The sequence below is a fragment of the Ruminococcus turbiniformis genome (assembly GCF_020687545.1).
GTDB classification, from domain to species: domain Bacteria; phylum Bacillota; class Clostridia; order Lachnospirales; family Lachnospiraceae; genus Mediterraneibacter; species Mediterraneibacter turbiniformis.
The window spans coordinates 1-57,671 of sequence record NZ_JAJEQX010000017.1; the positions used below are offsets into that span (position 1 = coordinate 1).

Here is a 57,671-nt window from a genome sequence, read left to right on the forward strand (position 1 = left end):
CATATATATACATAATATTGTATATAATATCAATTTTCACATAGTCTGTCTTTGTTCCCGTCAACAATTCAGCACGCTGTTTTTTGTAAAATTTACAATTCATATTGCATTATCCGCAATATATATTATAATTTACACAAACAGCCAGATGCAAAGGAGACTTTCATGAATCAGATCACGGTTTCCGATATTTTGAATCTCGACATTATGAAAGGGGCACGCATCGCCGCCGGGAAAAGCGGTCTCTCCCGGGAAGTCAGATATGTAAATGTCTACGACAACCCGTTCAGCGAATCCGATCAGAACGTGGCCCTTTTTCCGAATGATGTGTATCTTTCCTTTCTGTATTACGGTCAGGATAATCCGGAGTATCTCGATTACTTTTTCCGCCTGCTCGTAAAAAGCAGTGCCTCCGCACTGATCGTATTTGATGAATATTTTAAAGAACTGCCTGAAGAGATGACCAGACAGTTTGACCGTGCCGGCCTGCCGCTGATCTTTATCGATTACAGAACGCCGTACTCCCTGATTATCTCCGCCATCATTGAATATCATGTTCACGTGGAACAGCGGAAAAGCATCGAGGACAAACTGACCGCCATCGCGGGACATACAATCTCGGACAGTGAAAAAAGACAGCTGATCTCCAGCCTGAATCCTAATTTTCAGAAAAATATCACGGTACTGTTCGCTTTCGACAGAGCGTCCGGCTCAGACTCAGGCATGAGGCTGCACAATCTGTGTACTGCGGTCGTTCACGATCTGCGTTTCTATGCAGCCGAGTACCGAAAAGGAGTTCTCGTTATCCTCTCCTGCAGCGACAGCCGGCTTCCGGAAATGGAAAGTTCTGTGCGCTCCATGACAAACCTGATCCGGCAGTATCTTCCGGGAGCATCCGTGGGCATCAGCGACACCTGTCCTCTGTCCGCTCTTGGCACGGCGATCTCGCAGAGCTATTCCGCTCTGGTATCCGGCATGGCGTCCGCGGGAAGCGCCGCGTACTACCGGCAGCTCGGCGTCGCCCGCATTCTGGTTGATCTGGAGGGAAGCCCGGCTCTGGAAGCATTTTACAGAGACATCACGGACCCGCTTCTCCAATTCGACCAGGAAACCGGCGGCTGTCTTTTCGACACCCTTCTCCGGTTTGCAGAACATGATATGGACTATAAGAAGACGGCGGCCGCCATGTCCGTCCATGAAAATACAATCCGCTACCGGATGAACAAAATAAAGGAGCTCACTCCCTTCGGAATCAGCGATACCGATTTTTATGAGACAGTCTCTGTTACATTCAAAATACACAGAATGAAAACATTCGGATAATAATTTTTCAATATCCACTGATTTTAACAATCCGTTTACAAGGAGAAAACTATGGAACTTCGCGTACTTAAATATTTTCTCATGGTCGCGCGCGAGGAAAATATCACCCGCGCCGCCGAACTTCTCCATATCACACAGCCAACTCTGTCGAGGCAGCTCATCCAGCTTGAGGAAGATCTCGGCGTGAAGCTGTTTCACCGCAGCAGACACCGCATCGTCCTTACCGAAGAAGGAATGCTCCTTCGCCGCCGGGCCGAAGAGATCGTCTCTCTCTCAGAGAAAACCGTAGAGGACATCCGCCACAAAACCGGGGAACTTACGGGTAAAATCACCATCGGAAGCGGCGAGTTCAAGACATCCCGTTTTCTCGCAGAGCTGATCGCCTCCTTTCACGAGAAGCATCCCCAGGTGACTTTTGAGCTTTACAGCGGAAACGCGGACAATATCAAGGAGAGGATCGATCAGGGGCTTCTTGACATCGGCCTTCTCATAGAACCGGTAGATATCTCGAAATACAACTTTGTGCGCACGCCATTCAAAGAGACATGGGGAGTCCTTGTCAGCGAAACCTCTTCCCTTGCGTCCCTGGAAGAAGTGACACCGGAAGAACTCGCCCGTTTTCCGGTCATCATGACGCAGCGAAAAGTCCTTCAGAATGAGGTGCTGAACTGGTTCGGTGACTACGCGGATCAGATCCGCAGCACTGCGACAGGCAATCTTCTCTACAACATGGCGGCTCTCGCCAGATGCGGCCTGGGCGGTGTCATCACCCTGCAGATGAACTCCTCCTACGAGGGGCTGAAATTCATTCCATTCCAGCCTGCTCTGGAGTCCGGCACGGTTCTGGTCTGGAAGAAGGCCCAGGTTTTCTCCAAAGCAGGCAGTGCCTTTATCAGCTACGCGAAAGAATATCTTTCAGGCATATCCGGCGATTGAATATAAGCATTAGACTTCTCCCGGTTCGTGGGCTAAAATAGACTTGTCAGAAAACATACCCGTCAGAAAATGCCGGAGACCGGAAGGAGGGAGACAATGACAATCGATGAGGCAAGCAGACGATACAATATTCCGCTTGATATTCTCCATGAGTACGAGAGCTGGGGGCTGTGCGGAGCCGTAAAAAAAATGATGGGCGCCTGGCAGTACGACGACACAGATCTGGAACGCCTGAGCCTGATTATGACGCTGCACGATATCGGATTTGCGAATTCAGAGACCGAGACATATATGAAACTGCTCGTGGAAGACGAAGACGGCGGAGACCAGCGACTGAACATGCTGGAACAGAAGAGGAAAGGGATTCTCGACGAGATCCATTTCCGTGAAAAACAGCTCAACCACCTTGATTATCTGCGGTACAGCATCCGCAAAGGACAGAGACAGACCACAGAACAAGAATAAACTCCAGAACCAAAGCAGACTTTGAAAGAGCATTGACGGTAAGCAGGCCGGCCGCGGAAGTGCATATAAAACATGCAGTTACGCGGCCGGTTTTTCTTGTATTTCTTTTCACTATTTGTCGGGAATTTATCGGAAATGTTCCTTCCCGAAGTTTCAGGGCTTCAGCTTCTCCAGTATCTCCGCGATCATATCCGCGCGGTTGAACGGCACCATAAAGTAGTATCCGTCTGCCACATCTCTCAGTTGTTCCGCGATGCGGGCTGCGATACGCACTCCCGCCGCCTGGGCCTCCTCCCTGCTCATATCGCTCCGGTACTGTGCAATCACTTCATCAGGCACGTGAATGCCTGCGATCTCGTTTTTCATAAAAAGCGCATTGCGGTAGCTGACAAGCGGCATGATCCCGCACAGAATCTTTGTGTCAATCCTGCTCTTTATGTATCGTATTTTTTCGATATCCTCATCCGAATATATGGGCTGGGTCAGGAAAAAGGATGCCCCTGCCTGACACTTTTTCTCCATCCGCCGGATCTCCGCGTCAATATTTTTTCTTCCGTAATTAAGCGCGCCGCCGTAGGCAACCGGATCTTCGGAAAAATACTCCCGGTTCATCTGCCGCACATAGTTCATCAGTGTAACCGAATTGTAGTCAAAAACCGGCTTCATGCTCCCCCTGTCTCCCGAAGGCACCGGATCTCCCGTCACAAAGAGGAAGTTTCGTATCCCGTTCATGTATGCCCCCAGTATCTCAGCGCCCATACCGATGGCGTTTCTGTCACGGCACGCCATATGAGGCATTGTTTCGATCTGCAGCTCTCCGGCGGTCTTGATCGCTGACGTCACAGAGGACGCCCTCATCTTTCCCATGGGCGAGTCAGAAAACGTGATCATCTCGACTCCAGCCTCTTTTAGCCGGGCTGCAGCGGCAGACATCTTCCTGTCATTTCCGTCGAACGGTGGATCCAGCTCCGCTATAATCACCTTTTCCCCGGAATAAAGTTTCCGGATAAACGGGTTGTTGTCGTAACGTATCTCAGATTCCGCTCTCTGTTCCGGGCGGTCCGAGAGTCTCCGCGCAACCGGCCTGTTTCCTGCAGCCGCTTTCAGCTTTCTGATATAGGACGGGTTTGTGCCGCAGCATCCGCCGATGATGTTCACCCCGAGATCCGCTATCTCCTTTGCGGAGGCGCAGAAATATCCGGAATTATCCCGGTAGACCATCCGGTTTTCAATCCGGTCCGCATACCCCGCATTCGGAGCCGCCGATACGATCATATCTCCAAAGTTCTGGCGTTTCATAAGCCTGCACAGATGGGAGGGTCCGGTTCCGCAGTTGAAGCCGATTCCGTCGATCACGCTGCTCTCCTGTGCGGTTCTGATCAGATCTCTCATGCTGCTTCCAGAGCCCGTATAGCCGTACATATTGACGGAGAAACTCGCCATGACAAACGCATCGCTGTTCTCTTTTATCCACTCTGCTGCAGGAAGAATCCGGTCAAAATCAGAAAATGTCTCAAACCAGATCAGGCGGATTCCCGAATCAAGAAATGCCTTTGCGATTGTCCGGTACTCCCCGGCAATATCCGCATCCTTTTCCCCGTTTCGGTTCTTCTCCGGCACCGGACCGATATCCCCTGCAATGAGAATTTCCCGATCCGCCGGTTCTTCTCCTGCATGATCTGCCGTTCCCTGCGCGTGCCGTGTCTCCGCGTTTTTCGCCGCAGACCGTGCAGCCTGTATCTCTGTGCTTTTCACCGCTGACTGCGCGATCAGGCAGGCCGCCCGGACGTTTTCATATACTTTTGTGAGCTGATCCTCTCGTGCGATCTCCGGCAGTCGGTCGCCGAAGAGCGTTTCCGCATTGGAAGCGAAGCTGTTCGTTCTTATAATATCTGCTCCGGCCTCAATATACTCTCTGTGAATCGCTTTGATTCTCTCAGGTGCCGTCAGATTGTCAAGCTCAGGCGCCTTCTGCACGCCGTACTTTTCCCTGTAATATGTTCCGAGCGCCCCGTCCGTAACAAGACAGCGGGACTGAAATAAAGTATGTAAATCCATGTCGCAATTATCCTTCTTTTTGTTTTCCATCTGCCTGCTTTCTATCCGTACCGTAAAAAGGCGCAGATATCATACATCTGATAATAATTGCTTCCGGCTCATCTGTCAAACACTTCCTTGCAGAACCTGTCCTCCGAACATATTTTCCCTTTCACTTGCGCTTCGTCTGCCTGCTTCCCTGCCCCGTTCTCCTGAGGAGAATCACCCCGTAATGCGCCCCAAATATGAACAGCCCCATCATCGCCAGATAGTCTGTATAAAACAGCAGAACCGGTTCCCCGTAATCCAGAAACACGAACTCTGACTGCAGAAACATATATGTCAGCATATCCCGCCTGATAAACGCGGTAAGTCCGTACACCGCGATTACCGCTCCCAGAAGCATGGGAATGATTCGGCCTGCCGGGGAACTGTTCTTCATCTTCATCTTTGTCTTTCGTGTTTTTTCCTCCGTCTTCTCTGCCATGGAGGTAAATATGCCCCAATGCATCCCCAGGTGAATCGCCATCAGCACAAATCCCCAGTGAGACGCCGCCATATGCATCAGTCAGGCCGCGGACATGCCTCCGTGAATCGGAAGGAAGCGGAACACATGGCTGGAAAGGGTCACCCCGCTTACCATCAGGCAGAGCATTGCCGCAAGTAGAAAAATATCTGTTACTGCCTGAAAGAGGCGGACCGCCGTATACTTCCCTCTGAACAGACTTTTGTACCATCCTCTGTTCAGGACATGGTGCACAATAAAAAGGAGAAACATCCCTGCGCCCGCCCACTCGTGCGCCGCCCCGTCCCAGAACTGATATCCCATCATAAATAAAAGGCATAAGGTCATAAGAATATCGACACCGGTTTTTACTGCTCTTTTCTTCTTCATTGGCCCTTTTCTTCCCGCTATTTCAAAGATTTTCCGAGTTCATACGCTTCTTTCATGTACCTCGAACGCTGCGTCATCCCCGGCGTGCCGCAGCCCCTTCCCCAGACCGCCCCCATATCCTGCAGGTTCAGATACTTCACAAGTGTCCGGTAATGCGCTTCCAGCGCGTCAAACGTCCAGTCATCACTGTTCCACGCCGCCGAGATCATCGCGGATTTCATCCCCCTGCGCTGTATGCTGCTGTTGAACGCACAGAACCGGTCAACCAGTATTTTGAGCTGGGCTGACATGCCGTAGTAATAAAGCGGCGTCACAAAAACCACCATATCTGCATCCAGTATCCTGCCTCTTATCTTTTCCATATCATCCTTCTGCACACACGGCCCTTCATATCCGCAGTGAATGCACCCGGTACACGGATGGATGTCAAGATGTGCCGCATCCACAACATCAGCCGTATGTCCGGCCTCCTCAGCGCCCCGGCAGAACTGCTCTGCCAGCATGTTCGATGACCCGTTTCTGTTGGGACTTCCTTCCAGTATAATTATTTTCATTTTACATCTTCTCCTCCCGTTTTTGCTTCAGGCTGATTTCCTGTATTCTTTCCTGTATTTTTACTATACTTCTGAATTTCACCGCGCACAAATACTTATCCTGCATGAAAAAGTATTCAAAAAAGCTATGAAAAAAACCCTTTCCCGATCAGGCATGTATGTCTGCCCCTCAGGAAAGAGTTTTCTTATTTCATCGTCCTCACGTTGATTCCGTTTACTTCGATATGATCATCCACCGGAATTACAAGGCACTGACGCCCGTCAATCATTCTTGTCTCCACGAGATCCGCCCTGTCGGGATTCACTTTGATCACAATATCAGGCGTCTCGATGTTGAATTTTTTCGTCTCTGCAATATTTGTGGCAAGAAGTGATCCCTTCTCTCCCACGTTTGTCTCAAAGTTCCGGTCGAAATTCTCCATCTTCTGCGCGTCCACTCCGCTCTGCTCAAACACCTTTCTCATCTCTGTCACGTCAAGTGAAAGCGGTTCCGGCTCCTCTTTGTGCTCCTCGATCAGATCGTTTAACGTCTCGTGGATATTGCGTACTGTCTCGTAGTCTCCGTCCTCTCCAAGTGTGTCCTCGATCATCATCTGGAATGACTCCTTCTGTGTGTCCGCGGACATCGGCATTCTGGCACCGAGAAGCTGGTCGATCATCTCCGGCTGAAGGTCCTCTGATTTTTTTGTATAATAAAGGACACTGTGCAGATCCGTCCCCCTGTCATTGAATGCAGGAAACAGAAAGCCCTTGTCCGGCATATCCACAATCCAGTCCCTCACTCTGTCCTCGATCCGGTTGTCCTGCGCATTATAACACAGTCCTGCCTTTGACAGAGAGACAGGGCAGATGCTCATAAGCAGATATTCATACACTTCATCCGACGCGTCGAACATCTCAAGCCCGTCGGTTGATTTTCCCGGGATATCGTACATGGCATGAATCAGGACAATATAGTAGTTCTCCGCGTACTCATATGTAGCGATCACCTTGTCATAAAACTCTTCCAGAAGCATATCGTCCTGCAGTTTGCTGTCTCTGAGTTTTAAAAGAAACTCCTGAGTTCCTCCCGGCATCTCAGCGTCCAGCGGGAACTCCAGATTCAGCATATTTTTCCCGACCGTCCCGGAAAGTGTTTTCTTGAATATATCAAAATATTTGAACGCTTCCTCCTCCGGCAGGGAAAGGAATGCATCCTTTGACTCCACAACTTTCGTCTTCTCATGATCCACATAGCATCCGCAGATCCGTGTAATCGCGCAGTTTGCAGGTGTGAACTGCTTGCGTATCTCAAGTATTTCCTTCTTATTCATATCTATAATCCGCCTCGCTTTCATTTTTAACTGTCAGCATCGGTGTAAAAGGGGCAATACACCAATGTCACTATCATACCGTATAACCGGTTCAAAGTCAAAGACCTCTCTTTAAACCTCTTTAAGCCTTTCCTGTTGACATCGCAGCTCTCTTGCATTACAATATAGTTAGCTACTATGTTTTGCAAGATAGCAAATGGTTAAGAAAGCAAAACAGCGGGAAAACAAAATAGCAAAAATGCAAAATAGCGAGAAGTAAACAGCAGGAGGAAGAAAACGTGATTCCGTCACAGATGCTTAAAGGTACGCTTGAGGGCTGTGTTCTGGCCATCATCAGTAAGGAAGAAACTTACGGATACGAGATATCCGAACAGCTCATGGAATATGGTTTCGGCAAAATCACAGAGGGAACGATCTATCCGCTGCTCCTTCGTCTCGAGAAAAACGAACTGATCAGCGCAACTTACAAAGCATCAGAACTTGGCCCCAGAAGAAAGTATTATAAACTGACAGAGAAAGGAAACGATGCCCTGGAAGATTTCTTTCAAAGCTATCGTGAACTGTCAGACGCCGTAAATCATCTGATGCGGGATATGCAGGGAGGGATACAGAAATGAGCAGAAGAACAAAACTTTTACTGAAGGAAAATAACGAGGCAGAAAACCGGATTCAGAATGAAGAGAATGAATCCATACTGACAGATATCACTGTATATATCCGCTCTTCAAACATCAATTCCTATTATCAGGAAACCGTGCGCCGGGATATCCTGGAAATGATTGCCGACGGCGAAAAGAGAGGCGAAACAGCCCGGGAAATCATCGGGGATGATTATAAACTGTTCTGCGATAATGTCATTGCGGAGCTTCCGCGGCAGAGCAGAAAGGAGCAGATCCTGTCATCACTGCGGGACGTCCTGCCTTCCGCTGACATACTGCTCCTTATCTGGCTTGGTTTTCAACTGGTTTCGCAGGTAAACAGCACAGATCCGACGCTTTACTTTACAGTTACAGCCGGAAATATATTCTGTGCCATCCTGTGTATTGCAGGCGCTTTCTGCGTCGTTCACGCAATCTGCAGAAATGCGTTTGACACCGCTGCTGTCTCGGGCAAAACTGTCTTTTTCACCGTATTTGCCCTGCTGCTGATATGCATATGCGCCAATGTCTTTCTCCCGTTCCCGCTCCTTCGGGTTCACGCACTCACTGCCGCGGGAGCGACTGCCGCTGTATTTGCCCTGTACAAAATACTCGATGCAAAGCTGGATTAATGCTGCAGGATTCTTCTGCTGCACGGTTTTGATGCTGCCGGATTCTGTTACTGCATAGCTTTTGATGCTGCTGGATTCTAATGTCCCGGGAATTCAGCCGTGTGCAGAAGCCGGTTTGCATTCTCAACGCGCTCTTTTGACGGCGGCTCAATCCCCTGAAGAGGATAATCATATCCGAGTTCTTTCCACTTATATTCCCCAAAGGTATGATAAGGGAGCACCTCCACCTTTTTAACATTATTCAAGTTTCTTATGAAATCATATAATTTCTTCAACCACTCATCACTGTCACTTCTCTCCGGCACAAGGACATGCCGTATCCAGACCGGCTTGCCGATCTCGGACAGGTATCGGGCCATATCAAGAATATTACGGTTTGAACGGCCGGTGAGAATCCGGTGCTGTTCCTCATCGATGTGTTTGATATCCACAAGCAGAAGATCCGTGTATCTCATCAGCTCATTGAATTTGCCGAAAAAAGGCTCCTCCCGGGTAAACGGCGCGCCGCTTGTGTCAATCGTCGTATGAATGCCCTGCTCTTTCGCTTTCTTAAACAGCTCAGTCATAAAATCCATCTGAAGAAGCGGTTCCCCGCCGCTTACCGTGATCCCTCCGCCATCTTTCCAGTACGCTTTATAGCGAAGCGCCTGCCTGAGCAGCTCATCCGCACTCTTTAACTCCCCCGCCTGCATGTTCCATGTATCCGGATTATGGCAGAACTGACAGCGCATCGGACAGCCGCTCACAAAAATAAGGAACCGGACACCGGGGCCGTCGACAGAGCCGAAACTCTCGGTAGAATGGATGTAGCCCTGCATATTTTCTCCTTTCGGGGACGTAGTGAAATTGAATCTGACTACGTCCCAAACTGTAGTATGCCCTGTCCCTTTTTAGAAATAGCCCTGTCCCCCATGAAAAACTGCACAAAAAAGTACTTGAAATACATGTTTTCCGAAAGCAAAAATTGTGCACTTTCCCACAGGGGACACACTGAATTCCAAAAAGGGACAGGGCTGTGTTCAAATGGGGACGTAGTCAAACTCAATTTCACTACGTCCCCGAAGATTACATTCTGTCGTGGCATGTCCTCGCAATCACGTCCATCTGCTGCTCTCTTGTCAGGTCGATGAACTTCACCGCATATCCGGACACGCGGATTGTAAAGTTTGCATACTCCTCTTTCTCCGGATGCTCCATCGCGTCGATCAGCTTCTCCGTGCCGAACACGTTCACATTCAGATGGTGCGCTCCCTGGTCGAAATAGCCGTCCATCACATGGACAAGGTTCGTCTTTCTCTCGTCGTCGTCATGTCCGAGCGCTCCCGGGCTGATCGTCTGTGTGTTGGAGATTCCGTCAAGCGCCTGCTCGTACGGAAGTTTCGCCACAGAGTTTAAGGAAGCAAGAAGTCCGTTCTTCTCCGCGCCGTAAGATGGGTTCGCACCCGGTGCCAGCGGCTCGCCCGCCTTTCTTCCGTCCGGAAGGGAACCTGTCGCCTTGCCGTACACCACGTTGGATGTGATCGTAAGGATAGATGTGGTCGGCTCAGAGTTTCTGTATGTGTGGCACTTCTTCAGCTTGCTCATGAATGTGCGCAGCAGCCACACTGCAATGTCGTCCGCACGGTCGTCGTCGTTTCCGTATCTCGGAAAATCTCCCTCCACATCGAATCCGGTTGCCACGCCGTCCTCATCGCGGATCACTTTCACTTTCGCGTACTTGATCGCGCTTAACGAGTCAACCACATGGGAGAATCCTGCGATTCCTGTCGCAAAGGTACGTCTCACATTTGTGTCGATGAGCGCCATCTCGGCAGCTTCGTAGTAATATTTGTCATGCATATAATGGATCATGTTCAGGGTGTCCACATACAGTTTGGACAGCCACTCCATCATCTGATCGTACTTCTCCATGACTTCATCAAAGTCAAGGTATTCGGACGTAATCGGACGGTACAGCGGGGACACCTGCTGTTTCGTCTTCTCATCCACACCACCGTTGATTGCGTACAGAAGGCATTTCGCCAGATTTGCGCGGGCTCCGAAGAACTGAATCTCCTTTCCCGTCTCTGTCGCGGATACACAGCAGCAGATAGAGTAGTCATCGCCCCATACCGGACGCATCACATCATCGTTCTCATACTGGATCGAGCTTGTCTTCACGGAAATATACGCCGCATATTTCTTGAAGTTCTCCGGCAAGTGGGAAGAATACAGCACCGTCAGGTTCGGTTCCGGCGACGGTCCCATGTTCTCCAGTGTGTGCAGGAAACGGTAATCATTCTTTGTCACCATGTGGCGTCCGTCCATTCCGATTCCCGCCATCTCAAGCGTCGCCCACACCGGGTCGCCGGAGAAGAGCTCATTGTAAGACGGAATTCTCGCGAATTTCACCATTCTGAACTTCATGACAATATGATCGATCAGCTCCTGCGCCTGCTCCTCTGTCAGGATTCCCTTCTCCATATCTCTCTGAATATAGATGTCAAGGAATGTGGAGATTCTTCCCACGCTCATCGCGGCGCCGTTCTGTGTCTTGATCGCTGCCAGATATCCGAAATAGAGCCACTGAACAGCTTCTTTCGCGTTTGTCGCCGGCTGTGAGATATCGAAGCCGTATGCGGCCGCCATCTCTTTCATCTCTTTTAAAGCGCGGATCTGGTCTGCGATCTCCTCGCGGAGACGGAAGTCGGTTCCCTTCATTCCGTGTCTCTCATACTCGATGAAATCAGACTCCTTTTTCTCGATCAGGAAGTCGATTCCGTACAGAGCCACGCGGCGGTAATCCCCTACAATACGTCCTCTCCCGTATGTGTCCGGAAGTCCTGTGATGATCTTGTTGTGACGCGCCTTCTTCATCTCCGGAGTGTAGATGTCAAACACTGCCTGATTGTGCGTCTTGTGATACTTTGTAAAAATCTCATGAAGCTTTTCGCTTGGAGTGTATCCGTATGTCGTACACGCCTGCTCCGCCATCTTGATTCCGCCGTAAGGCATAAACGCTCGCTTTAACGGCTTGTCTGTCTGAAGACCCACGACCTGTTCCAGGTCTTTCATGTCCTCATTGATATATCCCGGGCCGTACGCTGTCAGACCGGAAACCACCTCTGTCTCCATGTCAAGCACGCCGCCCTTTGCACGCTCCTCCTTCTGGAGCTTTGAAAGTTCTCCCCACAGCTTCTCAGTTGCCTCTGTCGGTCCTGCCAGAAATGACTCGTCTCCCTCGTACTGAGTGTAATTGTGCTGGATAAAATCGCGCACATTTACTTCCTCTTTCCAGAGATGGCCTTCAAAGCCTGCCCACTGGTCAAAATCTAATCTTGCCATTTGTAAACCTCCTCATGAACTCCTTGTTCTCGTCTTTGCGGTGTTAGTATATCATCGAAGTTTCAAAAAGGCAAGTGTTATTCTGATAACAGTTCTCATTTTTTACACTTGTATTTGTTTTTGTGCAATATTACTCATTTTCACAATATTTTGTATCCCAAAATCTCCCAGCTACATTTTATTGTAGATTGCGGTCTGTCATCCATTCTGTTATAATACTTCCGTATGTATACCTCTAAAGCTTTCAGGAAGGGGAATGTCAGAATATGAAAATCAGAAAGACAAGACCAGACGAGCTGGATCTGATTATGAAAATGTACGAAAACGCGCGCCTGTTCATGGCCGGTCACGGAAACCCCACCCAATGGGGGAACTCCTATCCGAAACGTACGCTGATCGCTGAAGACATTGAGTCCGGCTGTTCTTACGTCTGTGAAGAACACGGCAAGATCATCGCGACTTTTTTTTATAAAGAAGGCCCTGACGACACTTACCGCAGGATCTACGCCGGCCAGTGGCTGAATGAATCCCCGTACGCAGTCGTTCACCGCATCACATCCGACGGCACCGTGAAAGGAGCCGCTTCGTTCTGTCTGAACTGGGCTTTCTCCCAGTGCGGCAATCTCAAAATCGATACCCACAGAGACAACCGTGTCATGCAGCATCTCCTTGACAAAAACGGATTCAAATACTGCGGAACGATCTATACAGAAGACGGAAGCGAACGCATGGCTTTCCAGAAATCCGCCGGATAAAAGTTCAGGGGGAAGTCGGTTAATACCGAATTTTAACCCTGACACGCAGGAAAGAGACATTCCCAGAGAATTCGGATTTTTTAGGAACCGAATTTTCTGTTGGACTGTCTCTTTCTTTTTATTTCCCGATATCCCCCTGTTTTATTATCTTCTGCGCATCAGATCAGTAATGAATGACCACCGGAGTCCCCACTTCCACCTGGTTGTACAGCGCCGCGGCCTGATCCAGCGGCATATTGATACATCCGTGAGATCCTATGCCCGCAATCTGGTTAAGCGTACCGCCAAACGCTGACTGCCATATGGCATCGTGGAACCCGACGCCTTCCCAGGTCACACGCATCCAGTAGTCTACCGGCGTCCTGTAGGAAGGCTCACCCGTGGACGGATCGGTCGCCCCGATAAGAGTCTCGTCCAGACTCTTCTCGAGGATCGTGTAGACTCCCTCCGGAGTAATCATGTCAGCTGACGGATACCCTGTCACCACATCCGTCTCAAGGACAACGCTTCCGTCCACCACATACCACATGTGCTGAGCGCTTAAGTCAACGTCGATATATGTCGTGCCCCAGTCCGGCATATCGTGCGAAGCCGCCGTGCCTCCGATGTAATATTCCGGTTCCCTTGTCAGATTCTCCCCGTTTTGAATCGCGTTTATGATCACCTCGTACTCTGCATCCTCGTTGATGGACCAGCCGTACGTTCCGCCGGAAACTGTCGCGGATTTTCCCGACGGTGTGGTGAATGTTCTCGTTGTCCCAACCGTGTCATAGGTGTTTCCAAATTCCTCGAGCCACGCTCTGACGCCGGCTTCATCTATCACAACCTGCATCTGCTCGTCCGTGCGAAGCCATCCGGAGATAACCGACGCGTCGATCGTCACGTTTTCGGACATCGTATAGACGATACTTGCCTGGCAGTACTCGTTCATGAGGTCGCATGCCTCCTGCACTTCCGGGGAATCCTCCGTGTAAGCAGGGACCTGATAGCATCCTTCTTCCTCCAGATCCAGCGTCCCGGAAAGGCCCTCAACAGCCTGGGCAATCTTCTCATCAAGCACCTCGCGGTCCACAGCTGTGCCGTACTCTTCCGGCTGCACGACAAACTCCGTCCCGTCATACACCGGCTGCGCTGATACGGCAGGCGTCTGTTCCGCTGTCACAGCCTGCAGAGAATCGATCTCCTGCTGCAGTTTCTGCTCATCATATGTTACGCCCACATTGACCTTCTCATCACTTTTTATGAAAATAGAAGCCGGCCAGGCGAAACCGTTCTGACTCTCCAGCAGTTCTTCCAGCCCGGTTCCCTCTTCGTATTCCAGATCAATCTCATCCCCCGAAATCGTCTCCGATGCCCCGTCCAGTTCGTAAAGCGTCAGCTCATACTCATCCACACCCGCCATAAAAGCCTCTTCTGCCTGGTCAGCTGTTTTTCCGGAAAAGTTCTGCCCGTTGATCTGTGTATTAAACAGATAATGACTGTGAAAGTAAAACGCCATTCCCAGATAGATCAGCAGAAGCAGACATACGCAGCCCGCGGCCGCAAACAGAATCTTCTGTTTTTTACTGAACCTTGTCATTCCCCCGGTTTTTCTCCTGGTTTTCTTCATTTGTATCACCTGTCCTTAAAAACGAATCTTAAGATATGACTTGATCTCCTCCACACATTTCTCAAACCCGAGTTTTCCGCTGTTCAGACAGAGGTCATAGTTTCTCGCATCTGCCCACTCATGTCCGGTGTGATACCGATAAAAATCGCCCCGGTACTGATCCGTCTTTTCGATATATTTCTGCATCTCCTTCTCGGTCATGCTGTGGCGCTCCATTGACCGCTGAAGACAGAAGTCCCGGTCCGCATGGATAAACACGCTGGCAACGTTCGGATAATCTTTCAAAATAAAGTCCGCACATCTCCCGACAATGACACACGACTCTTTTTCCGCCAGTTCCTTGATCACCTTTGCCTGATAGTTAAACAGGTTGTCATCTGATGTAAACTCCTTATTTTCCGGCGGAATCAGTTCTCCCTGGTAAGGGCGGCTTAAAATTTTAAACCATCCCGCCCGGCGGATCTTCTCATCGGACATCCCGAAAAGCCGTTCATTGATCCCGCTGTCCTCGGACGCCATACGAAGAATCTCGCGGCTGTAGCAGCTGATTCCCAGATCTTTGGCGAGCATCGCACCGATCGTCTTTCCTCCGCTTCCGTACTGTCTCGAGATCGTAACCACTATATTCTTCATATCCACATTCCCCTCTTTTCAGTTCCTTTCCGGCTCCTGCACCGGATCTTTTTTGTCTTTTCCTCTACTCTCCCAGGTACGCCTTCTTGATGGAGTCATCCTCCAGCAGATTCTTTGCCGGTCCGTCCAGCACAATATTCCCGGTTTCCAAAACATACGCCCGGTCGGCGATAGAGAGTGCCTTCTTCGCATTCTGCTCCACAAGAAGAACGGTCATTCCGCTCTCACTCACAGAACGGATAATGTCAAAGATTTCATTTACAAAAATCGGAGACAGACCCATGGACGGCTCGTCCAGAAGCAGAAGCTTCGGTTTTGACATCAGCGCCCGCCCCATGGCGAGCATCTGCTGTTCCCCGCCGCTTAACGTTCCTGCAAGCTGGTTCTTTCTTTCCTCCAGCCGGGGGAATCGTTTATACACGCTTCTTAAGCTCTCCTCAATCTCCTGCCTGTCCTTTCTCGTGTAGGCTCCCATCTTCAGGTTCTCGTACACACTGAGCTGGGCAAACACGCGCCTCCCCTCCGGCACATGGGCCATTCCCATGGACACGATCCTGTGTGCCGGAACCTTCGTGATATCCTCTCCCTCAAAGATCACCTGCCCGCTCTTCGGGGTGAGGAGCCCGGAGACTGTGTGAAGCGTTGTCGTTTTTCCCGCGCCGTTGGCGCCGATCAGCGCGATGACCTCTCCTTCATTTACCTCGAAAGAGATTCCTTTTATGGCCTGGATGACGCCGTAATACACCTCGAGATTTTTCACTTCAAGCATTGCCATAACCAGTCTCCTCCTATTCTCCAAGATACGCGGTGATTACCTGCGGGTCGTTCAGCACGTCCGATGTGGCTCCCTGGCAGAGCACCTCACCGAAGTTCAGCACAGTCAGCCTCTCGCAGATTCCGCTTACGAGTTTCATGTCATGTTCGATCAGAAGGACTGTCACATGGAATTTCTCACGCACAAAGCGGATCATATCCATCAGTTCCCCTGTCTCGTTCGGATTCATGCCCGCCGCGGGCTCGTCCAGAAGCAGAAGCTTCGGCTCCGTGGCCATGGCTCTGGCGATCTCCAGTCTTCTCTGCTGGCCGTAGGGTAGATTCGACGCGGTTGTCTGTGCGTATTTCTCCAGGTCAAACACTTTTAAAAGCTCCATGGCCTGCTCATCCATCTCCCGTTCCACCTTCCGGTAGCCGGGGAGCCTTAAAATCCCTTCTATCGTAGAATAGGGATGCTTGTTGTGAAGTCCGACCTTGACATTGTCAAGCACGCTCATCTGCTTGAAAAGACGGATATTCTGAAATGTCCTTGCGATTCCCGCCCGGTTGATCTCCGTCGTTTTCCTGCCCGTTATGTCTGTGCCGTCCAGAATAATCTTTCCCGCGTCCGGCTGATACACGCCGGTCAGAAGGTTAAATACCGTCGTCTTTCCCGCACCGTTTGGCCCGATCAGACCGTACAGCTCTTCCTTCTCGATCGAGATCTCAAAACTGTTCACTGCACGGAGACCGCCGAATGAAATCCCCAGATTTTTCACTTCCAGTAATGCCATTATCTTACAGCCTCCTTTTTCTTCTTCAGAAATGAGAAATGTCTCTCTCTCCACTCGATCGCTTTCGGCGCCCAGTTAAACAGCATCATAACGATCAGGACGATTGCGTAGATCAGCATACGGTAGTTTGACAGTCCTCTCAGCATCTCCGGAAGGAGTGTGAGCACCACCGCCGCGATGACCGATCCGCGGATGTTGCCGATGCCTCCGAGCACGACGAAGACGAGGATCATAATGGACTGATTGTAGCCGAAGTTGTTTGTCGTGGCAATCAGTGTGGACAGGTTGTGAGAGTAAAGCACACCTGCCGCTCCCGCCATTGCCGCGGATATGGTAAACGCCATAAGTTTGTATTTCGTCACATTGATTCCCACCGACTCTGCGGCAATCCGGTTGTCACGGATCGACATGATGGCCCTTCCGTCTCTGGAGTTGATCAGATTCGTGACAATAAACAGGGCAACCATAATGAGAATAAATCCCACGAAAAACGAAGAGTCCCTCGGTGTCCCCGTGATTCCCTGCGGGCCGCTTAAGATGACCATCCCGTCGTCCTTAAGGTTTAAGCTCATTGCCCCTTCCGTGGAGAAATGGAATCCGTCAGAGTCCTTGCCGATAAAGAGAACGTTCACAAGATTTTTGATGATCTCTCCGAAGGCAAGCGTGACGATCGCCAGGTAATCTCCTTTCAGCCGGAGCACCGGAATGCCGATCAGAAGGCCGAACACTGCAGCTGATGCAATCCCGATGAGAAGCGCCAGGAAAAACCTGAGCGGCGCAACCGTGATCACATCGCTCATGCACTTTGAAAAAAACGCGCTTGTAAACGCACCCACGCACATGAATCCCGCGTGACCAAGACTCAGCTCTCCGAGCACGCCCACAACAAGGTTTAAGGAAACTGCCATAATCACATAGACGCATACCGGCACCATAAGTCCCTCTACGAGATAGGAAATTCTGTCCATACTGATGAGCGACTGCATGATAAGAAAAGCTGCTGCCACCATTCCGTATGTAATCAGATTGCTTTTTGTATTTCTGCTCATTTTCTTCTGCATCTCACTCACCTACACTTTCTCCTGAATCTTTTTGCCTAAAAGTCCGGTAGGCTTGACAAGAAGCACGATAATCAGAACCGCAAACACAAGCGCGTCCGCCAGCTGGGACATAGTGTATGCCCTTCCGAGGATCTCAATAACGCCCAGAAGCAGTCCTCCGATAAACGCGCCCGGAATCGACCCGATGCCGCCGAAGACAGCTGCCACAAACGCCTTGATGCCCGGCATTGCCCCCGTATACGGAGTCAGGCTCGGATATGCAGAGCAGAGCAGAACGCCCGCCACTGCCGCCAGAGCGGAGCCGATCGCAAAAGTGAGGGCGATCGTCGCGTTGACGTTAATTCCCATAAGCTGCGCCGCGCCTTTGTCCTCCGACACGGCACGCATGGCCTGTCCCGGTTTCGATTTCTGCACAAACGTGATCAGCACTGCCATAATCACCAGGCAGACAACAATTGTGACAATAGTCACTCCCGATATGTTCATGGCTCCGTCTGCCAGGGTAATTCCTCCCCAGCTTACAACAGACGGAAACGTCTGTGTATTCGCTCCAAAAACAAGGAGCGCTGTGTTCTGCAGCAGATAACTGACTCCAATCGCCGTAATCAGCACCGCCAGAGAGGAGGATGCGTTTCTGAGCGGCTTGTAGGCAACCCGCTCGATCACAATTCCCAGCAGCGTACATACGATAATCGCTGCCGCGACAGCAATCACAGGGGATACCCCCGCCTGCGACATTCCGATAAACGCCACATAGGCGCCGATCATAATCACATCTCCGTGCGCAAAATTGAGCATCTTGGCGATACCGTACACCATCGTGTATCCAAGGGCAATAATCGCATATACGCTTCCAAGGCTCAGTCCGTTAATCAAATACGATATGAAGCTCATAACTCTTCCCCCATCTGATAAATTTACCTGTATGTCGGATAATTATAACACACAATGCGCAGACCGGGCAACTGCGTAATCAACAGAAAAGAAGACAGAAAAAGGCTTTCGGCCGCACACATCCTGCGTGTGCGGCCGAAACCCCTGCTTTTGTCAGATATTTCTGCTGTCCCACTTCCGGTAAATGGCCTCCAGAGCATCCACCACTCCGTCGATTCCGAGGAGGCTTGCATTGAACATCATGCTGTTCGCGTCAATGCCTCCCCACTCTCTCCCTGTGCGTGTCTCGTAATAGACCTTTCTCTCTCTGTCCGTCTTCTTTATCCTGTCAAGCGCCTGCTTTTCATCCAGCCTGTATAGTTTCATAATACGGCGCACCCGGTCGTCTCTGTACGCGTAGATAAAGGTATTGATGCAGTTGGAGTAATCTCCGAGGATGTAATCCGCGCACCGCCCGACAAATATGCCCGGACCGCTCTCCGCCAGTTTCCGGATGATTGCTGACTGTCTCTCAAACACTCTGTCCGTCAGCGGTTTCCCCGACTCATCGCTTGTCACAAACAGCCGGTATTCCAGGCTTCCCGCTGCGTATGCCGACAGAAACCTTCCCAGCACTGTCTCATCCACCTTGGTCGCGTCCTCATTGCTGATGCGAAGTTCCTGTGCCGCCATATGGATCAGGTTGTGATCGTAGAGCGGGATGTCAAGCCTTTCCGCCAGCCGGTTCCCGATCTCATGTCCGCCGCTTCCGAACTGCCTTCCGATTGTAATAATCGTATGTTGCATCATATCCTGTCACTCCTCTCCGCGGATCGCTGTAATGATAATTTGATTATATCATCATTTCGCATCATTTGGACAGTAAATTGTTATAATTCAATGTATTTTTTCTATTTTTTATCCTTTCCACTCACAATTGTGTAGTAGCTTTTCGACGTTACTGCGTAAACGATAACATAGAACACTGCAAACACAAGATAGCAGCACACCGTCGTAATGATCAGCACATGTTCCTCCGTCGCCGACATCAGCAACAGGATCTTCGAGATCAGCGGAAACGCAAACGCCAGATGCACGCCCGCCGTCACAAGGGGCAGGAAGAACACGGTCAGCACCTGGGAATTGATGCTTTTTCTGACTTCTCTGCGGCTCATTCCCACTTTCATGAGGATATCGAACCGGTCCTGATCCTCATATCCTTCCGAAACCTGCTTGTAGTACATGATCAGCACTGTGCCGAAGAGGAACACCGCGCCCAGTAAAATACCGAGGAAAAACAGGCCGCCGTTGAGTGCCAGATAATCCGACCGGCCCGAAGCCTTGCAGTCGATGTAAAATTCCGGAAGTTCCTGTTCCTCGCCGATCTGCAGGAACCGCTCCAGGATGTCATTGTAGATTTTGATCTGTTCTTCGTCTCCTGTGTCAAGATCAAACGAATAACATCTCTCGATGGAGCTCGTAACCATGTTGCTTCCCGCCTCCGCCATCGCGTTCCGGGTATCCCGGATCATCTGAATGGTGGACATGTCGTTTACGACAAGGAACATGCTCCCCTCCATATTGGCCTGGGCTGTCCCGACGGAAAACGGTGCCAAATCCAGAAGCTCCACCTTCCATGTGCCGCAGTTTTCAATCGTCAGTGTGTCGTGTCTGTACTCCATCTTGACCGGATAGAGAAGCGCCTCGTCCTGCGCAAGCGTTCTGTTCTCCCCGCTGATTCTGTTGTAGTCCTCAAGGGAGATCATATAGATCCGCCGTGCCGAATCGTACTCTGCGGCAGATCCGTTCTGCTCATAGGAAGCCGCGTCAAGCCAGACCTCATCTCCCGCCTGGAATCCCGTGAAAGAATACAGGAAGAAGTCCTCCACATTCTCTTTCTGAACGCCGTACTCTTCAAGCACGCTGTCCGTCTCGCTGATATACGGCTCCGTGGCGCTTCTGTCATCTGAGCTCAGTTCCATGGCAATATCATGGGGATAGCGGTTTTCCACGCCGTTCTCCGTCTGAACATACATACACACAGTCGTAGACACCGTTACAAGCACCATTGTCGAAAGGATACAGATCGAAGCGAGACCTGCGCCGTTTCTCTTCATCCGGAACATCATGGAAGAGACGGAGACAAAATGTTTCGTTTTGTAATAGTAGTTTTTCTTGCTCTGCAGGATTCTGCAGAACACAACCGAGCCGGCGATAAACAGCAGATATGTTGCAATAATTACCATAATCACCGCAAAGAAAAACATCAGCATCGCGGACATGGGATCCATAAGCGCCACCGCCATATAGTATGCTGCCGCAAGAATCACCGCACCGGCCAGCGCCAGCACCCGGTTTGACTTCGGCGGTTTTTCTCCCATACTCTCGCTCTTTAAAAGCTCTACCGGTTTCAGCCTGTAAATATATACAAGCATTCTCACCATAATCAGCGCGAAAATCGCAAGGAAAAGCACCGCCGCCGTGATCATCGGCTTTGTGTCCAGATGAATGGAAAACCCGGTGTTTCCGTGCAGGATCCGGATCGCCGCAAGCTCGGCCAGTTTGGAGAAAAGAATGCCGAAGAGAAGTCCCGCTGCAATAGAAACCACGGCAGTAATCACATTTTCCCACACAAGAATCTTCACAAGATTGCGTTTCCCCATTCCGAGGATATTGTAAAGTCCGAACTCTTTCTGTCTCCTTCGGATCAGGAAGGAATTGGTATAGAAGAGAAAGATCACCGAAAAGAGGGCGATCACCCACATCCCGATTCCGATCAGCGAGGCGAGCATATCTCCTCCCATCACATTTTTCAGATCCGCGCTCATGAACAGATAGGTCACGATATAAAACATCATTACCATACAGATGCATGTCAGGATATACGGGAAGTAAAGCTTTCTGTTTTTTAAGATTCCCTCGCCGGCCAGCCTGAAATATAATCCGCGCTTCATCGTCTCTCACCGCCCGTCGCAAGCATGGTAAGCGTGTCGGATATCTTCTGGTAGAGCTGTTCGTCCGACATCGCCCCTCTGTATACCTGGTGATACACCTCTCCGTCCCGGATAAAAAGCACTCTCCCCGCCTTGCTGGCCGCCTTGACCGAATGGGTCACCATGAGGATTGTCTGCCCCCGCTCATTGATCTTCGCGAAAAGCGCCAGAAGCTCGTCTGTGGATCTGGAGTCCAGCGCCCCGGTAGGCTCGTCGGCCAGGATCAGCCGAGGCTGCGTAATCAGTGCCCTTGCAGCAGCCACTCTCTGCTTCTGTCCTCCGGAAATCTCATAGGGATATTTGTCCAGAAGCGCCGCGATTCCAAGCTCCGCAGCCAAAGGCCGCAGGAGTCTCTCCATCTCCTTGTACTGTATTCCCTTGAGCACAAGAGGCAGGAGAATATTGTCTCTTACGTTAAAGGTATCGAGAAGATTAAACTCCTGAAACACGAACCCAAGATGGTCTCTTCTAAACTCCGAAATATCCCTGTCTTTAATCTCTGAGAGCGGCTTGCCGTCCAGATATACTTCTCCCTCCGTCGGCTTGTCAAGCGCGGCCATGATGTTGAGAAGCGTCGTCTTTCCCGAACCGCTCTCTCCCATGATCGCCACATATTCCCCTTCCTCAACGGAGAAGTTCACACAGGAGAGCGCCTGCACCTGACTTCCTCCGAAACGGGGCCTGTATATTTTTTTCAGATTTTTTACAACTAAAACAGCCATATACTCTGACCTCCTTCTCTATTTTGCCGCCGGTGTTTCCGGCCTCTGCGAATTCAGTATAACAGACGCGGCCAAAATGCCGACATCGAATTTCGTGACATTCTGGCCGCCCTATGTGACATTATTGTAATACCGGACTTCATGATCCCTGACTTCATGACACCCGGCTGCATGATACCCGGCTGCATGGCACCTGACTCCATAACATCCGGATGCTCTCACTCCGCCTGAAGCGGGTAAGACTCCAGGTCGATTACAAACCTGCTGCCCTTCCCGGGTTCTGACTGCGCCATCAGCTTATGCCCCAGCCTGTCCGCCGCAGTCCTGCACAGATACAGGCCGATTCCCGTTGACTTTTTCCCCATTCTTCCGTTATATCCGGTGTAGCCTTTCTCGAAAATCCGCGGCAGATCCTCCGGCGATATCCCGATGCCGGTGTCTGTCACAGAGAGGCGTTTCCGCTCATCCACCCTGATTGTCACCGATCCCTCCGAAGTGTACTTTACCGCATTTGAGAGAAGCTGCTCGATGATAAATCCCAGCCATTTCTCATCTGTCAGCACTTTCACGTCGGTTCCCTCATACACAAGACGTATCTTCCTGCGGATAAACTGTCCCGCGTACTTGCGCACCGCCTTCCGGATAATCCCGTCCAGGTCATATTCCTGAATCACAAGATCCGATGCGTCGTTTCCAAGCCGGATATAGGTAAGCGCCATGTCCGCGTACTGCTCTACCCGGAAAAGTTCCGCGGAGAGCTCCCGGTTCTCCTGCGTATCCTCCTGCTGCAGCATGATTTTCATCACCGCGATCGGCGCCTTGATCTGGTGCACCCATGTGGCGTAATAGTCCTCCATGTCCCTGCGCGCTGTTTCCCACTCTTCCCGGCGGAAACGCTGTTCCTCTTCAAGTTTTTTGATGAGTTCCTGATAGTCCTCCTCCAGAAGGCTGCCCGCTGCCGGAAGATAATCCGTCACCGGCCCGTCGCCCGGTTTGAGCCGTTCCAGTTCCAGATGCTTTTTTCTGTATTTCATAAATCCCGCCGCAACAAAAAGCGCCCCGAAAACAGCAGATAAAAGAAGCGGGTACCATACCACCCGCATGCCGATTCCATAGAGCGCGAACACCACCGCAAACACTGCCCCGCAGATCAGAAGCCAGATCCACACAAGACAATGCTCCCGGACATATCTGAAAAAATGTTTCATTCTCTCACCTTCCGTCCTGCGCCTGCTGTATGATATATCCCTCGCCCACTTTTGTGGTGATAAAGTCCGTAAGCCCCGCTTTCTCAAGCTTCTTTCTGAGCCTTGCAATGTTCACGGTGAGCGTATTCTCCTCGATATAGTCGTCCGTTTCCCACAGCTTTGTCATAAGCGTGTCCCTGCTCACGATCCGCCCCTTGTTCTCCATCAGAGTCTGGAGAATCCGGAACTCATTCTTTGTAAGGTCGATCTTCTTCCCCTCAAAGGTCAGCGTCGTATCGTTCAGGTTGAGGATCGCCCCTCTGTGCTCAAGCACGGGGATCTTTCCCGCCAGATCATAGCTTCGCCTTAACACCGCCTGCACCTTTGCGATAAGCACGCTTAAGTCAAAGGGCTTTGCGACAAAGTCGTCCGCCCCCATATTCACCGCCATGATAATATTCATATTATCCGCTGCCGATGAGATAAAGATAACAGGGACATTGGAAATTCTCCGGATCTCGCTGCACCAGTGATATCCGTTGTAAAACGGAAGGGTGATATCCATAAGCACAAGATGCGGGTCATAGGAGGTGAACTTCGCAAGCACGTTCTGAAAGTCCTGCACATATTCCGCCTCGTTTCCCCACATGGCCATCTCCTTCTGAATCGCCTGAGCCATTGGCAGGTCGTCTTCCACTATCAGTATTTTATACATAAGCTCTCCTTTTCCGGGCTTCACACGGTCTCCGGGGAAATCACCCGCTGGATATGGATCGCAAGAAAGCCGATCTCCTCTTTTGCCACAGGCTTTTTCAGCTCTTTTGACATATAGCCGCAGATGCTTTCCGCAACTCTTCCGGTTTCCGGATAGTTGGCAAAGATAAAATCGTTGAAATCGACCTTTGTGGACTCCCCGTTTCTCGTCCTCGCCACCATATAGTACAGATGACTCATAAGCCGCGTATAGGCAAGGGAGTCTTCGGACATTTTCTGCCCGAAGGCCTCCTCAATCCTGTGAATCCCTTCATTTATAATGCGGGTCGTATCAAGCGCGGTGGACACCTGCTCGTCCGAAAGCCCCGCGTGGATATGCAATGTCAGAAATCCAACCTCGTCATCCGATATCTCATATCCCATCATATCCCGTATGATGTCTCTCCCCTGCATGGCAACCGCGTACTCCTTTGAGAAGAGCACACGGATATCCGGGGTAAACGGGTTCGGTATCTGGCGGTTCTCCTTCGCCCGCTTTGCGGCCAGCGCAATGTGATCCGCCATGGGAAGAAGAATCTCATGGTTCACTTCCGAAAACACTTTCTCAGCGGCTTCGATGATCTTCCCGGCTGCCTCGATAAAACCTGGCTGTATGCCGTTCACTACCTTAAGCACGGACTGCTGTTTCTGTCTCGTGACAAGCGAGTAGACTCTGGCTCCCGAAATGTCCGCAATCTGCTGCGTGGGCTTTTTCCCAAAGCCCACGCCGTTTCCCAGAAGGATCAATTCCCTTCCCGTCTCATTGTGATAGACAAGAATTCCGTTGTTATTCAGCACTTTAATCACTCGGTACATATCGGCTGCCAGTCCTTTCCCCCCTCGTACGGATTACTCCGTCCTTTGCCTGCGGCTCTGTCAGGATGACAGACGCTCTCCGCTTCGGCGCAGAATCGATCTCTGTCAACAATAAACTGCCTTCTCAGTCAAAGGATACAATCTCCGCCGTCTCATCCAGCTTCTCTACCCGTCCGGCCTTTGCCATCCGGATCTCCTCGCCTTCCTGCAGACTCGTGAACACAATGATACATTCATCCGACTTTGCATGTTCCTTTATATATTCTATATCAAAACCTATCAGTCTGTCACCCTTTTTTACCCGGTCGCCGTCTTTTACAAACGCTGTGAAGCCTTCTCCGTTTAAGTTTACCGTATCAACACCGATATGAATCAGATACTCCACGCCGTCGTCGCTCATCAGTCCGACCGCGTGTTTTGACGGAAATACGAAAGAGACTGTGGCGTCCTCCGGCGCATACGTCATCCCCTCCGCGGGCCTTACGATATATCCGTCGCCCATCATCTTTCCGGCGAACGCCTCGTCCGACGCCTCTGTAATCGGGGCCGCCTCTCCGCTCACAGGGCTGAGAATCACCTTTTTGACTTTCACAGCTCCTTTTCCTGCAGCTGCATCCGCTGCCGGATTTACGCCCGCACCTGACACTGCGCCCGGCGCTTCTTCTGACGCTCCGTCTGCTTTGCCTGACGTTCCATCTGCTGCTCCCTGCGCTCCGCCTGCCGCTCCTGCTTCTACCGCAGTTTCCGCGATGTACTCTTCATCCGGCGCAGTTTCAAGATAATCCTCCAGATTTGATTCGATCACCGCCACAGACGGCCCGTAAATCACCTGGATGCCCTGGCCTTTCCGGATAATGCCCGACGGCGATGTAGCGCGGAGGATGTCCTCATTTACCAGCTCCGGCTTCACAACCGTGCAGCGCAGTCTCGTCGCACAGCAGTCCACATCGGAAATATTTTTCTTTCCGCCGAGTCCCCGCGTGATAAGCACACTCTTTTCATCTCCCGCAGCAGCAGCGCCGCCCTCTGTATCGGCTCCGCCTTCTTTTCTCGCACGGTAGTCTGCTTTTGTGTAAAGTTTCGTCTCCGTGTCATCGTCCTCACGGCCCGGAGTTTTGAGATTAAATTTCTTGATAAGAAATGTAAATATTACATAATAAAGAATAAAGTATATAATTCCTGCCGGAATAATCAGAAGCCAGCTCGTCTTCTCATTTCCCTGAAGGATACCGAACAGAAGCAGGTCGAGAAATCCTCCCGAGAAGGTAAGTCCCACTGCAATGTTCAGCATATGCGCGATCATGTACGCCGCGCCTGCCAGAATCACCTGTACAACAAAGAGCATCGGAGCCACAAACAGGAAGGAGAACTCGATGGGCTCTGTGATACCTGTCATCATGGATGCAAGGGAAGCCGACAGAAGAAGGCCGCCCGCCTGTTTCTTCTTTTCCGGTTTCGCGCAGCGGTACATGGCCAGCGCTGCCCCCGGAAGGCCGAAGATCATGAAGATAAACTCACCGGAAAAATATCTCGTCGCGTCTGCGCTGAAGTGAACCGTGCTCGGATCCGCAAGCTGGGCAAAGAAAATATTCTGTCCGCCCTGGACAAGCTGTCCTGCCACTTCCATCGTGCCGCCCACTGCGGTCTGCCAGAACGGAAGGTAGAATACGTGATGCAGTCCGAACGGAATCAGCGCTCTCTTGATAATACCGAATATCAGTGTTCCCAGGTATCCGGTTCCCGTTACAAGGCCGCCCAGCGCATAGATTCCGTCCTGGACAACCGGCCATACAAAGTACATTCCAATTCCCACCGCCACATATGTGATCGTGGAAATGATCGGTACAAACCTTGAGCCGCCGAAAAATGACAGCGCGTTCGGAAGCTGGATCTTATAGAAGCGGTTGTGAAGAGCCGCAACCCCAAGACCTACGACAATACCGCCGAACACGCCCATCTGCAGCGACTGAATCCCGCACACACTGGCGATGGTTCCGTCCAGAACATGCTCTGCAATGGTTCCGTCGGCAAGGATATCCCCGTTTAACACAAGCATCGCATTGATGCACACATGCATGACAAAGAAGGAAATCATGGCTGCCAGGGCGGCTACCTCCTTTTCCTTTTTCGCCATGCCAATCGCAACACCTACCGCGAAGATCAGCGGCAGATTGTCAAAGATAACACTTCCCGCGCTGCTCATGATCGTGAGCAGTGCATGGAGCAGCGTCCCGTCTCCTAAAATTCCCTGAAGACCGTACGTCTCAATCATTGTTGCATTGGTGAACGAGCTTCCGACTCCGAGAAGCAGACCTGCTACCGGAAGGATGGCGATCGGCAGCATGAAGCTTCGCCCTACTCGCTGCAGTACACCGAAAATCTTGTCTTTCATCTGTTTTTCCTCCTCTTTCTCTCAATTCCGGACACGAAAAAAGCAGCCACAAACTCAAACCTTTCCCCCGTATCAGATGCGGGAAACAAAGGATAGTTTATGCCTGCCGAACAGTAACACTCTATCTTCCGTGTTCTTTTTTACATGATTAGTATAAACAGATTGATACAGACTCGTCAAGCCCAAATTATTGCCTAAATTCAGAGGAGAAAACTGTGCAGTTTTGCCAATTTTCTCTCCTACATCATCTCGGAACTCCCATATGTCAGTCCAAAACTTCCCTGTGCCAGTCCGAAACTTTCGTCTGTCAGTCCAGAATCCTCATCGCAGCATCCCCGTCGCCGCTGATGGAAAACCCGTTCTTCTCATAAAAACCAGCCATCAGTTCCCGGTACTGATCCGGGCCGGTATAGCCAAGCGGTGCCAGCTCATATCCGGTGGGCGCAGTGATCAGCGTCACCCCTTTTTTCCCGAGCTGATCCGCGATCTCATTGATACAGGCTGATCCGTATCCCTTACCTCTCAGGGCAAAATCCGTGAGATAAAATTCGGCGATATCTGCTCTCGTCTTGCTCTCGAGAATGTATTCCAGATGGAACACCGGATACCCTTCCTCAAACACGTCCACTGTCCGGGGACGGTACTGGAATTCCAGGATGTGAGCGCTCTTGTCTGTAAGCGTTACCGCCCGGAAATATTCTTTTCTGATGTACACTGCAATCGACATATTAAAACCTCTTTGTACTCCGTCTGCACGGAGGCTGCCGGACTTTCCGGCAGAACAGCCGCTTTTACGCGTCCGCCGCCGGTTTTTTCTTCCGTGTAACCTGAAGCTGTATGTTTACTCCAAGCGGATTGATGACAATCCCTTTCGCCTCCGGAGCCAGAATTTCCTGAATCTTATTTGAGTCAACAATCACCAGTCTCATTTTTTTGCCTCTTCCAAAGCGCTGGAATTCCAGCACATCTGTAAAGACAGGCTGATAGATATCTCCGTTTTTCTGCTTCAGAACCGGAGCCTTGCCGTCCTCTCCCAGCGCTATGAGATAGGTTCCCTTTACATAGTGGGCCAGCAGCTCTTCCTGAAGCTCTTTAATCTGTTCTGTCATCTGCGGCGTTTCCTGACGCCTCAGCTCCTGCATGAGATAGATTGCCGTCAGATGAAGCGCCGGATTTTCCACAAGTTTCTTCCCTTCCGGCATCTGATCCGGCTGTTTTCTGACCACAAGATCACCAAGCTGAATATTGATCTGTGTGTCCGTCCCGGAATTGACCGACAGACAGTTCACCCCCAGCGTATAAAGGCTTGTGTAAAACGGCAGGAGCTGTTTTGTTTCCAGCTTTGCCACTGCTGTCAGATACTTTTCTTCCATCAGTTTCCGTGCCCGTTCTTTTGCGTCTTCGGACCGGTAATAGAGAAGCACTTCATCATCGTAAGTCTCGTCGTCGCAGACAACAAACGGAAGCTTTGTCACAGCCGACATAATCACATAGAGTTCCCCCGGATTTTTCAGTGCCGCCAGGGTCTCAGCCTTCGTAACTGTTGTATTCTTATCGCTCATTTCGTATTTTCCTTTCTCCATCCGCGCCGGCTGCCAGCCGCTTTTTGTTCTGTATTCTCTCACCGGCATATGCCGACCCTGTTATTGTATCACACAAGCCCCGCCAGTTTCAACAGATACGGAACAAAGATAATACACCCCACGATCACCGACACAATAGCGGCAAAGAGTACCGCGCCGGCCGCCGTGTCCTTGGCGATCTTTGCCAGCGGCTTTCTCTCCTCCGTCACGAGATCCACCACTGCTTCCACCGCCGTATTGACAAGTTCAAGCGATGCGACAAGTGCAAAAAGCAGAAGACAGATGCACCACTCCGCAGCTGTAATCCCGAAAAACGTTCCCGCAAGCGTCACGCAGATGATCGCAAGGCAGTGTATCTTCATGTTCCTCTCTTTCCGGATTCCGGTCCATATCCCCTCAAATGCGTATCCGAAACTGTCCCACAGGGGATTTTTTCTGTTATTTTTCATCTTCATACCACCTGTATTATCTCTTTTTTGTTTCCAGTATCACTGTACAAGAGGACAATAGCGTCAGTGTACAAGGGGAAAACGCGGATCTTCCGCTACTTTCTCGACAGGATATGCTTCACAAACACATACATGACGATGACAAAGGCCATCATATATCCGAATGCGCCGATGGCCGGAATTCCCAGAATCTTCGGCGTCATGTCCGTTGTACATATAATGCTGGAGCTGATCAGCAGCGCCATGACCCAGAGTCCCATGACAATATTTCTCACAAGCCTTCTCAAAAGCTTTGCAAGCTCATCCGATGCCTGCAGCTCCAGGTTGACTTTTGACTGGCCTTTCAGATAAGTGCTCATAATGTCCGTGATCAGAGACGGAATATCCAGCGCCTTGCGCAGCGACTTAATCGCGCTTCTTCCGCTGCTTTTGAGCTCCTTTTTCAGATCCAGTCTCTGGAAAAACTCGCCGGACATATGTGCCGTGGCGATCTGCACCATATTGATCTCCGGAGCAATGTCGGCAAGCACGCCTTCCATATGAGTCAGGCCCCGGGCAAGCATTGTCAGCCCATGCGGCATCTTGATCTTATTATTCTTCATGACGTCCATCAGATCGTTCATGACCTCCGCCACATTGATGCTTCCCATCTCCACATCACCGTATTTCAGGAGAAGACTCTCAATATCCTCATAGAGCTTGCGCTGATCCGGGCGCTCTTTGAACTCTCCGATTGCCAGGACCGCCTGCTGGATCAGTCCCACGTCTTTGAGCGCCACGCCCTGCACGGCTTTTCCGATCATCTCCCGGTCATGTTCCGTGAGGCGTCCCATCATTCCCATATCGATCCAGATGATTTTTCCCTCCCGGATCTTTACATTTCCGGAATGGGGATCCGCATGGAAAAATCCGTCATCCATAACCTGTTTGATATAGTTGTCCACCAGCTTGCTTCCGATTTCATTCAAATCATAGCCGCCTGCTAAAAGAGCTTCTTTATCATCGATGCCGCAGCCGTCGATATATTCCATGACAAGGACATGCACCGTGGTAAATTCCTGATACAGAACCGGAGTCCCGACGAAATTGACATCCCGGTTTCTCCGGGCAAATTCTTCCATGTTTGACGCCTCAGTGAGGAAATTCATCTCATCCCTCGTGACAGACCACATCTCGTCCAGCACAAGGTCAAGATCCGCCATTCCCTTAATGCTCACCGGGGGCATCAGCTTCACCGCCTTGTGAAGAAGCGCGATATCCCGGGACATCTTCTCATAGATCCCCCGTCTCTGTACCTTGACGACCACTTCCTCGCCCGTGCGCAGAACCGCCCGGTGAACCTGGGCAATAGAAGCAGAGCCCTGCGGCTTCTCTTCAATGGAAGAAAACACTCTCTTCCACGAGCGGCCATAGGACTCTTCAATCACAGAGACTACCTCTTCAAAAGGCATGGGAGTCACTTCGGAACGCAGAAGCATCAGTTCATCGCAGTATCGCTTCGGAAGGATATCCGAATGCATGGACATGATCTGCCCCAGTTTGATAAACGTCGGACCCAGATCCTCCAGAATCGCTCTCAGCTTCTTTGGCGTGACGCCGCGGGTGATATTGTGTCTGCGCAGAACCGCCGTGATCTCCCTGAGTCTTGAATTATATTCATTGGGTTCTTTTGTACTCATTCGTCCTTACTGTCCTCTGCGGCCTCTCTTTTCAGGATCTGTGCTTTGAGCATCTCAATCTGCTCCGGTGTCAGACGGTCCAGAATCTCCTCTACGTTCATCTCATCCTTCTTTGGCGCTGCATCAGACTTTTCTCCGGACTTTGCATCCGGCTTTGTGTTTTCCTTTACCGTCTGTTTTATATTGTGCTTCAGCTCCTCGTTGAGAACTTTTCCCTGCTCAACCGTCAGTTCCCCTTTCTCCACCATCTCGTTGAGAAGATCCTTTGACTTCTCCGCCGTTACAGCAACAGCCCCGATTCCCGCAAGAATGACTTTCTTTATGTTATCGCTGAATTTTTCCATGATTTTGTTTCTCCTTTCATTCGTTCCCGCCGCATCGTTTCGCGGCACAGGGTATTCCGCCCGTATGTTCTGTTCGCTTTATATTCGTTTTTTCTTGTTATTTGATTTCTTTTTGGCCGCTCCCGTATTTCTCTTTATACCTGTCTATACACTCTTCAATCACCTGCACGGCTCCAAGTGCTCCCTCGAACTGGTTGACCGCCGTTTTCTTTCCTTCCAGATCTTTGTACACAGTAAAGAAGTGCCGGATCTCATCGAATATATGCTTTGGCAGCTGGGAAATATCCGTGTACACCTCGTAAGTCGGATCCGCCCACGGAATGGCGATCACTTTCTCATCTCCCGCCCCTCCGTCCGTCATTTTCATGACGCCGATCGGGTAACACCTGACGAGCGTCAGAGGCTCCAGCGGCTCCGAACACATCACAAGCACGTCCAGCGGATCTCCGTCATCGCCGAGCGTGCGCGGTATAAAACCGTAATTCATCGGATAATGAGTGGATGTGTAAAGTACGCGGTCCAGAATGATCAGCCCGGTCTCCTTGTCCAGCTCATATTTCTTTTTGCTTCCTTTGGATATCTCAATTACAGAAATAAAATCTGTCGGGAATATCCTTTCCTCACTGATATCATGCCAGATATTTCCCATATTCAGTCCCCGCCTTTCCTCCGTTTTCCCTCTGCGGATTTCCATACGGCGCTCTGCACTGACGTCCCCATATGGCACTTCGCATTGACACATTTCATTTTACCTCTTTACCGCTCTCACGTCCAGTCTTGTTTCGCAAATCATCGGGTGATGATATATGAAATCCGGTATCTGCGTGGGATTCTCTGAAGACAACGGCTTTTCCCGCAAAATAATTCAGAACAATGACGATAAGATTTGCCAGAATTTTCAGCAGCGCAGGAGCCAGACCGAGAAGGTCCACCCCCACGAACATAATCAGAAGATCCACGGCGCCTGTGAGAATACGGCACAGTACAAATGATCCGAATTGGCGTACCGTCTGCCGCGCAGTGACATTTCGCCGGCCTCCCTCAAACACGAACCATTTATTTGTGATAAACGCAAATACAACAGAAACAGCCCTTTTGAAAAGCGGTTATACTCTCCCATCTTAAGAATTGAGTCCGCAAACTGCCGCGTCATCAGCCGGTAATCCCTGGCGCCGTCCACGATCTCCGCCCGGGATATCCGGTGAATCAGGCGGTAAAACATCCGGGCAAAAAAAGATCTGACCGGAGGTTCTCCTTTGCGCGACACCCGCCTTGTGGCCACAGAATCATATTCCTCCTCACGCACTGCAGACAGCATCCCGGGAAGCAGTTCGGGAGGATCCTGCAGATCCGCATCCATGATCACAACATAGTCTCCGGAAGAATATTCAAGCCCCGCGTAAATCGCAGCCTCTTTTCCGAAATTTCTCGAAAGGGAGACATATCTCACCCGATCGTCTTTCTCCGCCAGTTCTTTTAAGACAGAAAGCGTGTCGTCCTCTGACCCGTCATTTACACCGATCACCTCGAACTCGCAGTCTTTCATTTCTTCCATCACTCTGCACAGTTCCCTGTAAAAAACGGGAAACGCCTCCTGCTCGTTGTAGCAGGGAACTATCACTGTTATCCGTTCTTTCATATCATCTCTCCGATTTCTGCCGCCCTTTGAATCTTCTTTCCCTTTTCCGCCAGAACCTGTATTCCCATTCCGGCAAGCATAAACACACTGATCTGTACGAAATAGACATATCTCGGCTGGATCTCAATCAGCAGATACACGCCGAACGTGACAAACACCTGGTTTATCAGGATGAGCACGTTTTCCGGGCGTTTCTTTCCCGCGCGGCTCTTCCTTATAAGCGCGGCAGTGCCGGCCGCCGCCAGAATATAGGAGAGGAACTGTCCCCATGTCTCATATTTGTCCAGCCAGGCGCGGAATTTCTGAACCACAGCGTTGTTTTCATCCAGATGTCCGAAGCTCCAGCCAAGCGGAGACGTATTCCTGCCGTTCGTCATTTTTTCTCATTCTGACAGAAAATCATAATTGTATAGCGCCAGTATACACCGGCGCTGCCTTGGGGGCTGAAACATGTATTATCGGGAACGGATCCAAGTATTAAGAAAAGGCAGTAATATAACTCAGACTGACAAAAATAAAAAGGGAGATCATCCAGCAGAAACACATCTGCGGTGATCCCCCTTTTTTATGCCGGTTTCCGGCGTTACATAATCTTCCGGAAGAGATCTTTAAGATCCTCCACGCTTGCGTCTTTCGGGTTACCCGGTGCGCACGCGTCAGCATATGCGGACTCCGCGAGGAACGTAAGATCCTCCTCTTTGATAGCGTCCAGTTTTGTCGGAATTCCCACGTCAACAGAGAGCTGGCGTACCGCATCAACAGCAGCCTTTCTGTATTCTTCCACAGACATGCCGTCCACGCCTTTTACTCCCATTGCTCTGGCAATCTCGCGGTATTTCTCTCCTGTGCAGTCTGCGTTGTACTCCATCACGATCGGGAGCATCATCGCGCAGGCAACACCGTGAGGCGTATCATACACCGCGCCCAGCGTATGTGCCATGGAGTGAGCGATTCCAAGACCTACGTTTGAGAATCCCATTCCTGCAATATACTGTCCGAGAGCCATTCCGTCGCGCCCCTCTTTCTCGTTCGCCACAGCGCCTCTTAACGATCTGGAGATAATCTCAATGGCCTTTAAGTGGAACATATCTGTCATCTCCCAGGCAGCCTTTGTCGTATATCCCTCAATGGCATGTGTCAGAGCGTCCATTCCGGTGGAAGCGGTAAGCCCTTTCGGCATGGATGCCATCATATCCGGATCAACAATGGCGATAACCGGCATATCATGGGGATCTACGCACACAAATTTTCTTTTCTTCTCTACGTCTGTGATTACATAATTGATCGTAACCTCGGCAGCTGTTCCCGCTGTCGTCGGAACCGCGATGATCGGCACGCACGGATTCTTTGTCGGAGCCGTTCCCTCAAGGCTTCTTACATCCTCGAACTCCGGATTCGCGATAATGATTCCGATCGCTTTCGCCGTATCCATGGAAGAACCGCCGCCGATGGCGATAATATAATCAGCTCCCGCATCTTTAAACGCCTGTACACCATGCTGCACGTTCTCGATTGTCGGGTTTGCCTTGATATCGGAATAAATTTCATAAGCAAGGTTTTCCTTGTCAAGTACATCAGTTACTTTCCCTGTCACACCGAACTTAATCAGATCCGGATCTGAGCAGACAAAGGCTTTTTTGTACGCTCTTGCCTTCGCCTCTGTGGCGATCTCGCAGATTGCGCCTGCGCCGTGATACGACGTTTCGTTTAACATGATTCTGTTTGCCATTTTCATCAGTCTCCTTCTTTTTTTCGTATTGGCCTGTACCAGCCGATCTGACTATATTTTAACAATCTTTGCGGCAAATAGAAAGTTACAAAGAGGCTGATCTGTCACATTTCGCACAGATCAGCCCCCCTGCTTATATCCATTTTATATTTATACTGTTCTATATCAGTTCCAGTCTTCTGAATACTTCTTCCAGCTCAGATGGCATCGCGTCCACGAGAGCCCCCGCCATCTGTTCCGGTGTTCCCTTCGTCTTTCCGAGAACCCACTGAACAGTCATATAGATCGAACCCTGGCAGTACATCTCAAGCAGAAATCTCAGATGATCCGACATTTTCCTTCCTGTCTTCCCCTCGATCCGCTCCGTGTAAAACTTAAGGATCAGATGGAAATCATGCTCCCTGAGACTGTTCTGAGCGTCGTTTTTGAAGGCGGCCCTGAAAAACAGTTTCTCATCCTCAATGTAGTGAAACTTGTTCACCAGTCCTTCATAGACGGTCCTGCCCTCTCCCATATGTTCAAACGATTCCTGAAGAATCTTATCAAAATACCAGTTAATCAGATCATATTTATCCTGGAAATTGCGGTAAAACGTCTGTCTTGTCGTTCCGCACTCCTCCGCGATCTCTCTTACCGTGATCTTCTCTACCGGCGAGCGCCTCATGCATTCTTTCATTGCATTGGCGAGGCGGTATTTCATCTTTTCATTTGTTCTGCTCTGTATCTCTTCCATCGGCTCTGCCCTGCCTCTCCTTTCATCATGCAGGAAAAACAGGGCTTTTGTCAAGTTTCTTTTCAAAATCCTGTATCAGCATTGCTGCGGATTCTGCCCCGCATACACCTCTTACTGCTGAGCATCCGCCGCTGATCCCAGGGTGATGCTGACCGTCTGCTCCGCGTATTCGCCGTTGTCAGAGCGCTGAATCACTACATCCACAGTCTCGTCTGCCGCATAATACTGAAGCACGTCTTTTAACTGTGTCATATTGTTGACCGTCCTGCCATCCAGCTGAGTCAGAATATCGCCTTGCTGGAGTCCTGCCTCGTCAGCCGGTCCCCCCTCTACGACTTCCGCGATGACTACACCTGTCGGGATTCCGTACAGCTCCGTTACATCGGATGTAACATCTGATCCCTGGATTCCGAGATAGGACGCCTGATCCTCGCTTACTTTCTCTCTCGTCTCAAGGCTCATCAGCTGCTGGAGGCTCTCCTCCGCCTTGTCGATCGGGATCGCAAATCCCACATTGTCCACACTTGCTCCCGAGGAGGAAGAAGAAGTCTTCGCCTCGTTAATGCCGATCAGTTCGCCTTTCATATTCAGAAGTGCTCCGCCGCTGTTTCCAGAGTTGATCGCCGCATCGGTCTGAATCAGGCCTGTGGATGTAATTGTAGTGCCGCTTTCATATGTCAGTGTCAGATCACGGTCTAATGCGCTTACATAACCGCTCGTCACAGACTGTCCGTATCCAAGCGCATTTCCGATTGCGACGACCTGATCGCCGAGCGCCAGTTCATCGGAATTACCTATAGTGGCAATTTTGATCTGGTTCATCGTTTCATCCGAAATATCGGACAGTTTTACTGAAACAACCGCAAGGTCATTGTTCACATCTGTTCCCTTAATCTCCGCTTCCACACTTGTCTCATCAATAAAACCTATGGAAACGTTCTGAGCCCCCTCCACAACATGGTAATTGGTTGCGATCAGAAGCTCTGTGTCATTCTGGCCTACAATCACGCCTGTTCCGGCTCCCTGTACTTCATACTCCTGTGTTCCTCCGAAGAAGTTTCTCATCTCTTCTACTGACATCGTAGAGATTGTAACCAGCGACGGCATTGCGTTTTCTGCCACCTGTGAAACAGTCATCTCCGATGTACTGTCAGTAGATGATGCTGCCGTACCCTGTGAGTCTCCGCTGCTTCCAGCGGTTGTCGTCTGGGCAATCTGCTTTGTCCCGCTGTTTCCAAGAAGATAGTCCCCGGCGACATTGACTCCTACCATCGTACCGCCTGCGACAAGCCCAAACACAAGTCCCATTGAGATGACTGCCGCCCATTTTTTTCCCGTTGTCATCGGTTTTTTCTCTTTTTTCTTTTCCGGTTTCTTATCGCCGTTTCCGTTCGGCTCCCCATCATTAAAGGGAGCGGATGTCATATTGTTGTCATTGTATCCGTTATATCCGTTATAATCATTAAATTGTTCACTCATAGTCTCTGCCTCTTTCCTTTCACGGATCTTCTTCCAGACCCTTTTCCTTTTTACATCTAATAACATAGACGCAAATTGTGACAGAATTATGAAAAAGTAAACAAAAAAATGTGATTGTTTTAACAGCGACGGTCAGATCACACGGTCTTCCCGTCCAGAATCAGAACATATTCTTCTTCCGGCGCGGTAATATCGCATCCGGTACACATTGCATCTCTCGGCTCGTACTCGATCCGCATAACCGGATCACTCTCCCCGATCTCATCACGGGAAAGATAAACCCGGATGTCCAGACTACGCGGCCATCCATTCACATCCGTCGAGAATCGAATTGTCCGGAAGGAATTCTCACGGCACATGTCTATTACTTCCAGAGCGAATTGTATCCGTTCTTCCCTGCTTCCCTGTACCTGCTCTTTGTCCGCGACAACGATAAGCCTGCAGTCTCCCCCTTTGCATACGCTGCTCACCGCATCAGGCATCCCGGTATTTTCCTGCTGTGCCTTTTCCGGATTCTCACAGAGGACACTGCCGGATAAGCAGAGGAGTACGGTGAAAAAGCAAAGAACAATAGACATGTACGCTGCTCTTTTCTTCACTTTGTTGCCTCTCCTTGTATTTGCTCCTTTTTGTATCACTTTTACAACCGATTATATATGTTATGACATATAAAATCAATAAAATGATGCAAAAAACGAGACAATACACTGTATGGAGGAACTGAAAACTATGCCGAAACCACTCTCAAAAACAGGAGAAAAGAACCTGATCAGCAGAAACCTGATTGAAATCAGAAAAAAGCGGAATTATTCACAGCGGCTTCTCGCCTATCAGCTGCAGCTCAACGGATATGATATGGATAAAAACGTTATCACACGGATTGAAACGAACAAAAGATATGTCACGGATATTGAGCTGAAGGCGCTCTGCGAAGTTCTGGACGTCACTTATGAAGAGCTGATCGACGGAGAACAAATCTGATTAAAGAACACCTCCGGGGAGTCCATGCCCCGGAGGTGTTCTTTTGTACAGCGTTTTCCTCTGTACCATTTTTCTTTTGTACCTTTTTTGTGCCGGTTTTCCTTTTATACCGGTTTTTTGTGCCGTGTTTCCCACGGCCGGATAAAGCAGGAACCTCTCAGGCCAGACAGCCGCTGATTGCGCCCATCTGTGAATACGGAACAGTAAACACTCCTCCGTCTCCAGTAAAGCTGACTGATGTATCCTGAATCATATTGTTCCCACTCCAGTTGTAATTCGCACCGCCTCTTGTGATGCCGCCTTCATCATAGTAAATGTACGCCACCTGATATCCGCCGTCGCCGCTGGCAGCGATGTTCTCGTCCATCTTCACACTGTAAACTTTCATTTTCGGTGTTTCCCAGTTTTTCATTCTAATCACCTCCGTTTTTTTAAGTATATATCTACCTATAGACAATAACACATAATTCGTGAGCAGTCCATATGTTCACGACACAATTTTCATATTTTCAGATTTTACATTCTGCCATGATTATCCCGTCTTTTTTAATCAGGGCCTTCCGTTCATCAGAGCAGCCCCGTCAGTGCGTATAACAAAATCCCGGCTCTGAGCAAGCCGGGATTTTATTTATTTCGTCACTATATTGTTTCCAGACTAAGCATTCTTTCTTGCGATCGCTGCCTGAGCCGCTGCCAGTCTTGCGATCGGCACACGGAACGGTGAGCAGGATACATAGTCAAGTCCAATGCTGTCACAGAACTCTACAGAGCTCGGATCTCCGCCGTGCTCGCCGCAGATACCTACGTGCAGGTTCGGATTAACCGGCTTGCCAAGTTCGATTGCCATCTTCATCAGCTTGCCAACGCCAACCTGATCCAGTTTTGCGAACGGATCGTTCTCAAAGATCTTAGCGTCATAGTATCCATCAAGGAACTTGCCAGCGTCATCACGGGAGAAGCCGTATGTCATCTGCGTCAGGTCGTTTGTACCGAAGCAGAAGAAGTCAGCCTCTGTTGCGATCTCATCAGCTGTAAGGGCTGCTCTCGGGATCTCGATCATTGTACCAACCTCATACTTCAGGTCGCTGCCTGCCGCTGCGATCTCAGCGTCTGCTGTCTCAACAACAAACTTCTTCACATATTTAAGCTCTTTGATATCGCCAACAAGCGGGATCATGATCTCCGGTGTTACAGCCCAGTCCGGATGAGCTTTCTTTACGTTGATTGCCGCACGGATAACAGCCTTTGTCTGCATTACCGCGATCTCCGGATATGTCACTGCCAGACGGCATCCGCGGTGACCCATCATCGGGTTGAACTCATGAAGTCCATCGATGATCGCTTTGATCTGCTCAACAGTCTTGCCCTGAGCGTCAGCCAGTTTCTTGATATCCTCTTCCTCTGTCGGAACGAACTCGTGAAGCGGCGGATCAAGGAAACGGATTGTAACCGGGTTGCCCTCAAGAGCCTCGTACAGAGCCTCGAAGTCGCCCTGCTGCTCCGGAAGGATCTTCTCAAGTGCAGCTTCTCTCTCTTCCTTTGTCTCAGCGCAGATCATCTCACGGAATGCATCGATTCTGTTGCCCTCAAAGAACATATGCTCTGTACGGCAAAGTCCGATACCCTCAGCTCCGAGCTCACGTGCTTTCTTTGCGTCAGCCGGTGTATCTGCGTTTGTACGAACTTTCATTGTTCTGTATTTGTCAGCCCATGCCATGATACGTCCGAACTCTCCGGCGATCGTAGCGTCAACTGTCGGAATGATTCCATCATAAATGTTACCTGTGGATCCGTCGATGGAGATTGCGTCTCCCTCGTGGAACTCTTTTCCATTCAGAGTGAACTTCTTGTTCTCCTCGTCCATGATGATATCGCCGCATCCGGATACACAGCATGTACCCATTCCACGTGCAACAACGGCTGCGTGAGATGTCATACCGCCGCGTACTGTCAGGATACCCTGAGCGCTCTTCATACCTGTGATATCTTCCGGTGATGTCTCAAGACGGACAAGAACGACTTTCTCGCCTCTTGCAGCCCACTCTACCGCGTCGTCAGCAGTGAAGACGATCTTACCGCATGCAGCTCCCGGTGAAGCGCCGAGTGCTTTCCCCATCGGTGTAGCAGCCTTAAGAGCAGCAGCATCGAACTGCGGGTGAAGCAGAGTGTCAAGGTTCCTCGGGTCGATCATAGCTACAGCCTCTTCCTCTGTTCTCATGCCCTCGTCAACAAGGTCGCATGCGATCTTCAGAGCAGCCTGAGCTGTTCTCTTACCGTTACGTGTCTGCAGCATGTACAGTTTGCCGTGCTCAACAGTAAACTCCATGTCCTGCATATCTCTGTAGTGTGTCTCCAGAGTCTTGCACACTTCTTTGAACTGTGCGAAAGCTTCCGGGAATTTCTGCTCCATCTCGGAGATGTGCATCGGTGTGCGGACACCTGCAACAACGTCCTCACCCTGTGCGTTTGTAAGGAACTCACCGAAGAGTCCGTTTGCTCCTGTAGCCGGGTCACGTGTGAACGCAACACCTGTACCGCAGTCGTCTCCCATGTTTCCGAACGCCATCATCTGTACGTTGACAGCTGTTCCCCAGGAATACGGAATATCATTATCGCGGCGGTATACATTTGCTCTCGGGTTGTCCCATGAACGGAATACAGCCTTTACAGCTCCCATCAGCTGCTCTTTTGCGTCAGACGGGAAGTCTGTACCGATCTTCTCTTTGTATTCAGCCTTGAACTGCTCTGCAAGTGTCTTCAGATCGTCAGCATCAAGCTCAACATCCTGCTTAACGCCTTTTTCCTCTTTCATCTTGTCGATCAGTTCCTCAAAATATTTCTTGCCGACTTCCATAACAACGTCAGAGTACATCTGGATAAATCTTCTGTAGCAGTCCCAAGCCCAACGCGGGTTTCCTGATGCTTCAGCCAGAGTCTCAACAACTTCCTCATTCAGTCCCAGGTTCAGGATTGTATCCATCATACCCGGCATGGAAGCTCTTGCACCTGAACGAACGGAAACAAGAAGCGGATTTTCCTTATCTCCGAATTTCTTTCCTGTGATCTCTTCCAGTTTTGTCATGGCGTCCATGATCTGTCCCATGATCTCGTCATTTATCTGTCTGCCATCCTCATAATACTGAGTACAAGCCTCTGTTGTCACAGTGAATCCCTGCGGTACCGGGAGTCCAAGGCCTGTCATCTCTGCCAGGTTTGCGCCTTTGCCACCAAGAAGGTTTCTCATATTTGCGTTACCTTCTGTGAACATATAAACCCATTTTGTTGCCATGTTCCAATGACCTCCTCAAAAATATTGCAAATATTTTCCTTATGATTCGCATATAATATTCTAATGGTTTTAAACACACGCGTCAAGCGTTTTATCTGGAAATATGCACATTCTTTATCACAAAATATGCCCGTTTTCCGCGAGCTGTCTGTTTTCTTTCAGCGCCCAAAATCATATATCAGAGTTTTCTCAAAAATGTCTTATATCCTTTGTACGCCTCGTAAATATCCGCTTTGCTGGCCACCTCGTACGGTGCATGCATACTGAGAACAGCCACTCCGCTGTCGATCACTTCCATCCCGTAATTTGCCGTAATATACGCGATCGTTCCGCCGCCACCCAGGTCCACACGGCCCAGCTCCGCGAACTGGTGCGCCACATTATCTTCGTCCATTGCCCTGCGAAGTGCCGCGATGTATTCCGCGTTGGCGTCGTTGGAACCTGATTTTCCCCTGCTGCCGGTAAACTTGTTAAAGGTAATTCCATTTGCGAAAAACGCAGAACTTCTCTTCTCAAATGCCTCGGCAAACATCGGGTCATAGGCAGCGCTCACATCGGAGGATAACATTCTTGAATTTGCCAGCGCCCGGCGCACTTTCAGATCAGATTCTCCTTCGGTTGCAGCGACAAGCTCCGCCACTGTGTTTTCAAAAAATCTGGAATGCATTCCCGTCGCTCCGACACTTCCGATCTCTTCCTTATCTACAAGGAGGCAGCATCCTGTCTTCTCCGCCTCTTCCACATCCAGCATGGCAAAAAGCGAGGTAAACGCGCACACTCTGTCATCCTGCCCGTAAGAAAGGATCATACTTCTGTCCAGTCCGCAGTCTCTCGCCTTTCCCGCAGGAACAATCTCCAGTTCGGCAGAAGTAAAGTCTTCCTCTTCCATGCCGTATTTCTCTTTCAGAAGGCGGAGCACATTTGCCTTTACCGTCTCTTTTGTCTTTGCAGCGTCATCGCCCTCGGCCAGTTCTTCTGCCGCCTGGTCCACCGGACGGTTTCCGATCAGGAGATCCAGCTTCTCGCCTTCGATCACTTTGGACGCTTTCTTTTCCATCTGCTCCTGAGCGAGGTGCACGAGAAGATCTGTGATTACGAATACGGGATCATTCTCTTCTTCGCCGATGGACACGTTTTCCGTTGTCCCGTCCTTTTTCACAACCACGCCATGCAGAGAAAGGGGCTGAGCCACCCACTGGTACTTTTTTATTCCGCCGTAATAGTGGGTGTCGAGATAGGCAAGTCCTTCATTTTCATAGAGAGGGTTCTGTTTTACGTCAATGCGCGGAGAGTCAATATGCGCCCCGAGGATGTTCATTCCCTCTGAGATTGGTCTGGTTCCGATGCGGAAAAGGACGATCATTTTCTTCATGCATACCGCATAAACCTTGTCACCGGCTTTAAGCTTTTCCCCGGACGCCGCGATTTCATTTAAGTCCCGGTAGCCGGCCTGAGAAGCCATACGCACGGCAAGCTCCACGCACTCCCGCTCCGTTTTGCCCTCGTCAAGGCATTTCTTGTACTTTTCGCTGATGCTGTTCAGCTCTGAAAGCTGAGGTTCACTGTAGGTTGACCAGATGTTTTTCTTCATATATACTTCCTTTCCGGGACGTAGACAAATTCAATTCAGCTACGTCCCCAATTGACTTTCACTATGTCCCAAACTGAATTTTGCCCTGTCCCTTTTCAATGTGTTTAATTTTCAACTATTTTCCAATTATACATCTTTTTACAAAGCGATACAATCTTACAGCTCTCGTTTTTGAAATTCTCAGATCATTTCGCAGTTTCTGCTGATAATCTTTTCGCAGGCTCTGTTGTTCTATAATTTCCTTCGGGCTGTCCAGGCCCTGCCTGTGAGCTTCCTGATTGATTAGAGCCAGAGCAAACTTCTGCTGCTGAATTTCCACTTCTTCTGGTATATCAATAAAAATTTGTCTGCTGCTTTTTTGATGAAAATCAAGATATTCTTCAAAATCCGAAAACTCTTTTTTATATACTCTAATCGCATCAGCATGTATTATCTGACTATTTTCTGTTTCATATTCTTTCAAACTGGAAAATCTGTATTTTAAAGGACTTTTTACTATATTTGCATTTACCGGATTCATATGAATGTATCTAACACAATTCCAAAAATATTGAGTATTTTCTATGCATTCACTCCTGAATCGATTTTGAAAAACATGGCCGTTACGATTATGTTTATAATTGTAATATTCTGCGAATTCTGCCAAGACTATGGCTAAATAACTTGATAAAACTTTTAGATCAGCATGAATCAGCAAATGAAAATGAGTAGACATGATCACATATGCATATAATTCTACTTCATACTTATCAAGATACTTTCGAAGGAGTCGTATAAGATTGTTTTTCTCACGAGTCTGGTTAAAAATACGCTCGTGATTTATTCCTCTCCCTATCACATGGTAAAAGTCCGTACAGCTTCTTTTCCGTGCGGTTCGCGGCATTTCATCACCTCTTTTGCGCCTTAGGGACAGGGCAAAATTCAATTTGGGACACACTAAAACTCATTTGGGGACACACTGGTTTTCAATTGGGGACGTAGCAGAATTCAATTTCACTACGTCCCCGAAAAAGTTACCACTCGAATTTCTTCTCGAAATATGCCTTCAGATCTTCGATCTTCACTCTCTCCTGCTCCATCGTATCACGGTCGCGGACTGTCACCGCACCGTCCTCTTCCGATTCAAAATCATATGTTACGCAGTAAGGCGTTCCGATCTCATCCTGTCTGCGGTAGCGTTTTCCGATATTTCCGCGGTCATCATACTCGCAGTTATAATATTTGCACAGCTCCGCATAAATCTTCTCCGCACCTTCGCCAAGCTTTTTGGAAAGCGGCAGCACTCCGATCTTAACCGGTGCCAGAGCCGGATGGAAATGAAGCACTGTACGCATATCCGGCTTCTCCTCTGTGCCGATGTTTTCCTCGTCATACGCACTGCACAGGAACGCGAGAACCATACGGTCCGCTCCCAGAGACGGCTCGATGACATACGGAATGTATTTTTCCTTTGTCTCATCGTCAAAATAAGTAAGATCCTGTCCTGATACATTCTGATGCTGTGTCAGGTCATAGTCGGTACGGTCTGCGATTCCCCACAGTTCTCCCCATCCGAACGGGAAGAGAAATTCCACGTCTGTGGTTGCCTTGCTGTAGAAGGAAAGTTCTTCCTTATCATGGTCGCGGTAGCGCACTTCGTCCTCTTTAAGTCCCAGGGAGGACAGCCAGTTCAGACAGAAGTTCTTCCAGTAGTCAAACCACTCAAGATCCGTGTCAGGCTTGCAGAAAAATTCAAGCTCCATCTGCTCAAATTCTCTTGTACGGAACGTAAAGTTGCCCGGAGTGATCTCATTTCGGAACGATTTTCCAATCTGAGCGATACCGAACGGAAGTTTCTTTCTCGATGTACGCTGTACATTCTTAAAGTTTACAAAAATACCCTGAGCAGTCTCCGGACGGAGGTAAACCGTATTCTTCGCATCCTCTGTCACGCCCTGGAATGTCTTGAACATCAGATTGAACTGACGGATATCCGTAAAATTGTGCTTGCCGCAGGTCGGACACGGGATCTGATGCTCCTCGATAAACTCCGTCATCTGCTCCTGGGACCATCCGTCCACACTGCCTTCAAGCTGGATTCCCTTTTCCTCACAGTAATCCTCAATCAGCTTATCTGCACGGAATCTCTCATGACATTCCTTACAGTCCATAAGCGGATCGCTGAAACCGCCGAGATGTCCGGAAGCCACCCATGTCTGCGGGTTCATCAGAATCGCACAGTCAACGCCCACGTTATAGGGATTTTCCTGTACAAATTTTTTCCACCATGCTTTTTTTACATTGTTTTTCAGTTCTACTCCGAGATTGCCGTAATCCCATGTGTTCGCCAGTCCGCCGTAAATCTCAGAGCCGGGATAGACAAATCCTCTGGATTTCGCCAGCGCAACAATTTTATCCATTGTCTTTTCAACCATGATATGTTCCTCACATTCTTTTTCTAAGTCGCTACCTATTATAACGGCTGCAGCCGCATTTTTCAAGGGATTCCGGGAAGTGTTTCCAGCGTCTCCAGTATTTCCAGAGACTTGAACTTCCGGTCTGTGTAGATCTCCATCAGCCGCCCCGTCACTTTTCCAAGTTCATTCAGTACGTTTTCCGTCACATTAAATGTATATAACTTTGCAATACTGCTGGATTCAATATATTGCATACTATACAAAGTCGAGTCATCCAGAACAATCCCGTCAATCACGTCGCGGCTGCATTCACTGCACACAAGCCCGCCTTTCGCCGCACTGAATACTTTCGGCCGCTCCGTATCCCCGCATACAATGCATTGAAACACCTGCGGTCCCTGTCCGTTAATCGTCAGCGTTTTCAGTTCAAATATGTAGCGGATGAGCAGATTCGGTATATGCGGATTCAGAAGCGCCCGCATTGTCTGGTAGAGCAGTTTGAGCATTTCCCTTTCATCGTTCGATTCCTTCGTATAGTAGTCGGCGACCTCAAGAAAATAGAAGCCGTAGTACGCTCCCACCATATCGGATCTGAGCTCTGCAAAATAATTCGATATATCCGCAGACTGTATCGTATATGACGACCTTCCCTCGTACATGGTAAACTCGCCGAATGAAAACGGGTTCACTGCGCCTACAAGAGGGCTGTTGGGCCGTCTGGCTCCGCGCGCAAACGCTGATATCTTTCCCTGTTCTTTTGTCAGTATAACCACACGCCGGTCAAACTCTCCCACCGGCATTGTGGACAGCACCATTCCCGTCAATACAATCTGATTCACTTTGTTCCTTTCTAAAGCCTCCGCTACCGGCCGCACTGCCGTGAACCTCTTCTCTCCCCGGCCTCTGAACTCCGCCGTCAGGTATGTTCTCATTTTCCCTGTTTTCCATTTTATAATTCAGATAGTCTGCGATGCTCCCTGTCATCATAAACTGATTCCAATACGTCTCTTTCATCGGCTCACCTCTTCTTCCGTGTCACAGCCTTTTCTTCCAGGCTGTACCATTAGGTTCCCCGATTCGGAAAACAGATATACCACGCAAAAAATACCAACGTATTTTTCCGCCGCCTGCCTTGACACCTGCCGCACCCACGCTGCAGACGTTTGCTCTGTGCTATTCCTCGTCCCGATATCCGAAATTTTTCATCAGATAATCACTGTCACGCCAGTTTTTCTGTACCTTGACCCAGAGTTTCAGATTCACTCTGCAGTCCAGAAGCCGCTCGATTTCATAGCGCGCCGTACTTCCGATTTTTTTCAGCATACTGCCCTGCTTTCCTATAATGATTCCCTTATGGGAATCTCTCTCGCAGATGATAGTCGCATCGATATGCATCACTTTCCGCTCCATCTTCATCCGGTCGATGGCTACCGCGATCCCATGCGGAATCTCCTCATCCAGACAGTGCAGCGCCTTCTCCCGGATCAGCTCCGCCACAATCTGGCGCTCCGGCTGATCCGTCACAGTGTCCTCATCATAAAACTGAGGACCATACGGAAGATATTTCAGAATCACCCTGACAAGCTCTTCCGTATTGTCTCCGCTTCGGGCCGATACGGGCACAATATCGGCGAAATCATATTCCTTCCTGTACATATCAATCACCGGAAGAAGTTCTTCTTTCTTCACCATGTCAATCTTGTTGATGACAAGAATAACCGGCGTCCTCACTTTTTTAAGCTGATCGATGATATGTTTCTCCCCCGCCCCGATAAACGTAGACGGCTCCACAAGCCAGAGCACTACATCCACCTCATTGAGCGAGCGCTCCGCAATATGAACCATATATTCCCCCAGCTTGTTCTTTGCCTTGTGGATTCCCGGCGTATCGACAAACACAATCTGGCCTTCCTCTGTTGTAAGAACCGTCTGTATACGGTTTCTTGTCGTCTGCGGCTTGTTGGAAGTGATCGCAATCTTCTGGCCGATCAGATGGTTCATCAGTGTTGATTTTCCGACATTTGGTCTGCCGATCAGAGTGGCAAATCCTGATTTAAAATCTTCTCTCATGTATACTCCTTTTGTGAACATTCTGTGAAAGGGGACGTACCCCTTTTGAAAAAGGGTACGTCCCCTTTCACACTTTTTTCACATTTAACTCAGTGTCTTTACTTCCATAAACATCTCTTTGTTCTCTTCAATCTTCTCTTCCCCGCCGATTACACAGAGCTGATCTGCATCCAGCACTGCCTGCAGCACGTCTGCCAGCGCCCGGATATCCTCCTGATCCGCAGTCAGGATCTGCTCTCTCTCTCTGCGGATCATCTCTTCTGAAACCCGGTTCATATACAGATTCATGGAACGGCTCCCCTTGGCAGACGGGTTCATCGGGCGGTCGATATTGCTGATCGTACCGATGACAAACTTGTTCATGTCGCGGTCGCTGACACTGAAATTCCTCAGATAGTCAACCACGCCCTCGTACACTTCCATCGTCTTCTTCAGATGAGGATCGCGGTACGAGATAAGGTATCCCTCGCCGATGCGGTTGAAGTTGCTCATGCAGCCGTACGCTCCGCCCTTGACGCGGATATTCTGCCACAGATAATCATAGCTCAAGATCACTTTCAGGATCTGAAGCGCTCCTGTATACTGCGCGCCGCCGTCGATAAAGTTGCCGACCCGGGCCACATACTGGACTTTGGAGGACGTCTTGAAGCCCTCATTCCGCTTTCTGCAGTGAATGATGCATCTCTCAGGCGCACCGGCGTCTGCTCCGTTTCCGCTGTCTCTGCCTTCGCTGCCGTCTCCGGTCTCATTGAGATGTCCGGCCACTGCGGAGAATGCCGCCTCTGCCGGAGCCAGCCCCTCCTCTGCGGAAGTGTAGCTCACCATCATATTGTCCGTGCGGAAGATCTTTGCCGCGATCTTTTTGAGATTCCGGATCAGCTCTTCCTTATGACCTTCAAAATCTTCTTCAATCGCCTTTACCACCTCGTAAAATCCGATTCCGTCCGTATCGTCCTTAAACTTGGAGATCGGGGAGGTATAGGACAGTGCTCTGAGCGCCGCTGTCGTATGTCCTGAGGAAAGGAAGGACATCTGGAGTCTGGACTTTAACATCGCCAGAATCTCTTTTAAGCGCTTCTCATCATCCAGTTTTGACTCCATAAGGATCTCACGCATCATGGCAAACATAACATTGAGCTTCGGGTAAAGCGCCTTTCCCTTTATCTCAAACGTAGCGCGGAACTCTTTTTCCTTTACTTTTGTCACATCTGTGTACAGTTCAAGGGAGGTGCCGATCCCGCCTGTGTGTACGTTGATCTCGTTAAAGAGCTCTCCGTACTCATAGTTTGTCGTATCGATGATTCCCAGGACACTCTGAAGGATTCCCACATAGGGCAGCTTCTCCTCCGGAATGCCTGAGAGATCAAACATAAGCGCTGCATAGCCAATGCCGTTCGTCTCCACATTGTGGTACACCATCTTCACGCCGGCCAGTTTCTTCTCCTCATTAAAGACCGGAGCGATATCTCTTGAGATGTCTTCCCGGCCAAGCACCGGTATCTTCTCCAGATCTTCCGGAGCGGATTCTTCTTCCTGGTATGCTTCCAGCTCTTTTGTCTGTGTTACAAGCTCCGCGATCTGCTCCGCTGACAGGCTGTCCTTATACGCCTTTAATTTCTCCGCCAGCGCCCGGTCCATCATGGCTGTCCGTCCGCGCTCCGGCCGGATAATCACAATAGAACCGTGCGTATTGTCCAGCAGATACTCCCGGATCAGATTCTCAAAATATCCGGTATCCACCTGACTTTTCAGGAACTCGAATGTGGGGATCGCCTCCATATGGATGAACGGCTTCTCATCGTCATAGAGCCAGCTGTCAAAGAGCTGCAGCCCGTACATCAGCCCCCGCGGATAATTTCCGAAATCCGCCTCGCGGAAACGGAATTCATGATAATTGATTCCCGCCCGCAGCGCCTTCTTATCCACTCCGCTGTCTGCGATCTTTTTCAGCGTATCCTCCACAACCTGTATAAACGCCTCTTTCTGCTCCATGTTCGCGTTTTTCGCGATCACGGAAAAGATCGGCTGATACACTCCGTTGTCATAGGAGCCCATAATGTCCTTTCCGATTCCCGCATCGAGAAGGGCCTTCTTAAGCGGTGCCCCCGGCGCGGACAGAAGCGCATAGTCCAGAATCTGGAAGGCCAGATACAGTTTCTCATCCAGAGATGTTCCGATGACTTTATTGTAGGAGAGGTACGTGTTGTCCTCCTCGCTCTCCTCGCTTGCGATGGAATACTCCTGCACAACCTCTTTCATCCTGTCAAACGGCTTCTGATACCGGATCTGCGAATCCACCCCGATCTGCTCAAAATCAGACAGGTAGTTCTCATCAAGCCAGCGCAGCTTTTCCTCCATGTCCATATCTCCGTACAGATAGATATAACTGTTGGAAGGATGATAGTATTTCCTGTGGAAATCAAGAAACGCCTCGTAGGAAAGCTCCGGGATCACTTCCGGGTCACCGCCCGACTCATTTGCATAGGAGGTATCCGGAAAAAGAGAATTTAAAATCACCCGGTCCAGCACTCCCTCCGGTGAGGAAAATGCCCCTTTCATCTCATTATACACGACACCGGAGAGCGTCAAATCTCCGTCCGGATCATCCAGATGATAGCTCCATCCCTCCTGCCGGAATGTCTTGTCATGCTCATAAATATTCGGATAAAATACTGCATCCATATACACATGCATCAGATTCTGAAAATCTTTGTCATTGCAGCTGGCCACAGGATAAACCGTCTTGTCCGGATATGTCATTGCATTTAAAAACGTGTTAAGCGATCCTTTCACCAGCTCCACAAAAGGATCCTTCACGGGGAAGTCCCTGGAACCGCAGAGCACTGAATGCTCCATGATGTGAGGCACCCCGGTACTGTCAGAAGGCGGAGTGCGGAATCCGATGGCAAACACTTTATTCTCGTCGTCATTTTCCATAAGCAGTACTCTTGCCCCGCTTTTTTTGTGACGAAGCAATGTTCCTTTCGACTGTACTCCGGAAAGCTCTTCCTCCTGCATAATTTGATAAGCTTTCAGATCATATATACTCATTGTCATCTCTCCTTGCAGTTCGTCTGAATTTCAGTCTGAATCAAAGTTTAACCCGGTCTTTAACCTGGTCAATATCGTCAATATATTAGTATATCACTAAATTTTCAACTTTAAAAGGTAAGCATTCCCCTTTTTACCGTCTCTTCCAGGTTCTCCTCACGCCCGGTCCTGAAATACGGCAGCCCGTGCGACGTGTTTGACGAAGAAGCCAGAAGGTGAATCTCTCCTTTCCGTATCCCCAGAGCCTTTGCCACAAAATTCTGGGAAAACTCGGCGTACTGGATGTCGCGGTGCCGGACGGCAAGATACTGCTTTCCGAAATATCCCCTGCAGATTTTCAAAAATCTCTCATCTGCGCCCACACGGTCCGTAAAATACTTAAGAATCATGCACAGAAGGGTAATTGCCGCTGCCGCTCCTGCCCCGAGCCATCCAAACAGCCGGTATTCCGCCGCCGCACTGCCAAACAGTGCCGCTGCCGCCGCCAGACAGATTACCCAGACAGCCGCAGGAATACTCCACGCCGCCCAAACGGATGAAGGAACGCGCTCGGACTCTGTATCAAACGCCGGAGAAAATTCGGGAAGAAGCAGACTGATCTGCTCGCGGAGTTTCTCTTCCGTACAGTAAAGCGCAAGGAAAGAATCCTTCTCCGCTGCTTCGTCCCCCATTCCTACATTGACAATCTCTGCCATATATCTGTGTCCGATCCGGGCGACAAAAGACTGTCTGATCTTTAACGCCTGAATCTTATCCACCGGAATCGTATACTCCACCCGTTTGAAAAATCCGTATTTGATATAAAGCCTGTTTCCGCTCCTCTTTGCGCGGAAATCAAAATACCGGATAAAATCTTTGATCGTATCCCAGAGGGCTGACATTACAATAATGGCCGCAAACATAACCCCGGCCGCAGCCCCGAGAAGAGACTGCATCAGATGCGGGCTTGACAGCGTCTGCACCGCTGTAACGACCGATTCCACCAGCACAAGAAGCAGGATCAGAACAGACACAATGCTGACAGAATAAAACCCGTGCCGGAGGATATCCCCAATGTCAGTCGTGACGTCATACCCGCTTTCCTCACTGTCCCGGGCTGCCTGAGGCGTCTCCCCGCCTTTCTCCCCTGCCGGCGCTGTGCCCCGAACAATGCTTTCTGCTTCGCCGGGGAAAGGAATCTCTGATCCTGCCGCCCGCATTCTCCCCATGATTTCCTGCTTAAACCACTGCGCGTCTGCCTTTTTCAGCACGATCTTCAAATCGGTACTGTCCGCCGTTGAGCGGCTGTTCGTATCGATTTTCACCTTGCATGTGCCGAGAAGAATCTCCAGCACATTCTGTTCCAGATTGATGTTGGAAATATTGCGGATGCCGATCGTGTTTTTCTTCTTGTTTACGCTGCCCTTTTCAAGAACAACCGCATTGTCTTCCAAATATATGTATGTTTTGGACCAGATAAACACCTGGCTTATTATCGTAATGACAAAGAAAGCCATCACTGCCAGCACGATAAGGGCCCCTCTGTCCGCAAGAAAGGACCAGTCCGCTTCCAGCAGCTCGTCCACATTTTCGGCAAGCTGGGTAACCGCCAGAATGACAAGCGCTATAATCACCGCCCCGGTCTGCTCCAGGATGACCGAGATATGATTTCGAAACCTTATCACCTTCTGATCGGCTTCTTTCCGTGCATCTTCTGTCCGGGCATTTTCTGTCTGACTGTTTCCCGTCTGATTCTTTCTGTTATGCCTGTCTCTTTCCATCTTCTGCTCCGATGCCTCCCTCTCTCTGTTCCTCCACAATTTCATTGATTCTTCTTCTGAGTGTGTCTGCAATCCTCTCTGCCTTCTCGTCCTCCAGAAATGAGATCGTCACATCGCCTCCGCCTGTTGTCACAATCACTTTCTCCACATGAAAAAGCTGGTCAAAAGGTCCTTTTTTCGTCTGAAGTTTATGTACTCTCTCAATCGGCACGATGCTCCGCTTCACAAACAGATACCCTTCCACAATGTCAATGCACTCCTCATTGATGCTGTATCTGTACCTGTGATACCGGAAATAGGGACTTATCAGGACCTCTGCGGCAAGCAGCACGATCAGGATAAGGGAGATCCATTTTCCCGCCGCAATGTCTTCCGGAAAAATCCAGAAATGATTGACTGCAGCGATAACAGCCAGAATAATAATTCCGGTTGTTATATCTGCTGCATACATGCATCTGAGCGCCCGTTTTGATAATTTTTCATACTGCATTTTCTCTGTCCCGTTTCCTGCTGCCTGACTGGTATTCTGCATATTTTCCTCCTGTATCCGCAGGATTCTGTCTGCACTTTCCGTAAACGGGATGAGCGGAGACAGAGTCCTGCATTTCATATGATATAAATGTACTGCCATCATACGGGATACCTGCTGCCTCTGTCAAGCTTTTGAGCTCCATCCGAGGCATTCCCCGATGCGCAGCAATCTGTTGTATTTTGCCATATGCTCTGCCCCGCATGGCGCCCCTGCTCTGATCTGATCCGCGCGGAAGGCCACCGCAATATCCGAGACAAGAGAATCTTCCGTCTCCCCATGCCCCTGTGATATCACCAGATCATACCCGGCTTCTTTCGCTTCCCGGATTATCTCAAATATCTCCGTAAGCGTCCGTGCCCGGCTGACCCTCACCGAGACTGCATTTGCAGCTCCGATGCGGATTCCTCTCCTTAACCGGTCAATGTCAAAGCCGAACAGTTCCGCTCCCACAATTCGCACCCGTTCTCCGAGCAGCTTCGTTATAACTTTCCACCCTTCCCAGTCTTCCGCACCAAGAGGGTCCTCGATGGAACAGATCGGAAATTCTGCCATAAGATCCTCATAGTATTCTGTCATTTCTCCAGCATTTCTTGTGACTGCAGATCCTTTTTCCCCGCCCTCGCCGCGGAAAATATATACCTTTCTCTCCGCATCATAGAGATCATCCGCCGCAGCGTTTACCGCGATCACAATATCCCGTCCGGGGCGCAGCCCGCACTGTTCCGCCGCCCGGCGCACTGCACGCAGCGATTCCTTTGTATCACCGAGATCCGATGTAAAACCGCCCGTTCCGCTTACTGATGCCGGAAGATTCCTCCTGCGTATTTCCCGTTCAAGGGCATGATAGACTTTCGCGCAGTCTGCCAGTCCCTCATAAAAAGGTCTCTTTCCCGTCGGAGCAACCATGATTTCCTTAAGATCCAGCCGGTTTGGCACCAATACGCCTCCGTCCAGTACATTGACCATCGGCACAGGCAGTCTGTCAGCCTGCACACCGCCCAGGCACCGGTACAGCGGAACCCGCAGAGAACAGGCAGCTGCGCGCGCCGCAGCTGCCGACACTGCCAGAGATACATTTCCGCCCGGTCTTTCCTCCTCCGAAATTCCGGAAGAACGAGTCAGCACCCGGTCGATCTCCTCCTGGTCAAACACATTTCTTCCGATCAGCTCCGCAGCTGTGATGCTGTTCATCGTCTCGGCGGCCTGTTCTGTCCTTCTTGTATCCCGGACAGACTCCCCTCCTGCCTCTGCATTCCCTCTTCCCGCAGTGTTCTCTCCTGCCTCTCTGTCCCCCTCTCCCGGTACCTCTGAAGGGACAGATGCTGTTCCCACCGTATCCTCTCCTGCCAGCACCTCTGCCTCCACTGTCGGATTCCCATGTGAGTCAAAAATTTCCCTGGCAAAAATATCCCGTATAAACAACTGTCTGTCCATCTTTTTTCCGCCTCCCCGCCAAACATAATTTCCACGCCCTGTTCTCCAGTTATGGTTCAGTATATTATTCCCGCTTTAAAAACGGTAATGCGTTGACTTTTCATATTCCAGAGATTACAATTCGTTTAGGTCTTTTGAGAAAAGATCTGCTTAATCTATTTTCTGTATTTGGAGGAACATATGAAAAGCAAATTTCAGTATTTTTTGACACTTACGTTCAGCGTACTTCTCATCGCTGTCGGAACATACTTCTTTAAATTTACAAACAATTTTACGTTCGGAGGCATCACCGGCCTTGCCGTTCTCGTTGCGAAAACCGGCCTGATTTCAGCCGGTGACTTCAACCTGATCACGAGTATGATCCTGCTTGTCATCGGGCTTTTCGTCCTCGGCAAAAAGTTTGCCGCAAAGACTGCCTACTGCAGTATTCTTCTCTCTTTTGTCCTCTCAGCGATGGAGCGGCTCTGGCCCATGAGCGGTCCGTTTACGGACCAGCCCATGCTGGAACTCTGCTTTGCCATTGTGCTGCCTGCGCTGGGCTCCGCGATTCTCTTCAACATCGGTGCTTCCAGCGGCGGCACAGATATTATTGCAATGATTTTAAAAAAATACTCCAGCTTCGACATCGGCCGCGCTCTGATGCTGTCAGATGTCCTGATCACCGGCGCCGGATTCTTTATTTTTGACATCGAAACCGGTCTGTACTCTCTGCTGGGACTTGCGATCCGTTCCTTCATGATCGACACGTTTATTGAGAGCTTTAACCTTTCCAAATATTTTAATGTTGTCTGTGACAGCCCCGAACCGATCTGCGACTTTATCGTCCACACACTCGGGCGCAGCGCCAGCGTATGCCACGCAAAAGGCGCTTATTCCGGCAGGGATAAATATATTATCTTCACTGCCCTCAACAGAGTACAGGCCGTACACCTGAGAAACTACATCAGGAAAAATGACCCGGAAGCGTTTATTCTGATCTCCAACACAAGCGAGATCATCGGCAAAGGCTTCCACAGTATCTGATTTCACAACAGATCTTTCACAATAAATCAGCTGAAATAAACCAGTCCGGAAGGAGAACAGACAAATGAAACATCTTGTCATTGCCGAAAAACCGTCCGTTGCCCGCGATATTGCCCGGGTTCTCGGATGCACAAAGAAAACAAACTCTTATATGGAAGGAAAAGACTACATCGTCACCTGGGCCCTTGGCCACCTTGTCACGCTGGCGGACCCGGAACAGTACGGAGAACAGTATAAGACATGGAGCATGGATACGCTTCCCATGATTCCAAAACATTGGAAACTGGAAGTCATCCGCCAGACGTCGCGCCAGTATCACTCCGTAAAAGAGCAGATTTTCCGAAAAGACGTGTCTGACATTATCATCGCCACCGACGCGGGAAGAGAGGGCGAGCTGGTCGCCAGATGGATTCTGGAAAAAGCCGGAAACGAAAAGCCATTAAAGCGGCTCTGGATCTCCTCCGTTACCGACCGGGCGATCCGGGAAGGCTTCGCACACCTGAAACCGGGAAAAGACTATGACAATCTGTACCACGCTGCCGTGGCGCGCGCTGAGTCGGACTGGGTTGTGGGAATCAACGCCACACGGGCCCTGACATGCAAATACAACGCCCAGCTCTCCTGCGGCCGGGTACAGACGCCCACCCTCGCCATGATCGCAGCAAGGGAGGAAGAAATCCGAAAATTCGTCCCGAAACCCTATTACGGACTGAAAGCTTCGGCGGGAGGCGTCTCTTTTGCCTGGACAGACGCATCCTCCGGCTCCGGACGCACCTTTGACCGCAGAAGAATTGAGAATATCCGCCGCTCTGCCGGAAAAGAACTCTGCGTCACCGAAGTGACAAAGAAGGCGAAAAAGAGTTTCTCTCCTGCCCTGTACGATCTGACTGCTCTTCAGAAAGACGCAAGCTCAAAATACGGCTTCTCCGCCAAAACGACGCTGAACCTGATGCAGCGCCTTTATGAAACCCACAAGGTGCTGACATATCCCCGCACGGACTCCCGCTATCTCACCGACGACATGGTGGGAACTCTGAAAGAGCGGCTGAACGCCTGTGCCGTCGGCCCCTGGCGCAAAACGGCTGCCAGACTTGCCATGCAGCCCATCCGCGCGGACAAATCTTTCGTCAACAATGCGAAAGTCTCCGACCACCACGCCATCATACCGACAGAGCAGTTCGTACGTCTGGAGGATATGAGCAGTGACGAGAGAAAGATCTACGAGATGGTTGTGCGCCGTTTTCTTGCTGTGCTCTCCCCGGCCTGCGAGTATGAAGAGACCTCTGCGACCGGAAAAATCGGAGATGAGATTTTCCGCGCAAAAGGAAATGTCATGCTGCACCCCGGCTGGCAGGAAGTATACGGAGAAGGCTGGCAGGATCTGGGCGGGGAAGAGGAGGATGACGACAGCGACTTCTCAGGGCCAGCCGCGGTTGCCGGGCTGGCTGCCGGCCCAGGACTGTCTGCCGGTTCTGGAACAGTTGCCGGTTCCGGAATGGCTGCACTTTCTCATCTGAAAAAAGGGGACCGTATTCCGGTCTCGGCCCTGACAGTCACAGAAGGAAAGACAAAGCCGCCTGCGTATTTCACGGAAGGAACCCTTGTCGCGGCTATGGAAAACCCGGTCCGGTATATGGAGCACCGGGACAGAACGCTGGAGCGCACCTTAGGCGAAACCGGAGGGCTCGGGACAGTGGCCACCCGCGCGGACATTATCGAAAAGCTGTTCAACAGTTTTCTCATGGAAAAGAAAGGCAGTGAAATCCACATCACATCCAAAGGAAAACAGCTTCTCTCCCTTGTTCCTGCGGATCTTAAAAGCCCCGAGCTCACCGCTCAGTGGGAGTTAAAACTCAAAGCCATCTCCCAGGGAAAAGCGTCGGACCGTAAGTTCATGGCAGACATCGAAGAATACACCCGCTCTCTCATCCGGGAGATCCGGGAAGCGGACGGAACCTTCCGCCACGACAACATGACCCGGCACAAATGCCCCCAGTGCGGCAAATTCATGCTGGAAGTAAACGGAAAACACGGAAAGATGCTCGTCTGCCAGGACCGGGAGTGCGGATACCGTGAGACCGTCTCCCGGCGAACAAACGCCCGCTGCCCTGTCTGCCACAAAAAGATGGAGCTGACCGGAAAAGGAGACAGCCAGAGGTTTGTCTGCTCCTGCGGATATAAAGAAAAACTCTCCGCGTTCAAAACGCGAAGAGAAAAGGAAGGGAAGGGCGCCAACAAAAAGGATGTAGCGGCCTACATGAGAAAGCAGGCGAAAGAGGCGGAGACGCCGATCAACAACGCCTTTGCCGAGGCGTTCAAAAATCTGAAGCTGTAATTACAGCAGATGATAATGTACGATAATATCCTCATAGTGCCCGTCTTTCATGAGAAAACCGCCCGGGATCGTTCCAAGCCGGACGAATCCAAGCTTCTCATAGAGCCGCAGCGCAT

Annotated in this window: 55 protein-coding genes (1 of these 55 running past the window's edge); 9 read left to right on the forward strand and 46 right to left on the reverse strand. The window is 50.1% G+C overall.

Going from position 1 to position 57,671, the window contains the following annotated elements; all coding sequences use genetic code 11:
- Positions 1–165 precede the first annotated feature (165 nt).
- From LKD70_RS10150 to LKD70_RS10160, 3 genes are all read left to right on the forward strand, one after another.
- Positions 166–1,323, forward strand: a complete 1,158-nt coding sequence (locus tag LKD70_RS10150) for a PucR family transcriptional regulator (RefSeq protein WP_227707918.1) — start codon at positions 166–168, stop codon at positions 1,321–1,323.
- Between the two features lie 51 nt (positions 1,324–1,374).
- The gene (locus LKD70_RS10155) at positions 1,375–2,259 is read left to right on the forward strand and encodes a LysR family transcriptional regulator (protein WP_227707919.1); all 885 of its coding nucleotides are present in this window, start codon (positions 1,375–1,377) and stop codon (positions 2,257–2,259) included.
- 96 nt (positions 2,260–2,355) lie between these two features.
- The gene (locus tag LKD70_RS10160; protein WP_227707920.1) at positions 2,356–2,724 is read left to right on the forward strand and encodes a MerR family transcriptional regulator; all 369 of its coding nucleotides are present in this window, start codon (positions 2,356–2,358) and stop codon (positions 2,722–2,724) included.
- A 153-nt stretch (positions 2,725–2,877) separates the two neighbouring features.
- On the opposite strand, the gene LKD70_RS10165 is transcribed toward LKD70_RS10160, so the two are convergent.
- The 5 genes from LKD70_RS10165 to LKD70_RS10185 all read right to left on the reverse strand — a co-directional run bounded on the left by LKD70_RS10165 (position 2,878) and on the right by LKD70_RS10185 (position 7,523).
- Positions 2,878–4,782: a bifunctional homocysteine S-methyltransferase/methylenetetrahydrofolate reductase gene (locus LKD70_RS10165; RefSeq protein WP_227707921.1), complete on the reverse strand. Its 1,905-nt coding sequence runs from the start codon at positions 4,780–4,782 to the stop codon at positions 2,878–2,880.
- Positions 4,783–4,933: 151 nt separating this feature from the next.
- Complete coding sequence (locus LKD70_RS10170) at positions 4,934–5,326, reverse strand: hypothetical protein (RefSeq protein WP_227707922.1); 393 nt, start codon at positions 5,324–5,326, stop codon at positions 4,934–4,936.
- Between the two features lie 3 nt (positions 5,327–5,329).
- A complete protein-coding gene (locus tag LKD70_RS10175; RefSeq protein WP_227707923.1) occupies positions 5,330–5,656 on the reverse strand; it encodes a hypothetical protein in 327 nt (108 codons plus the stop codon).
- Between the two features lie 17 nt (positions 5,657–5,673).
- A complete protein-coding gene (locus LKD70_RS10180; protein WP_227707924.1) occupies positions 5,674–6,210 on the reverse strand; it encodes a flavodoxin family protein in 537 nt (178 codons plus the stop codon).
- A 185-nt stretch (positions 6,211–6,395) separates the two neighbouring features.
- Positions 6,396–7,523: a DUF4317 domain-containing protein gene (locus LKD70_RS10185; RefSeq protein ID WP_227707925.1), complete on the reverse strand. Its 1,128-nt coding sequence runs from the start codon at positions 7,521–7,523 to the stop codon at positions 6,396–6,398.
- Positions 7,524–7,801: 278 nt separating this feature from the next.
- Between LKD70_RS10185 and LKD70_RS10190 the strand changes: the two genes are divergently transcribed.
- Entirely contained in the window at positions 7,802–8,140 is a 339-nt protein-coding gene (locus tag LKD70_RS10190) for a PadR family transcriptional regulator (protein ID WP_227707926.1), read from the forward strand.
- The gene (locus LKD70_RS10195; protein WP_227707927.1) at positions 8,137–8,793 is read left to right on the forward strand and encodes a hypothetical protein; all 657 of its coding nucleotides are present in this window, start codon (positions 8,137–8,139) and stop codon (positions 8,791–8,793) included. Before LKD70_RS10190 ends, LKD70_RS10195 begins: the two co-directional genes overlap by 4 nt.
- 77 nt (positions 8,794–8,870) lie before the next feature.
- On the opposite strand, the gene pflA is transcribed toward LKD70_RS10195, so the two are convergent.
- Together pflA and pflB are read right to left on the reverse strand one after the other, a co-directional pair.
- The gene (pflA, locus tag LKD70_RS10200) at positions 8,871–9,611 is read right to left on the reverse strand and encodes a pyruvate formate-lyase-activating protein (protein ID WP_227707928.1); all 741 of its coding nucleotides are present in this window, start codon (positions 9,609–9,611) and stop codon (positions 8,871–8,873) included.
- A gap of 247 nt (positions 9,612–9,858) precedes the next feature.
- The gene (pflB, locus tag LKD70_RS10205; protein WP_227707929.1) at positions 9,859–12,117 is read right to left on the reverse strand and encodes a formate C-acetyltransferase; all 2,259 of its coding nucleotides are present in this window, start codon (positions 12,115–12,117) and stop codon (positions 9,859–9,861) included.
- Between the two features lie 266 nt (positions 12,118–12,383).
- Between pflB and LKD70_RS10210 the strand changes: the two genes are divergently transcribed.
- Entirely contained in the window at positions 12,384–12,872 is a 489-nt protein-coding gene (locus LKD70_RS10210; protein WP_227707930.1) for a GNAT family N-acetyltransferase, read from the forward strand.
- Between the two features lie 163 nt (positions 12,873–13,035).
- Here the strand turns inward: LKD70_RS10210 and LKD70_RS10215 are convergent, their stop codons facing one another.
- The 26 genes from LKD70_RS10215 to LKD70_RS10340 form a co-directional block, all read right to left on the reverse strand.
- Positions 13,036–14,451: a L,D-transpeptidase family protein gene (locus LKD70_RS10215; protein WP_227707931.1), complete on the reverse strand. Its 1,416-nt coding sequence runs from the start codon at positions 14,449–14,451 to the stop codon at positions 13,036–13,038.
- 45 nt (positions 14,452–14,496) lie between these two features.
- Positions 14,497–15,114: a cytidylate kinase-like family protein gene (locus LKD70_RS10220; RefSeq protein ID WP_227707932.1), complete on the reverse strand. Its 618-nt coding sequence runs from the start codon at positions 15,112–15,114 to the stop codon at positions 14,497–14,499.
- 64 nt (positions 15,115–15,178) lie between these two features.
- Positions 15,179–15,889, reverse strand: a complete 711-nt coding sequence (locus tag LKD70_RS10225; RefSeq protein WP_227707933.1) for an ABC transporter ATP-binding protein — start codon at positions 15,887–15,889, stop codon at positions 15,179–15,181.
- 13 nt (positions 15,890–15,902) lie between these two features.
- The gene (locus LKD70_RS10230; protein WP_227707934.1) at positions 15,903–16,661 is read right to left on the reverse strand and encodes an ABC transporter ATP-binding protein; all 759 of its coding nucleotides are present in this window, start codon (positions 16,659–16,661) and stop codon (positions 15,903–15,905) included.
- Positions 16,661–17,722 (reverse strand): branched-chain amino acid ABC transporter permease, encoded by a 1,062-nt coding sequence (locus LKD70_RS10235; RefSeq protein ID WP_227707987.1) that lies wholly within the window; start codon positions 17,720–17,722, stop codon positions 16,661–16,663. Before LKD70_RS10235 ends, LKD70_RS10230 begins: the two co-directional genes overlap by 1 nt.
- Positions 17,723–17,731: 9 nt before the next feature.
- Positions 17,732–18,616, reverse strand: a complete 885-nt coding sequence (locus LKD70_RS10240) for a branched-chain amino acid ABC transporter permease (RefSeq protein ID WP_227707935.1) — start codon at positions 18,614–18,616, stop codon at positions 17,732–17,734.
- 153 nt (positions 18,617–18,769) lie between these two features.
- On the reverse strand, positions 18,770–19,405 hold the full coding sequence (locus LKD70_RS10245) for a cytidylate kinase-like family protein (RefSeq protein WP_227707936.1): 636 nt from the start codon (positions 19,403–19,405) through the stop codon (positions 18,770–18,772).
- A gap of 101 nt (positions 19,406–19,506) precedes the next feature.
- Positions 19,507–21,549 carry an ABC transporter permease gene (locus tag LKD70_RS10250; RefSeq protein ID WP_227707937.1) on the reverse strand — a complete coding sequence of 681 codons (2,043 nt, stop codon included), beginning with the start codon at positions 21,547–21,549 and terminating at the stop codon, positions 19,507–19,509.
- Entirely contained in the window at positions 21,546–22,310 is a 765-nt protein-coding gene (locus tag LKD70_RS10255; RefSeq protein ID WP_227707938.1) for an ABC transporter ATP-binding protein, read from the reverse strand. Before LKD70_RS10255 ends, LKD70_RS10250 begins: the two co-directional genes overlap by 4 nt.
- A gap of 218 nt (positions 22,311–22,528) precedes the next feature.
- Positions 22,529–23,518 carry a sensor histidine kinase gene (locus LKD70_RS10260; RefSeq protein WP_227707939.1) on the reverse strand — a complete coding sequence of 330 codons (990 nt, stop codon included), beginning with the start codon at positions 23,516–23,518 and terminating at the stop codon, positions 22,529–22,531.
- A gap of 4 nt (positions 23,519–23,522) precedes the next feature.
- Complete coding sequence (locus LKD70_RS10265; RefSeq protein WP_227707940.1) at positions 23,523–24,212, reverse strand: response regulator transcription factor; 690 nt, start codon at positions 24,210–24,212, stop codon at positions 23,523–23,525.
- A 20-nt stretch (positions 24,213–24,232) separates the two neighbouring features.
- The gene (locus LKD70_RS10270; protein ID WP_227707941.1) at positions 24,233–25,066 is read right to left on the reverse strand and encodes a PRD domain-containing protein; all 834 of its coding nucleotides are present in this window, start codon (positions 25,064–25,066) and stop codon (positions 24,233–24,235) included.
- A 124-nt stretch (positions 25,067–25,190) separates the two neighbouring features.
- Positions 25,191–27,458, reverse strand: coding sequence for a PTS transporter subunit IIABC (locus tag LKD70_RS10275; protein WP_227707942.1), 2,268 nt, complete (start codon positions 27,456–27,458; stop codon positions 25,191–25,193).
- A 307-nt stretch (positions 27,459–27,765) separates the two neighbouring features.
- Complete coding sequence (locus LKD70_RS10280) at positions 27,766–28,185, reverse strand: GNAT family N-acetyltransferase (RefSeq protein WP_227707943.1); 420 nt, start codon at positions 28,183–28,185, stop codon at positions 27,766–27,768.
- A 64-nt stretch (positions 28,186–28,249) separates the two neighbouring features.
- Positions 28,250–29,020, reverse strand: a complete 771-nt coding sequence (locus LKD70_RS10285; protein ID WP_227707944.1) for an SseB family protein — start codon at positions 29,018–29,020, stop codon at positions 28,250–28,252.
- A gap of 89 nt (positions 29,021–29,109) precedes the next feature.
- Entirely contained in the window at positions 29,110–29,490 is a 381-nt protein-coding gene (locus LKD70_RS10290; RefSeq protein WP_227707945.1) for a diacylglycerol kinase family protein, read from the reverse strand.
- Between the two features lie 95 nt (positions 29,491–29,585).
- Positions 29,586–31,169, reverse strand: a complete 1,584-nt coding sequence (locus tag LKD70_RS10295; protein WP_227707946.1) for an ABC1 kinase family protein — start codon at positions 31,167–31,169, stop codon at positions 29,586–29,588.
- Positions 31,166–31,513 (reverse strand): hypothetical protein, encoded by a 348-nt coding sequence (locus LKD70_RS10300; RefSeq protein WP_227707947.1) that lies wholly within the window; start codon positions 31,511–31,513, stop codon positions 31,166–31,168. The genes LKD70_RS10295 and LKD70_RS10300 overlap by 4 nt, the downstream gene beginning before the upstream one ends.
- A 97-nt stretch (positions 31,514–31,610) precedes the next feature.
- A complete protein-coding gene (locus tag LKD70_RS10305) occupies positions 31,611–32,162 on the reverse strand; it encodes an inorganic diphosphatase (protein WP_227707988.1) in 552 nt (183 codons plus the stop codon).
- 94 nt (positions 32,163–32,256) lie between these two features.
- Entirely contained in the window at positions 32,257–32,562 is a 306-nt protein-coding gene (locus LKD70_RS18795; RefSeq protein WP_407690950.1) for a GtrA family protein, read from the reverse strand.
- Positions 32,460–33,152, reverse strand: a complete 693-nt coding sequence (locus LKD70_RS10315; RefSeq protein ID WP_407690951.1) for a glycosyltransferase family 2 protein — start codon at positions 33,150–33,152, stop codon at positions 32,460–32,462. Before LKD70_RS10315 ends, LKD70_RS18795 begins: the two co-directional genes overlap by 103 nt.
- A complete protein-coding gene (locus LKD70_RS10320; protein ID WP_227707948.1) occupies positions 33,149–33,529 on the reverse strand; it encodes a hypothetical protein in 381 nt (126 codons plus the stop codon). The genes LKD70_RS10315 and LKD70_RS10320 overlap by 4 nt, the downstream gene beginning before the upstream one ends.
- Before the next feature lie 206 nt (positions 33,530–33,735).
- Positions 33,736–34,881: a lactaldehyde reductase gene (gene fucO, locus LKD70_RS10325; RefSeq protein ID WP_227707949.1), complete on the reverse strand. Its 1,146-nt coding sequence runs from the start codon at positions 34,879–34,881 to the stop codon at positions 33,736–33,738.
- Positions 34,882–35,041: 160 nt separating this feature from the next.
- A complete protein-coding gene (locus LKD70_RS10330) occupies positions 35,042–35,614 on the reverse strand; it encodes a TetR/AcrR family transcriptional regulator C-terminal domain-containing protein (RefSeq protein ID WP_227707950.1) in 573 nt (190 codons plus the stop codon).
- A 111-nt stretch (positions 35,615–35,725) separates the two neighbouring features.
- Positions 35,726–37,093, reverse strand: a complete 1,368-nt coding sequence (locus LKD70_RS10335; RefSeq protein ID WP_227707951.1) for a S1C family serine protease — start codon at positions 37,091–37,093, stop codon at positions 35,726–35,728.
- A 137-nt stretch (positions 37,094–37,230) separates the two neighbouring features.
- Complete coding sequence (locus tag LKD70_RS10340) at positions 37,231–37,692, reverse strand: hypothetical protein (protein ID WP_227707952.1); 462 nt, start codon at positions 37,690–37,692, stop codon at positions 37,231–37,233.
- 130 nt (positions 37,693–37,822) lie between these two features.
- On the opposite strand from LKD70_RS10340, the gene LKD70_RS10345 reads away from it, so the two are divergent.
- On the forward strand, positions 37,823–38,074 hold the full coding sequence (locus LKD70_RS10345; protein ID WP_227707953.1) for a helix-turn-helix domain-containing protein: 252 nt from the start codon (positions 37,823–37,825) through the stop codon (positions 38,072–38,074).
- 157 nt (positions 38,075–38,231) lie between these two features.
- On the opposite strand, the gene LKD70_RS10350 is transcribed toward LKD70_RS10345, so the two are convergent.
- From LKD70_RS10350 to eno, 12 genes are all read right to left on the reverse strand, one after another.
- A complete protein-coding gene (locus LKD70_RS10350) occupies positions 38,232–38,486 on the reverse strand; it encodes a hypothetical protein (protein WP_227707954.1) in 255 nt (84 codons plus the stop codon).
- Between the two features lie 243 nt (positions 38,487–38,729).
- Entirely contained in the window at positions 38,730–41,363 is a 2,634-nt protein-coding gene (gene ppdK / locus LKD70_RS10355) for a pyruvate, phosphate dikinase (protein ID WP_227707955.1), read from the reverse strand.
- A gap of 178 nt (positions 41,364–41,541) precedes the next feature.
- On the reverse strand, positions 41,542–42,954 hold the full coding sequence (locus tag LKD70_RS10360) for an aminopeptidase (RefSeq protein WP_227707956.1): 1,413 nt from the start codon (positions 42,952–42,954) through the stop codon (positions 41,542–41,544).
- A gap of 115 nt (positions 42,955–43,069) precedes the next feature.
- On the reverse strand, positions 43,070–43,837 hold the full coding sequence (locus LKD70_RS10365) for a transposase (protein ID WP_227707957.1): 768 nt from the start codon (positions 43,835–43,837) through the stop codon (positions 43,070–43,072).
- A 130-nt stretch (positions 43,838–43,967) separates the two neighbouring features.
- On the reverse strand, positions 43,968–45,368 hold the full coding sequence (locus tag LKD70_RS10370; RefSeq protein WP_227707958.1) for a glycine--tRNA ligase: 1,401 nt from the start codon (positions 45,366–45,368) through the stop codon (positions 43,968–43,970).
- A gap of 62 nt (positions 45,369–45,430) precedes the next feature.
- Positions 45,431–46,189: a DNA repair protein RecO gene (gene recO, locus LKD70_RS10375; protein WP_227707959.1), complete on the reverse strand. Its 759-nt coding sequence runs from the start codon at positions 46,187–46,189 to the stop codon at positions 45,431–45,433.
- On the reverse strand, positions 46,131–46,364 hold the full coding sequence (locus LKD70_RS10380; RefSeq protein ID WP_227707960.1) for a hypothetical protein: 234 nt from the start codon (positions 46,362–46,364) through the stop codon (positions 46,131–46,133). Before LKD70_RS10380 ends, recO begins: the two co-directional genes overlap by 59 nt.
- 159 nt (positions 46,365–46,523) lie before the next feature.
- On the reverse strand, positions 46,524–47,420 hold the full coding sequence (gene era, locus LKD70_RS10385) for a GTPase Era (protein WP_227707961.1): 897 nt from the start codon (positions 47,418–47,420) through the stop codon (positions 46,524–46,526).
- A gap of 84 nt (positions 47,421–47,504) precedes the next feature.
- Complete coding sequence (locus LKD70_RS10390) at positions 47,505–50,471, reverse strand: insulinase family protein (protein WP_227707962.1); 2,967 nt, start codon at positions 50,469–50,471, stop codon at positions 47,505–47,507.
- Positions 50,472–50,581: 110 nt separating this feature from the next.
- Positions 50,582–52,276: a PH domain-containing protein gene (locus LKD70_RS10395; RefSeq protein ID WP_227707963.1), complete on the reverse strand. Its 1,695-nt coding sequence runs from the start codon at positions 52,274–52,276 to the stop codon at positions 50,582–50,584.
- Positions 52,212–52,763, reverse strand: a complete 552-nt coding sequence (locus tag LKD70_RS10400) for a PH domain-containing protein (RefSeq protein ID WP_227707964.1) — start codon at positions 52,761–52,763, stop codon at positions 52,212–52,214. Before LKD70_RS10400 ends, LKD70_RS10395 begins: the two co-directional genes overlap by 65 nt.
- Positions 52,764–52,886: 123 nt before the next feature.
- The gene (gene eno / locus LKD70_RS10405) at positions 52,887–54,197 is read right to left on the reverse strand and encodes a phosphopyruvate hydratase (RefSeq protein WP_227707965.1); all 1,311 of its coding nucleotides are present in this window, start codon (positions 54,195–54,197) and stop codon (positions 52,887–52,889) included.
- Between the two features lie 180 nt (positions 54,198–54,377).
- Here eno and LKD70_RS10410 point away from each other — a divergent pair, with 180 nt between their 5' ends.
- Positions 54,378–55,220, forward strand: a complete 843-nt coding sequence (locus LKD70_RS10410; protein WP_227707966.1) for a YitT family protein — start codon at positions 54,378–54,380, stop codon at positions 55,218–55,220.
- A gap of 64 nt (positions 55,221–55,284) precedes the next feature.
- On the forward strand, positions 55,285–57,555 hold the full coding sequence (locus LKD70_RS10415) for a DNA topoisomerase III (RefSeq protein WP_227707967.1): 2,271 nt from the start codon (positions 55,285–55,287) through the stop codon (positions 57,553–57,555).
- Here LKD70_RS10415 and LKD70_RS10420 read toward each other — a convergent pair whose 3' ends face one another.
- Positions 57,556–57,671, reverse strand: partial view of a GNAT family N-acetyltransferase gene (locus LKD70_RS10420; RefSeq protein WP_227707968.1) — the 3' end only. Its footprint extends 376 nt past the window's final position; the window shows 116 of its 492 coding nt (coding positions 377–492); its start codon lies beyond the right edge, outside the window — the gene reads right to left on this strand; it ends in the stop codon at positions 57,556–57,558.

Bases quoted from the DNA above. Each gene is read 5' to 3' on its own strand.
- LKD70_RS10335 (WP_227707951.1), bottom strand. From the start codon at position 37,093: ATGAGTGAACAATTTAATGATTATAACGGATATAACGGATACAATGAC.
- LKD70_RS10195 (WP_227707927.1), top strand. From the start codon at position 8,137: ATGAGCAGAAGAACAAAACTTTTACTGAAGGAAAATAACGAGGCAGAA.
- LKD70_RS10255 (WP_227707938.1), bottom strand. From the start codon at position 22,310: ATGGCTGTTTTAGTTGTAAAAAATCTGAAAAAAATATACAGGCCCCGT.
- LKD70_RS10345 (WP_227707953.1), top strand. From the start codon at position 37,823: ATGCCGAAACCACTCTCAAAAACAGGAGAAAAGAACCTGATCAGCAGA.
- LKD70_RS10360 (WP_227707956.1), bottom strand. From the start codon at position 42,954: ATGAAGAAAAACATCTGGTCAACCTACAGTGAACCTCAGCTTTCAGAG.
- LKD70_RS10270 (WP_227707941.1), bottom strand. From the start codon at position 25,066: ATGTACCGAGTGATTAAAGTGCTGAATAACAACGGAATTCTTGTCTAT.
- LKD70_RS10220 (WP_227707932.1), bottom strand. From the start codon at position 15,114: ATGAAGAATATAGTGGTTACGATCTCGAGACAGTACGGAAGCGGAGGA.
- LKD70_RS10415 (WP_227707967.1), top strand. From the start codon at position 55,285: ATGAAACATCTTGTCATTGCCGAAAAACCGTCCGTTGCCCGCGATATT.
- LKD70_RS10370 (WP_227707958.1), bottom strand. From the start codon at position 45,368: ATGGTTGAAAAGACAATGGATAAAATTGTTGCGCTGGCGAAATCCAGA.
- LKD70_RS10315 (WP_407690951.1), bottom strand. From the start codon at position 33,152: ATGAAAGAACGGATAACAGTGATAGTTCCCTGCTACAACGAGCAGGAG.
- LKD70_RS10265 (WP_227707940.1), bottom strand. From the start codon at position 24,212: ATGTATAAAATACTGATAGTGGAAGACGACCTGCCAATGGCTCAGGCG.
- LKD70_RS10395 (WP_227707963.1), bottom strand. From the start codon at position 52,276: ATGAAATTGTGGAGGAACAGAGAGAGGGAGGCATCGGAGCAGAAGATG.
- LKD70_RS10300 (WP_227707947.1), bottom strand. From the start codon at position 31,513: ATGGAAAAATTCAGCGATAACATAAAGAAAGTCATTCTTGCGGGAATC.
- LKD70_RS10250 (WP_227707937.1), bottom strand. From the start codon at position 21,549: ATGAAGCGCGGATTATATTTCAGGCTGGCCGGCGAGGGAATCTTAAAA.
- ppdK (WP_227707955.1), bottom strand. From the start codon at position 41,363: ATGGCAACAAAATGGGTTTATATGTTCACAGAAGGTAACGCAAATATG.
- LKD70_RS10400 (WP_227707964.1), bottom strand. From the start codon at position 52,763: ATGCAGAATACCAGTCAGGCAGCAGGAAACGGGACAGAGAAAATGCAG.
- fucO (WP_227707949.1), bottom strand. From the start codon at position 34,881: ATGGCAAACAGAATCATGTTAAACGAAACGTCGTATCACGGCGCAGGC.
- LKD70_RS10170 (WP_227707922.1), bottom strand. From the start codon at position 5,326: ATGCATATGGCGGCGTCTCACTGGGGATTTGTGCTGATGGCGATTCAC.
- LKD70_RS10350 (WP_227707954.1), bottom strand. From the start codon at position 38,486: ATGAAAAACTGGGAAACACCGAAAATGAAAGTTTACAGTGTGAAGATG.
- LKD70_RS10230 (WP_227707934.1), bottom strand. From the start codon at position 16,661: ATGGCATTACTGGAAGTGAAAAATCTGGGGATTTCATTCGGCGGTCTC.
- LKD70_RS10215 (WP_227707931.1), bottom strand. From the start codon at position 14,451: ATGACAAGGTTCAGTAAAAAACAGAAGATTCTGTTTGCGGCCGCGGGC.
- LKD70_RS10225 (WP_227707933.1), bottom strand. From the start codon at position 15,889: ATGGCAATGCTTGAAGTGAAAAATCTCGAGGTGTATTACGGCGTCATC.
- LKD70_RS10165 (WP_227707921.1), bottom strand. From the start codon at position 4,782: ATGGATTTACATACTTTATTTCAGTCCCGCTGTCTTGTTACGGACGGG.
- era (WP_227707961.1), bottom strand. From the start codon at position 47,420: ATGAGAGAAGATTTTAAATCAGGATTTGCCACTCTGATCGGCAGACCA.
- LKD70_RS10390 (WP_227707962.1), bottom strand. From the start codon at position 50,471: ATGAGTATATATGATCTGAAAGCTTATCAAATTATGCAGGAGGAAGAG.
- LKD70_RS10275 (WP_227707942.1), bottom strand. From the start codon at position 27,458: ATGAAAGACAAGATTTTCGGTGTACTGCAGCGAGTAGGGCGAAGCTTC.
- LKD70_RS10150 (WP_227707918.1), top strand. From the start codon at position 166: ATGAATCAGATCACGGTTTCCGATATTTTGAATCTCGACATTATGAAA.
- LKD70_RS10160 (WP_227707920.1), top strand. From the start codon at position 2,356: ATGACAATCGATGAGGCAAGCAGACGATACAATATTCCGCTTGATATT.
- LKD70_RS10260 (WP_227707939.1), bottom strand. From the start codon at position 23,518: ATGAAACATTTTTTCAGATATGTCCGGGAGCATTGTCTTGTGTGGATC.
- LKD70_RS10305 (WP_227707988.1), bottom strand. From the start codon at position 32,162: ATGGGAAATATCTGGCATGATATCAGTGAGGAAAGGATATTCCCGACA.
- LKD70_RS10180 (WP_227707924.1), bottom strand. From the start codon at position 6,210: ATGAAAATAATTATACTGGAAGGAAGTCCCAACAGAAACGGGTCATCG.
- pflA (WP_227707928.1), bottom strand. From the start codon at position 9,611: ATGCAGGGCTACATCCATTCTACCGAGAGTTTCGGCTCTGTCGACGGC.
- LKD70_RS10410 (WP_227707966.1), top strand. From the start codon at position 54,378: ATGAAAAGCAAATTTCAGTATTTTTTGACACTTACGTTCAGCGTACTT.
- LKD70_RS10320 (WP_227707948.1), bottom strand. From the start codon at position 33,529: ATGACGAACGGCAGGAATACGTCTCCGCTTGGCTGGAGCTTCGGACAT.
- LKD70_RS10295 (WP_227707946.1), bottom strand. From the start codon at position 31,169: ATGAGTACAAAAGAACCCAATGAATATAATTCAAGACTCAGGGAGATC.
- LKD70_RS10285 (WP_227707944.1), bottom strand. From the start codon at position 29,020: ATGAGCGATAAGAATACAACAGTTACGAAGGCTGAGACCCTGGCGGCA.
- eno (WP_227707965.1), bottom strand. From the start codon at position 54,197: ATGGACAGACAGTTGTTTATACGGGATATTTTTGCCAGGGAAATTTTT.
- LKD70_RS10280 (WP_227707943.1), bottom strand. From the start codon at position 28,185: ATGTCGATTGCAGTGTACATCAGAAAAGAATATTTCCGGGCGGTAACG.
- LKD70_RS10155 (WP_227707919.1), top strand. From the start codon at position 1,375: ATGGAACTTCGCGTACTTAAATATTTTCTCATGGTCGCGCGCGAGGAA.
- LKD70_RS10365 (WP_227707957.1), bottom strand. From the start codon at position 43,837: ATGCCGCGAACCGCACGGAAAAGAAGCTGTACGGACTTTTACCATGTG.
- LKD70_RS10245 (WP_227707936.1), bottom strand. From the start codon at position 19,405: ATGATGCAACATACGATTATTACAATCGGAAGGCAGTTCGGAAGCGGC.
- LKD70_RS10175 (WP_227707923.1), bottom strand. From the start codon at position 5,656: ATGAAGAAGAAAAGAGCAGTAAAAACCGGTGTCGATATTCTTATGACC.
- LKD70_RS10380 (WP_227707960.1), bottom strand. From the start codon at position 46,364: ATGAAAGAGACGTATTGGAATCAGTTTATGATGACAGGGAGCATCGCA.
- pflB (WP_227707929.1), bottom strand. From the start codon at position 12,117: ATGGCAAGATTAGATTTTGACCAGTGGGCAGGCTTTGAAGGCCATCTC.
- LKD70_RS10210 (WP_227707930.1), top strand. From the start codon at position 12,384: ATGAAAATCAGAAAGACAAGACCAGACGAGCTGGATCTGATTATGAAA.
- LKD70_RS10235 (WP_227707987.1), bottom strand. From the start codon at position 17,722: ATGCAGAAGAAAATGAGCAGAAATACAAAAAGCAATCTGATTACATAC.
- LKD70_RS10240 (WP_227707935.1), bottom strand. From the start codon at position 18,616: ATGAGCTTCATATCGTATTTGATTAACGGACTGAGCCTTGGAAGCGTA.
- LKD70_RS10185 (WP_227707925.1), bottom strand. From the start codon at position 7,523: ATGAATAAGAAGGAAATACTTGAGATACGCAAGCAGTTCACACCTGCA.
- LKD70_RS10290 (WP_227707945.1), bottom strand. From the start codon at position 29,490: ATGAAAAATAACAGAAAAAATCCCCTGTGGGACAGTTTCGGATACGCA.
- LKD70_RS10330 (WP_227707950.1), bottom strand. From the start codon at position 35,614: ATGGAAGAGATACAGAGCAGAACAAATGAAAAGATGAAATACCGCCTC.